Genomic DNA, 57671 nt, shown 5'->3' on the forward strand with positions numbered 1-57671 from the left:
ATACAAGGATCGCGCCGTCCATTTGAGCAGCACCAGTGATCATGTTTTTAACATAATCGGCGTGACCTGGACAGTCTACGTGTGCGTAGTGACGAATCGGAGAATCGTATTCTACGTGTGAAGTATTAATGGTAATACCACGTGCTTTTTCTTCTGGTGCAGAGTCAATTGCTGCGTAATCTTTCGCTTCACCGCCGTAAGTTTTTGCACAGATTGTTGCAATTGCAGCAGTTAAAGTTGTTTTACCATGGTCGACGTGACCAATTGTACCCACGTTTACGTGTGGCTTATTACGTTCAAACTTAGCCTTAGCCATGATGATCTTCCTCGTTTACGTCGAACACGGTCTTAAACAACTCAGCTTCGACAGGTCGCCTAAAAAACTAAACACCCAATACTTGAAAAGCAGACTAATAAGCCTGCTTTTTAAAAATTTGTGAACTAGTCACTAAACTGTATATCTGGAGCTCTTATCCAGATTTGAACTGGAGACCTCTCCCTTACCAAGGGAGTGCTCTACCACTGAGCTATAAGAGCATAATAAGTACTTCAATATGGAGCGGGAGACGAGGGTCGAACTCGCGACATGCAGCTTGGAAGGCTGCCGCTCTACCAACTGAGCTACTCCCGCACGATGTTGGTACAATCCACTTTTTGAAGTCTTAAAATACTTTCGTAGCGGAGTTACAGTCCGCCCCCTTTGACCGCTCGGGAACCTCACCATTTTACACTTACATCAGTGTCGTTCTTGTTACTTCACTTCTTGAAACTTCCAAGATGGTGCCGGCACACGGATTCGAACTGTGGACCTACTGATTACAAGTCAGTTGCTCTACCAACTGAGCTATGCCGGCGTTTCTTAGTGTTTCGTACGTTTCGTATTGGAACGGTGTGCAGTTTAGCAAAACCCAGAAACCTTGCAAGTGTTTTTTTTAAAAAAAAGCTCAAAAACTCATAAAATTAATCCATTTGATGATAATTCAACCGCTTTGATCACTGCGCGAGCTTTTATCTGGGTTTCATTCCATTCAGATTCAGGATTTGAGTCTACCACCACCCCTGCCCCTGCCTGTACATAGACCTTATTTTCACGAATGACACAGGTTCGAATGGCAATCGACATGTCCATTTCGCCATGCCAGCCTAAATAACCCACCGCACCACCAAATACACCGCGTTTTACCGGCTCGACTTGGTCAATAATTTCCATGGCACGGATTTTTGGTGCACCAGACAGTGTTCCGGCCGGGAAAGTGGCTTTAAACACATCCAAGGCATCGACATCATCGCGAACTTCGCCCTGTACATTCGAGACAATGTGCATCACGTGCGAATAACGCTCGATCACCATTTGATCAGTCACCTGCACTTTGCCAATTTTTGACACCCGTCCGACATCATTTCGACCCAAGTCAATCAGCATTAAATGTTCAGCAATCTCTTTTTCATCAGACAACAGGTCTTTTTCTAAGGCCAGATCTTCTTCTTTGGTCTTGCCACGCGGACGTGTCCCTGCCAGTGGACGAACGGTTGCTATGCCATTTTCCAGACGGGACAGAATTTCAGGAGAAGAGCCGACAATATGAAACGGTTTTTTATTCTCTAAAGTTTGACCTTGAACCAAGAATAAGTATGGCGATGGATTGAGATGACGTAGCGCGCGATAAACCTGTAATGGCTCGCCATCGAAATCGGACACCATACGGTGCCCCGGTACCACCTGCATCACATCGCCTGCACGGATGTATTCTTTTACTGTTTCAATCGACTCAAGATACTTTTCTTTGCCTGTAAGCGATTCAAAATGTGGTGCCGTATGTTTTTTTGCTTGCAGGCTGATCGGTTGAGCGAGCACAGCTTCCAAGTCATCTAATTGTTGTTGTGCCTTGATATAGGCCTCTGGATCATTAACATCTGCATGCACAATCAAGAATAAAGTATCTTTCAAGTTGTCAAACACGATTACTGTTTTAGACAGCATCATCCAGATATCAGGCAATCCGACTGGATCGGCTGCTGGAACATTGGTTAAACGCGGTTCAATATAACGCACCGCATCATAACCAAAGTAACCCACCAAGCCACCGGTAAAGCTCGGCAAGGCTGGCAAGTCTTTTTGCGTTGGCACATGGAACTGGGCTTGAAAATCACGGATATACTGAAATGGATCGCTACAGGCTTGGGTTGCAATGGAACCGTCGGCTTGCTGGATGGTTAAAACACTTTCATTGCATGAAAAAACCGTAGATTCACCCAAACCAATAATGGAATAACGTGCCCAGTTTTCACCACCTTCAACCGATTCAAACAAATAGGCCTGGCTGTGATCCTTAAGACGCGCAAATACTGAAAGTGGTGTTTCGGTATCGGCCAGACGTTGGCGGTAAACTGGAATCAGGTTATAACCGTCAGACTTTAAGCTGTCGAACTGAATTTGAGTGGTCATGAGTATTCTCTATGTTTTCGATATGGGCGGGTTTAAGTTCGTTTTGGTGTGATCTGACTTAGTGTCGCCATCGAAAAACCATACAATTTCTCATTCCAATATCCTTACTTTTAAATTCTTACACGAGTAATTCTGTTAAATCATCGACCACTTGCTGTGGCTGGCAATCCTGAATATCTTCTCCATGATTATAGCCATAGCTAACCACAATACAATCCACTCCTGCACGTCGTGCGGCCTCTACATCATTGCTCGAGTCACCAATCATTAAAGTTTCTGCCGCAGTGACCGCATATTCGTCAACACAAAACAGTAACTGTCGTGGATGCGGTTTACGTTCTTCAAAGCGGTCACCACCAATGACATCGACAAAATATTTGCTTAAGCCCAAAGCTTCCACAATCATGCGCGCAGGTTGTTCTGGCTTGTTGGTCACACAGATCATTCGCTTATTATGACTTAAACCCCAGTCCAAGAAATCCACCACCCCGGTAAAAGGCTGGGTATCTACACAAGGCTCGGCATTATAAATTTCTAAAAAAGTCTCTAATAAATGCTGATGTTGAGCAGGATCAACTTGTCCGGTTAAATACTGCAAAGTGCTATGACAAAAAAGTGAGGTGCCCTTGCCCACCCAGGTCCGAACCTGTTCTTCAGTCACTTTGGGTAATTGCAAAACATTCAGACTCATGTTCATGGCGCGATATAAATCAGATGCGGAATCCACCAGTGTGCCATCCAAGTCAAATAAAATAAGCTCACGACTTGCCAATTTTGCTACAGACATCTTGTTCCTCTCAAAATTTATCTCATCCAACCACAGTAACCCAAATGATTAAGGCATGCGATTGCATGCCTTAATTGTATGTCGAGCACAGCCTTATTTAAAGAATAACCATGCGATGATTGCAAGGATAATCAATGCAATAATGGTCATTAAGCCAACCGATGCATTTTTTTGCTCTTCTTTAACTTGCTCTACACGAGATGCAGGGGTTTCAACCACGGCTGGCTCCTGCTTCTCTGGAACGGCCTTCAGGTCCACACTTTCAGGAATCGGTGCAGGTTTCGGTACAGCCACTTGTTGCGGCATGCCATCACGGCTGACCTGAACATTGCTATCACGCTCTTTAAGCTCAGGCATGCCCTGATCATTCATTTGCTGAGCAACTGTTTTAGATGCTTCTTTAGCTTGTGCTGCTGCCGTTTCAGAAACAGCAACCGCTTCCGAAGGCTGTTCACTCACAGGTGCTGCTTCTGCTACCGTCTCATCCTGATTTAATGCTGCGACTGTTTTTTCAATTTCGGCCGGCAATTCTACTTCTTGCGCTGGTTCCAGTACGGAAAATTTCAGACTGGCAAACTGGACAATATCGCCTTGTTTCAACAAGGTTTCATGTTCAATCTGTAAATCATTTACAAATGTGCCGTTAGATGAGTTTAAATCCTGCACCGACAAGGCCTGGTCTTTTAGCAAGAAAGCCGCATGCTTGCGTGAGATTTCCCCGGCTTGCAATACAATATCTGCGCTCTGATGACGACCGACCACCATATCACGGTCGATGCTAATTTCTTGTCCCGTCAATTCACCGGTAATTGCTTGTATTTTCCAAGTCATGAAATGCACTTCTCTTTGCGATTTTTTTTCATCATATCACGGCAAATCTGCAATTCTTTACATCCTCTGTTAAGAACCTGATCGAATCGTGGTCGTAGTTACGGTATTTTTAGTTCGTTCAACTTCAGACTGTGGAACTGGAACGATTTGTCTTTGCACGACTGGCTCAATCGCCACAGGCGTAGTGACAACAGCAGCATTAGACTGTTTTTGCCCCCCTGATGGCACCGTTTGATAATCCGGTACTTTTGGAGCCGAAGGGGTCACTGGTAGACGTTGCTGATAAATATCATCTACATTTTCCGGTAATTTCGAGAAAGTCCCATCCTGATCCATGGCCAGCTGCAAGCTATATAACTGGCTATAACGCTGTTGAGACAAGCGCTTCACATCTTTAGCATCACCCACAATGGTCGGGTGGATAAAGACCAGTAAATTACGTTTTTCATTGGATTTAACGTCAGATCTAAATAAACGTCCTATCCCTGGAATAGCGCCCAAACCCGGTACAGACTGACGACCATGAATCGAGTTATCCGAAATCAACCCACCTAAAACAATGGTCTGGCCGTGCTCAGCCAAAATTGAGGTTTTAATAGCACGTTTACTGGTGACTAAATCCTGTGCCTGACCTTTGTCTTGCACTGCGGAAACTTCCTGCTCAACTTCCAGACGAACCGAGCCACCTTCACCAATATGTGGCACCACTTTTAAAGTCACACCGACATCTTTACGCTCAACCGTGGTATAGGGATTAATACCGGCTGTAGTGGTGGCGACAGAGCCTGTGACAAAGGGTACGTTTTGACCAACTACAATATAGGCTTCTTCATTATCCATGGTCACAATGGAGGGCGTAGAAAGCAAATTGGATTTTGTTCTACTTTTCAGTGCCTGAATCAGCGCACCATAGAGTCGACGAGATCCATCACTGCCTTCTTTATAATCGCCCAGAATTAAGGAAGTACCTTTTAATCCGGCTGCTGCTGCACCCAAACCGGCAGAACCACCCGTTAAATAACCACCTGCCAGACTGGCCAGACTTGTCCCTGCATTGTCAAAACTAATCAATCCAATGCCACTACTTAAGTCACCTAACGCCCATTGCACACCCAGTTGATCGGCATCATTCCCCTCAACCTCAATAATGGCAGCTTCGATGAGCACCTGTTGACGACGGATATCCAGCTGCTGAATAGCCGATTCAATTTCACGCATCAATTGTGGATCAGCCTTCACCACCAACGCATTCTGGCTGTCATCGGCAATAATACTGACACCATTGCCATTAAAACTGGTGATGCTGTTTTGATTATTACTGTTCGAGCCACCACCCAGGTTAATACTTGGAGTTGAAATGTTAGATGAGCCGCTGGTGGAATTATTCAAATTGCTATTACCCAAATTATTCATCGTGCTATTGCTGTTTGATGATGAACTGTTGGAATTTGATGAACTTGAAACCGCCTGACCAGTCACCAAGCCTTGTAAAATTTCTGCCAGATTTTTCGCACTGGCATATTTTAAACGAAAGACTTTTAAGCCACCCAAACGGTCTGCCGCAGGCACATCCAGCATTTCAATCATTTGACGGATGCGCTTGCGCGTCACCGTATCGCCTTTAAGCACAATCCGGTTGGTACGGGTATCAGCAATGATGCGGATACGCGAACCTTTTAAATCTCTGGCTGCTCCAGTAGAACTCATTGATTCAAGTAAACCAATCATTTCTTCAGCTTGACTCGATTGCAGGGTCACTGCCTCAATATCGTTTTGTCCTGTACCATCTAAATTCCGGATAATGGTTTCAAGCTGATAAATATTATTGGCACGGTCTGAGACAATCAGCGCATTGGTTCCTGCGACTGCGGATAAATGCGCAAACTGCGGCATTAAAGGGCGAATTGCAGGAATCAAGTCATTCGGATTGGTATTTTCAAGCCAGATGACCCGCGTCACGATTTGATCACCCGTAGCCCGCTGCTTGCCATCATAGGGAATGCCCGAGCTTTTGACATTGCTATCCGGCACCAGTTTGATGGTATTGCCCGAAGGAATCGCCACCACGCCATTGACATTTAATACCCCGAGAAACAACTCATAAACTTCAGCTTTATTTAAGGGTTTATTGGAAATGACCGTCACATTGCCACGTACACGCGGGTCTACAGCAAAATTTTTCCCGGTAATGTCTGCCACTTCATTAATAAATGCAGTTAAATCAGCGTCACGTAAATTGATTTTCCATGTCTGAGCATGGCTTGCAGTGCTCACCATAGCAATAAGTGGTGCAGCTGCAAATAAGGTCCAAACTGAACGATGATGATTAAATAAAGCCATAAAATTCCGTGCTTCCTAACCCTATAATGTGACAATGCATCACTTAAAAATTTTGTTGTATGGTCATCACTTGATCACCACGCTTTATTTCCAATTTAACTTGACCTTCGCGTCTCGCCTGTTCCAGCAACTGGGCATCGCTTTGTCCCTGTCCCACAGTCTGTCCATTTAAAGACACAATCCGGTCGCCCGGTTGTAAACCCAGCTTGCTGCGTAATGCTGCCGGCGTTCTTGAAGTGACTTCATAACCCCCACCGGCTGCATTCACCCCCATATCTTTTAAATATTGTTCCCGGTCTTCCTGAATTTTTTGTACGGCTTGCCCCAGAGCGCTACTTTCCTGACTCGGCACTGCCTGATTCGATTGATAATTTGAGTTTGGAGTAGTCACTACCGGCTGGACAATCGCCTGATCCAGCCCATTTTCCATTCTTTTAAACGCTAACTCTCGAGTCGTACCATTGTTTTGGCGCAAGACCACTCGATCCCAATACACTTCGGCCAACTGGTAGGCGGTGGTATTAATACTTTCCCCTACACGGTAACGATCTGCCACATCATTGACTTTGATCACCGCAGAAGAAAATTGACTTGCAGAACCCATCACCACACCTTGCAAGACCAGATTTAAGTTCTCGTCCGCAGCAGCGGTCTTGCCCGCTTCTTGAAACAGGGCAAATGAAGAAATATTGGGAACTTGCGGTTGTTGTGAGCCCAATTCTACCCGCTCTAACTGTATAACTTGAGGTGGAGCCATCAACAACCAAAAAATGCTCGCCAACTTCCAGCATAAATATAAAATTAGCAGTGCCAGTAATATCGGTGCAGCACGGTCTGCCTGCTTCCAGTTTAATTGCTGAATTTTTTCGATCCATTCATTCATTAGAAACCACCTCTAAACAAAGGTTGTCTCGAACTAATGACATAAGTATCCAAACCTGCCTTACCGTTATAGGAAGCAATATTCATCAATAAACGTTGGGTCAATTGCACATCCAGCATCAAGCCTGGATCCAGTTCTAAAGCAATCAGCTTTTGATCACGCTGGTCACGAAGGTCAAACATCAGCTTATTATTTTCATCTGACAGTTTTCCTTTCAATGACGGCATATTCATCCGGTCCTGTCGCTGGGCATAGGTATAAATCAGCTCGCCGCCTGCCCACTGTAATTGACCATCTGCCTGTGAAAAGCCCTGCTCTGTTTTATAGTTAAAATTGATATTCTGTAATTGAATGGCATTTGTAGGCCACTGCCAATCCACTATATTTTTTAAGGTCTCAGGTGCAATTTGTCCATTTAAATCATGAATGATGACTTTCTTGCCCAAGCCATAACCTGCAATAGCATCAAGCTGGGTATGCCCGCTATGGACTTCGATATGCGCGCCTAAACGCAGCAAAAACAGATCCAATGGCCGTGTTTTCCAACTCAACGACCCTCTTAGGTTGCCTTTATGCCAATCTGCTTGCCCCTGCCAAATATTGCCGCTTACATTTTGCAAGACCTGGTTATTTTTATAAAATTTTGAAATGAGCCAAGCCGCTGGAATTTGGAGTAAGACGAAAATAAAAAAAACGATGATGGCAAAGATCCACCACGTGATGTATTTGGGTTTCTTTATCATCCCACCACGACCAACATATCTATTATTCTTCCCTGAGCCACGATATTATCTTTCTATAGACATTATGCACACTTTTTCCACAACGCCAATTCAAAGATATAAAAAAACCAAGCATATATGCTTGGTTTTTTAGTCTCATCTAAATAGATGACCATCTCATGAATTTTAAAATCAGATCAGGAAGTCTTCCAGTTTCGCACCGCTTTCAAGTTCAGCAACCAACCAGCGTGGTTGTTTACCGCGACCCGTCCAGGTATCAGAGGGATTCTGTTTACTACGGTAACGTGGCTCTACAGATTTACGTGTGCTTTTTTTACGTTTGGTTGCGCCAAATTCCAAAATTTGTTCAATCGACAAACCTACATTATCTGCAATATCGACAATTTGCTGATAAGCGTCTTCAACCGCTTGATCTTTTTTAGAAGCAATTAATGCTTCTGCTTCAACTTGCAAACGTTTTAACTCTTCAACAGATAAATTACTAATATCCGGCATCATAATAACTCCTAAACAGATTTTAATTTTATTTATTCAAACTCGATCATAATATTTTTATTATCTAAAACATTCAATATAAATTTTTAAATAACCACAATCTTTAAAACAGATTGTACATTTCTTTAATAGTTATAGAGTAACTGCTTTAAATATTTTTAAATCAAATGATTTACGTTTAATTCAATTTCAGTGATTTTTTGACGAATAATTTCAGGAATTTCAGTTTTAAGCATTGAGTCTTTATTTACACAAACGATGACTGCTTCACCCAATGCAACCACAGTTTGTTGTGCTTCACTGTATAATAAATAACTCATACGAAATGCACTATTGCGAAGTTCCTCAACCCGCACTCCAATTTTGAGCTGGTCGGGATAAAATACCGGACGGATATATTTGCACTGATTTGACGCAACCACTGTATAAACATCTTGTTGAAAAATATTCAGCTCATCCATATAACGAATGCGGGCGCTTTCGATATAACGATAATACATCACGTTATTTACATGCCCAAAAGCATCCATATCTCCCCAGGCGACTGGCTGCTCATGAATAACCGGATAATCTGACAGGGTTAACATTTATTTAGTCTCATATTTTTATTTCAACAAAATTCGCATTATTTTCAAATATTAAATTTAACTGTTTAATTAAATCATCCTGACCTTTCAAAGTTGATTTAATTCTTAAATAATTCATCATCACATTATCTGGATATAATTTAAGCAATTGCTCAGCTTCAGCATAACGTGCAGTTGCCTCATATATATGCCATTTAGCAAAGCTAAACACCGGCAAAGAAGGATATTTATTTTCCCAATAATTAATTCGTTGCTCAACCCCTGCATAATCCGGATTTTGCTTCAACAATTGCTGCTGGAACCATAAATAAAAAACGTCTTGATTAAATCGCTCATCCAACAAATGTAATGCCAAGTCTTCATGCGACTGACTCATTTCAGGCATTCGAGATAATACCTTAAGCCACAAAATTTTTATCTCATAATCTCGGTTATAAATTTGACCTTGCAAGTCTAAATAACGTTGTTGTAAATTTTGTAAATCCTCAACATTCGCCTGATCAAAATTAAGCAATAACTGTTGTAACCATTCCTGTTTGGTTTCGGTTCCCAAATGACCATATTTAGTTGAACGCAAATACATCCATGGAAATTGCAGGGCAAACTTTCCCCATAATGCGGTTAAACGCAAATCATAGGCAGTTTTTACATCGCTTAACCACGGCGAAAGTTCATGCTGATTTAAAAACTCAAGATGGGTTAAAGCTTGTTCTCCATCATTTTGAGCCAGATAAATTTCAATTCGTTGTATTTCAGCCAATTCAAATGCCATGGTATTGCTTTGATTTAATATGGCGAGTGCTTGTGGATATTGCTGCTGCATCCAATATAATCGTGAACCAATAATGCCTTTTAATAAACCGGATTTGGAAAATACCCCTTGAATAAATTCATGCTGGTCTTGAGCTGCTTCTAACAGCCACACCACAGCCAATTGTTCATAGGGATGTAAATTTTTAAAATTAAAAACAGTTTCTAGCTTGCGTTGTTCTCTTGTTAAATAGCGCTTAATTACCAACCAGAGCAGTTGAATGATTAAGCTTAAGCAAGCCAGGAAAATAAAAATCACCCAGATATTGGTTTGAATTTGCCATTCACGCCAATATAAATAAACATAACCCGCGCCATAACCGTAACTTAAAATACTCAGTCCAGCGATAACAATTAAGCTGATAAAAGCATAGGCAAGTAAAACCTGTTTCATTGATCCATCACCCCAATAATGCACGCGTATTTAAACTTGGCGTAGGAACAACAGTAAATCCTTTTATTTTTTGGATATTCTGAATCAGCTGGCGTGATTTCTCATCCGGTATTTGATTTAACAATTGGATAATTTCAGTCAGCGATTCTTGATATTCTAAATATTGTCCTTGCTGTAGAGCCTGATGCGCCAACAATAATCGGAGCTGCGCCTCTTTTAAAATCAATGGACGTTGCATTAAAGCAATAGCAGGTTGTTTTGCAGGTTCAACAACTAGCCAGCGCTGCCAGAAATATTTATTTTGTGCTTGGCCTGAACTTAATTGCGGCGTATTTATTTCCTGGGTTAAGGCTTGGTCTAGCTGGTGTATCAATCCATCTACTTTGGTCTGCTGTGCAGCTCTGGCACTTGCAAACTGTTGGATCATTTGCTGATCTTTTTCAATCACCTGATGCAAACTCTGCTTCAGTGAGGGTGCTAAAGCATATTGCTCCAGGCTTCGGTCTAAATAGATTAATTTATCTAAGGCTTCATTCAATTTTTGCTGCTTCAGCATAAATTCAATCAAATCCAGCTGCTGTTTAATCACCACAATGGGATCAATAGTTGATGCTTCGAGGGTTTTTAAATCATGCTCTGCTTGAGCACCCTGCGCTACTGTCCCGTCGTCAACATTTACATGACGCTGCAAGGCCACAAGCTGGTCATTTAAATTTGCATTGCTCTGTTCAATACGATGCAGACTGCTGCTTAATTCTGTTTGTTGTGCAGAGATATTAAATACGTCATAACTTAATTTTATAATCCAGAGCAAACTTAAAATGAGTAATAAGATGAGAATTTTCTTCATGTGTTCCCTTGCACAACAACAATCTGCTGCAAAATTGAATCTGTCTTTAAATCAGGTAATCGCGTGACATTAAAACATGCGAATTGATTTTTCTTATAATCTGAAACAACTTGATACAAGCGTTCACCCAAAACAAAGTAATGTCCTTTTGCAATAATCGCATTTTGACCTTGCATCAGCTTAATCCAGTTTAGCCAACTCGCTTCACTGCTCACCACCATAGCATACTGTTGTTGTTGTTCTAATAAAGGCAATATATTGGAAAGATTCTGCTGAGTGAGTAAAGGGCAACGGCGTTCATATAAAATAAAATTTAAAATATGCATGCCTTGCTGTTTTAACTGATCCATCATAAATGGACGCCCACCTTCACCCCGCCAAAAAGCAATGTAGGTTCCAGCATTCATGCTTTTAAGCATTGGAAGTTGCAACATTCCTTCCGATGTTTCAACCAAAGGAACTTCAGCAGCAATGCCATAAGTCGCTAAGGCTTGCGCCGTGGTTTCACCTACCGCAATCCACTGGATCTGCTGAAGTTCATCAAGGCTAATCTCTGCTTGTCGTAAATAATCCATCCCCACCTGAACAGCAGTTGGACTGACCACCACAATTACCTGCGCAGCCAGCAATTGCTGATACAACTCAAATAATGCCGCCGACCAAGGTCGAGCCACCAATTCCAGTAAAGGCAAATCCAAAACAGGCACCTGAGCCATACGCAAGGCATGACTCAGTTTTTCTGCACGATCCTGAGGACGGGTATTAATAAACAGCATATTAGTAAAGCGCTTTAAGCAAATCACCTGCACCTTGTTCCAGCAATTTCTGCGCGAGACTCACCCCTAATTGCTCAGCCTGTTCTGGAGCACCGCTGAGTTGAACTTTCAATAGCGTTACCCCATCTACACTTCCCACACGACCCTCTATATGAATTTGCCCCTGATTTAAAGTGGCATAGCCTGCGATTGGCACTTGGCAACCGCCCTCCAAATAGGCATTGAAAGCACGCTCTGCACGAACACACACATCGGTTTCAGCATGTAAAAGCGGTAAAATTAAATCGAGTACATCCTGATCTGTGGCACGACATTCCAAGCCAAGTGCGCCTTGTCCAACTGCAGGTAAACTGATTTCAGGTTGCAGGGTATGACGGATACGTTCAGCCAATCCTAAGCGTTTTAAACCCGCACTTGCCAAAATAATCGCATCGTACAAACCAGAATCCAGTTTAGATAAGCGCGTCCCCACATTGCCGCGCAAATCGATAATGTTTAAATCAGGACGTTGTTTTAAAATCTGGGTTTTACGGCGCAGACTTGAAGTGCCTACTTTGGCACCCTGCGGTAATTCATCAAAACTGTTATAGGTATTGGATACAAAAGCATCCAGAGGATCTTCACGTTCACAAATCACCGCCAGGCTCAACCCCTCAGGCAGCGCCATAGGAACATCTTTCATGGAGTGAACGGCCAAGTCTGCACGGCCATCCAGCAAGGCTGCTTCTAGCTCTTTAACAAATAAACCTTTGCCGCCAATTTTTGCCAAAGGGGTATCTAAAATTTTGTCACCTTGAGTCACGAAGGTCACCAACTCAACTTTAAGATCAGCATGCAATGCCTCTAAACGGGCACGAATATGTTCAGCCTGCCACAATGCAAGCGGGCTTTGTCGAGTTGCAATCTTCAAAATCTTCATAAATTTTAGAAACAGTCAATTAAGTGCGTTATTCTAAACTTAACGCGCTGACTTGAAAATGCAAGTGAATTTGCACAGTTGTTGTCACCAAAATCATGAAAAGAGAATTACATTTTTTGTATTCGTTCTCTCAAATTGGGTAAATGACGTCGGCTGACGGCCAGACGTTCCTCCAATTCACGGCAACGCACCTGGTACTGCCCCGAACTAATCACTTCTAGTCCATCCAGAAAATGTACTGAAACCAAGGCATTGCGATGAATCCGAACAAATTGGTCGCCAAATTCATTTTCCAGGTCTTTTAAGGTTTCATCAATCAGCACACTGCCATTTTTATGGCGTACCGTGACATATTTTTGATCTGCTAAAAAATAATAAATATTTTCCACAGGAACCAGTTCTACCCCACGGTAGGTTTTTGCCACAATTTGGTGGCGTTTTATATTGAGTTCGTTCATATCTTCTTTTTGTTTTAAAGTGCTCATTTGTGCTTGAGTCAGTTTGGTTAAATGATCTAAAACCTGTTGTAATTCTTGCTGCATGACCGGTTTTAATAGATAGCCTTCTGCATGTGATTTAAATGCATCTAGCGCATGTTCATCATAAGCAGTACAAAAAATAATGGCGGGCATGGGCTCTAACTGGCGCAAGTGCTGTGCACAGCTCAAACCATCCATTTCCGGCATTTGAATATCTAAAAGCACCACGTCTGGCTCATAAAACTGAACCATGTCAATTGCCTGCTGACCATGAGTCGCGGTGGCAACCACTTGATGCCCCAGTTGGGTGACTAAACGTGATAATCGCTCTACTGCGAGAGGTTCATCATCACAAATCAGGATCTCCATTCTTCCTCCTTTCACAGTCAACATCATTTTTTTTATAGGTTAACTCTGATTTTTTTATTTATATCGATATTGCACAACTGTGGTAAATATTCCCTTTCCCGCGTATGTCTGAAAGATCACAGTCCGTCCATAATAAGCTTCTAGACGCTGCTTCACATTCTCAACTGCAATACCATTTCCTTGTCGTAAATTTATTTTATCCTGTGTATAAGGGTTAGTAATAACTATATTTACTTGATTTTGCAATACTTCAATCAATATGCTTATCGTACTTTTTGTTAAAAATTTTTCAACACCATGAAAAATACTATTTTCCACCAAAGGTTGTAAAGTTAATAACGGAATTTGTACCTGAGAAAAGAGAACCTCATCATCATATTTCCACTCTACGCGTAAACGGTCACCCAACCGCATCTGCTCGATGGCCAAATAATGCTGACACAGTTCAATTTCATCTTTTAAGCGCACCAGTTTAAGTTCTTTAAAACTTGCACGAAATAGTCGTGATAAATTCAGTAACATTTGTTCTGCTTTATCTGGATCAATGGTAATTAAACTGATCACCGTATTTAAACTGTTAAACAGAAAATGTGGATGAATTCGTGCCTGCATGGCTTGAATACGTGCATGCAATTCACTGTTCTGCTGGCGCGCCCATTGTTCGCGCAAATACAGATAGCGAAAACAGAAGGTTCCAATCAGCACACCATAGCTGAGATGTAACATCATTCCATCCAGTAAAACATCGCGGCTTAAACCGTGGATTTGAAAATTCTGTCCAAAATAAATCACACCATTCAGTACCACGGTGGTCACTAAAACGATCATCTGCAACAGAATAAAGCCGACAACCAAAGCCTGCCCGAAATTTAAAGGCTGAATTTTTTTCTGAAACAGCTCGACCAATGCAACAAAAGCCAGCAAAACCCAGTTAATGAATAACATATACTGCAATAAACGTTCTACACTTAAAGCCGTCCATGATTGCGCTTCTGCTAACGCCAAAATCATCGCCAAAATATTACTGGCAATAAATAGTTCGATTAAATGTTGCCAACGCCCTATTTTCGTAAAAAAATAAGCGTATGTTTTATTTCCCTGCGTATCAGCAAAAGTTTGGTCGTCTTGTCCTTCGGCAAGTGAACCTGAATTTGTTATACTGTTTTTAGTTCTAATGCTTTTTATCTTATTGAGCCGACATGACCACATCTTCTAATTCCTCAAATCCGTCACAAACCCAAACTTCGGGTATGTGGGGCGGTCGTTTCTCTGAAGCTACTGACGCTTTTGTTGCTGAATTTACAGCATCTGTACAATTTGACCAACGCTTTTATAAACAAGATATTGCAGGCTCTATTGCACATGCAACCATGCTGGCAAAAGTTGGCGTACTCACCGAGCAAGAACGTGACGATATCATCACTGGCTTAACCGCCATTCAAGCGGACATTGAAGCGGGTAATTTTGAATGGCGTGTTGACCTAGAAGATGTACACATGAATATTGAGTCTCGTCTGACTCAACGTATTGGCATCACAGGTAAAAAACTGCATACCGGTCGTAGCCGTAACGACCAGGTTGCAACCGATATTCGTTTATATGTACGCGACGAAATTGATGCGATCTTAAAATTACTGGAAAAATTACAAAAAGGGATTTTGGGCTTGGCTGCTAAAAACACCCAAACCATTATGCCGGGCTTCACTCACTTACAAACGGCTCAACCAGTGACTTTCGGCCACCATTTAATGGCATGGTTTGAAATGTTGGTGCGTGACTCTGAGCGTTTAATTGACTGCCGTAAACGTGTGAATCGTTTACCTTTAGGTTCTGCTGCTCTGGCAGGTACAACATACCCAATTGAGCGTGAATACACAGCCCAGCTTTTAGGTTTTGAAGCAGTGTGTGAAAACTCGTTAGATGCAGTTTCTGACCGCGATTTCGGTATTGAGTTCAATGCTGCTGCATCACTCATCATGATGCATTTATCACGCATGTCTGAAGAGATGATTCTTTGGACGTCTGCGCAGTTCAAGTTTGTGAACATTCCTGACCGTTTCTGCACAGGCTCTTCAATTATGCCGCAGAAGAAAAACCCGGATGTTCCTGAATTGATTCGGGGTAAAACCGGTCGTGTTTATGGTGACTTAATGAGTCTATTAACGCTCATGAAAGGTCAGCCTTTGGCATATAACAAAGACAACCAGGAAGACAAAGAACCGTTATTCGATGCGATTGATACCGTTCGTGGTTCATTGATGGCATTTGCTGACATGATTCCTGCACTGGTTCCAAATATCGAAATCATGCGTGAAGCAGCGCTTCGTGGCTTCTCAACTGCAACTGACCTTGCAGATTACCTGGTTAAAAATGGCGTTGCTTTCCGTGATGCACATGAAATTGTGGGTAAAGCGGTTGCACTTGGTGTTCAAGAATCGAAAGATTTGTCTGAACTGACACTTGAACAGCTTCAACAGTTCTCTGATTTGATTCAAGCAGACGTGTTCGAAAAAGCATTGACACTTGAAGCATCAGTGAATGCCCGTAACCACATTGGTGGTACTGCCCCGGCTCAAGTTGAAGCTGCAATTGCTCGTGCCTATACACGCTTAGAAAAACTTTACGCTTAAGGAATAATGATATGTCTCGACAAGTATTTTGCCGTAAGTATCAAAAAGAAATGGAAGGTTTAGATTTTGCGCCCTTCCCGGGTGCAAAAGGTCAAGAATTGTTTGACAGCGTATCTAAACAAGCTTGGCAAGAATGGCTGAAACACCAAACCACGCTGATCAATGAAAAGCGCTTAAACGTGTTTGAACCGGATGCGAAGAAATTTTTAGAAGAGCAACGTGAAAAGTTCTTCAGTAACGATGAATCACTCGAAAAAGCTGAAGGCCTAAAGCCTGAGTAATTTTCAAAGCGTTGCTTTGAAAATTACTCAAGGCAAGAGCTTTGCTCGCGCAGGCTTTAATCTGAAAAGAAATCTCCATTATTGGGGATTTCTTTTTTAAGCTGCTCTGAAAATCACATAAGATAAGCAAAGCGCGTAGTGTCTAATGTCATAAAGGAGTCTTTTTAAAGGCTCCTTTTTTATTGATGGAATCTACTGCTCCGCCACGCCACAAGACGAGAAGCTATAATTTCAAGGAGTTTGTAAAAGGACTCCTTTTTAATTCCAATAAGAGCGCTGCACTGTGCATTACACAAGATAAGAGTCTTTACCAGCGCCAGCTTTAACCTGAAAGAATCCCTTTTATTTAGGGCTTTTAAAGAAAATTTTTACATCTAGAAATAACTGTAAACCAGAGCTACATTTCTCAATAAAACTCTACATTACAATACAATAACCTACATGATTCATAGCATCCCTTCTTCTATAATCAGTTTCAGGAAGATGGTTAAACATCTTATAAAACATATAACTAATACCCGATTTCAATCCTAGGTTTCCCCCAAAATCTAGGATTTTTTTTATTTATAGTTTTTTATTTATAGATTTCTAAATGATAAATTTCTAAACGAAAATCAAAGTCAAAAAAAACACCCTAAAGCGGGTGTCTTTTATTACTTTTTTAAATCTAATTTAAGGTTGTTTTAAATACGGCCATGCAGCTTTCAAATAAATAAACATGGACCATAAAGTCAGAATCACTGCGGTATAGAGCAAAAGATAAGCTAAAGTATCAAGCGGTTGCCAATTCAGTAAAAACACTGAAATCGCAATCATTTGAAAAGCCGTTTTGTATTTACCGACGGTTGATACTGCAACATTGGTACGTGCGCCCAATTCAGCCATCCACTCACGCAAAGCAGATACGGTAATTTCACGTGAAATAATTACAATTGCCGCAAATGCCATGGAAATACTCGGTTGCCATTGCACCAGAACAATCAACGCAGCTGCGACCATCAACTTGTCGGCTACAGGGTCAAGAAATCGACCAAAGGCTGAAGTTTGATTCAGTGAACGTGCCAAATAACCATCGAACCAGTCGGTTACCGCAGCAACCACAAAAATCGCCGTTAAAATAATGTGACGAGTCATGTTAGTGTCGTGTTCCGCAACACCAATTGTAGGCGGCCAATAAGCCACCAACAAAAAAACAGGTATTAAAGCTATACGCGCCAAAGTCAAGATATTTGGAATATTCAGGATGCGACCTGTAGTCATAGACACCGCCAATTTTTCCCCTTTATGCACAATGAAAAACCACACATATATTGGGATGGATTCATCGTTAATTCAGACTCACTTTATACGAATTGCCATAAAGTGTCACTAGGCAAACACGGTAACTGTTTGTCTGGAAATCGCAATCAGTCGATTCTCGGCATCCCAAAGATGGGCATATTCAGTGGAATAGCCTTCTGCTGCATAATCGGTAAATACTTTATATTTAAACCAATCCTGCAAATGGCTATTTAAGGGATGCACATAAGTCACATGCCAAGTCAGTGAGCTGGCCGGTGCAAAGCTTTTAAACATGGGCAATACCCCCGGTGGCCACATATCAAATGCCACCATCAAGTCAGCCACGGTCATTTCCCGGTTGTCATGCCGCTCAGGATTAAAACGCATCCAGCCACTAAAGTCAGGCTTTTCACTCGCGGTACATGGATATTGACCTTCGACCCAAACTAGATCCATTTGCTGAAAACACTGGGGTGCCAAAGGGAGTGGCGGAACAATGGTTAAATTTTCAACTGCGGGAAACTCAGGTGCAATTCGTTGTTGTTCTACTGAAATGGTCGACTCACGATGGGTACCAAAACTGGCAATCAAGATACTTTGTACCGCATCATCTTGCCATAGCCGCACTTCGATGGTGGTTACCGACTTGCCTTGCCGTAAAATTTCCGCGGTCAGTCTGACCTGGCTTTGCTGTACCGGGCCGACAAAAGTCACACTGGTGCTTAACAGGCGTTTTGACGGATCGGCAATCGTCACCAATGCCTTTTGCATCATCATCCCGGCGACCAGACCACCATAAATGGTGCGCCCTTGTAGCCAACCTTGGGGAATATTCACCCATTCATCTTGTTCAATTTCTGTGAATAATTGGCGCAGTGACATCCGTAGTCCTCTGGAATTTTTAATTTGCTCTATCTTTCACTCATTTTTAATTGTTGTAAATGACCACTTATTCATGATTATTTGAACTTTTTTGTCACTATCCTGCCCTTTATTCATGCAAAACTTTATAAATGGTTCTCGCCATGACATCTCCCAAACCGGGAACCAGTTTCAAGTCATTTTCTGAAGCTTTCAGTACGCCTTGAATCCCGCCAAAATGGGTCAGCAAATCACGGCGGCGTTTCGGACCAAGACCCGGAATAACTTCCAGGACCGAGGAACCACGTTTCTTGTCGCGTTTGGCGCGGTGTTTGGTAATGGCAAAACGATGCGCTTCATCACGCACCTGCTGAATTAGATGCAGCGCTTTATGGTCTTCAGGCAACTGGATTTTGGTACCATCGGTAAAATGTAAGGTTTCTAAACCCGGTTTACGCCCCTCACCTTTAGATACCCCGACCATAAACGCATCCAGTCCCAGATCCTGCATCACTTGCATCGCCATATGCAATTGACCTTTACCGCCATCAATCAGCAGTAAATCGGGCAACATGGCTTTTTTATAGCGACGGGTCAGCGCTTGACGCATGGCCGCATAGTCATCACCGCCAGTAATATCTTCAATGGAAAACTGGCGATAATCCCGTTTCCGCGCACCGCCTGAATCGAATACCACACATGAAGCAATTGTGGCTTCACCCATCGTATGCGAGATATCAAAGCATTCAATCCGGTCAATCGGGCGACCGACCACACTTTCTAGCTGATGGAATCGTTCATTCAGTTCAAAATGATTGGCCAACTGCCCTTTAATGGCATGCTGTACATTCATATTGGCCAGCTCTAACCACTCGGCACGGGTTTCGCGGACGTTGTGCTTAATCTGCACTTTCTTGCCAAATTCCTGTTGCAGCGCCTGTTCCAGTTCTTTGTGATCGGGTAATTCGGTATTAATGATCAGCTCGGCAGGAACTTCATCTGCGACCTGAAAATAAAAGTTTGCCATAAAGTCCGACAGCATTTGCCCCAGATCATCACCCAACATATCCGGGAAGTAGCTTTTACCGCCGAGCATTTTGCCATTGCGTACATGCATAATCTGCACACAGGTCACACCTGCATGATAGGCAATCGCCAGAATATCGGCTTCACCTTTGACTTTATAAATCGCCTGTTGGGATTGCACATCACGTAGCAATGCCATACGGTCACGGTAAAATACCGCCTTTTCAAATTCCAGCCCTTCAGCTGCCGCTTCCATTTTGGCAATCAGTTCCTGATTCAGCTCTTTGGTATCACCCTGTAAAAAGCGGATCGAGTTATTCACATCTTCCTGATAATCTTCAGGTGAAATCAAACCCACGCAGGGCGCGGTACAGCGCTTGATTTGGTACTGCAAACAGGGACGTTTACGCTGGGAGAAATAGCTGTTTTCACACTGGCGCACATTAAACAGTTTTTGTAATACCACCAAGGTGTCACGGGCATTATAGGCACTCGGATAAGGTCCAAAGAACTTGCCGACCTGATGCTTGCCTTTGCCTCGACCACTGGCAATGCGCGGATAAGGCTTGTCACTGGAAACAAAGATATAGACGTAAGATTTATCATCGCGCAACATAATGTTGTATGGCGGACGATGCAACTTAATCAGGTTTTGTTCAAGCAATAAGGCTTCGGTTTCGGAACGGACAATCAGCGTTTCAATATCATAAATACGTGCCACTAAAGCCTGTGTTTTGGGATGCTCGATGGTTTTAACGAAGTAACTCGACACGCGGTTTTTTAGATTCTTGGCTTTACCGACATACAGTAATTCGCCGTCTTTGCCTAACATGCGGTAAACACCGGGCAAAGTGGTCATATTGGCTAAAATCTTTTCAATATTTTCACGTGCGTTTTCGTTCACATTCAGCCTTATTCATAATGATGTCTGCTTTGCTACATGATGTGATGGTTTTCACGCCATTTTCAAGCCAATTCGGTATTTTTCCCGTAATCATACAAAGTTCTAACAATCACCTGATTGCTAAAAGCTATAAGTAAATCTGGCTTATTTTGCTATGCTCAAGCCATCTGAAAAATTTGGATCAAACTGAATGACGACCCACAATCATGCCATGCATATCGTTAAGCCTGTAACTTCAACGCATAGCACGTCTGAAAAAGATAAACTGATTGGCAAATCTCGTTTTCATTTTGAACCTAAACAGGTGATGCAATTGTTGCATACCCGAATTATTGGACAGGATGCGGCACTGCAGGAAATCGAAAAAATGCTGCATGTGATCAAAGCCGATTTTTCCAGTCCTGAACGCCCTTTATCTGTGACCTTAATGCTCGGGCCAACCGGTGTCGGCAAAACTGAAACCGTGCGCTTAATTAGTGAAGCCATTTATGGCCGTAGCGATGCTTTTTGCCGTATTGATATGAACACCTTGGCGCAAGAGCATTATGCCGCAGCCATTACCGGTGCCCCTCCCGGTTATGTCGGCTCTAAAGAAGGCCATAGCCTGTTTGATGAAACCGCCATTGCAGGTTCCCATACCCGCCCGGGCATTGTGCTGTTTGATGAGTTGGAGAAAGCCTCCACCGAAGTCATTCGCGGTTTAATGAATGTGCTGGATACCGGCAAGCTGACTTTAACCTCCGGCACCAAGACCATCGATTTTCGCAACTGCATGATCTTTATGACCAGTAATGTCGGTGCACAAGCTGCGCAGCAATACCTGGATAAACTGAATTTTTTGCCCAAGAAAATGCAGGATATTTGCCTTAAAAAATTACCGACCAAAACCATTATTGAAAAAGTCATGTTTAAAAAATTCGATCCTGAATTTTTAAACCGGATTGATCGCAGTTTGCATTATCAGGCGGTGCAGGATGATGCCTTACCCAAATTAGTCGAAATTGAACTGGAAAAACTCAATCAGCGACTACAGCATCAAAAGCGTGCTGTGGCTTTAACTGATGCCGCCAAAGCTCACTTCTACAAAGGTCATGATATTCGTTTTGGCGCACGCCATTTGGCCCGCAGGATGCGAACCGAACTGGAACCGATTCTGGCGATTTACTTTTTAAATTATCCGGAAAAAAACCAGCTCACGGTGAATGTTGATGCTGGACAATTGATAATTCAGCCCGAATAATTCTTTAAATAATTAGCTAAACAATTAGCTTAATCATCCTCCAGACAATCATCTAAATAATCATTGTTGCAGTCAAACGTTCGGCAGCGTATTTGACTGCAAATACGTTCATTTTTATCCAAATGAAATATGCCTCAATGCTGCCAATTTGCCATATTCAACTTAAAACTTTGCAGCAATGAGGACGTCATTGAGTTAAAAATTTGGCTCAATTGACTTTTTAGACCAAAACAAGCGCATAAAAAACTTGAAATCCGCAACTTACACCCGATATAAACAACCACGAAATGATTAAAAAATCTTAATTTAAACAAAAAGTTCATTACATTTTTACAAAACACAGTAAAAGTAAAGCTGTCCATCACACGGGTTTGTTGAAAAAAAATTGATGACCCTTGCGTCACGGCTTGATACAACTTGTTATGTTCTTTTTGGATATAGTTATCGTAAGATTAGCGAAGCTCGATGTGCGCGGGAAATGCGTACATGCTTCAGAACATCAACTTAATAAGTCCTCCAAAATAAAGGAGATCAGGCATGATCCACGCTGGCAATGCCATTACCGTCCAAATGCTTTCGGACGGAATTGCAGAATTCCGCTTTGACTTACAAGGTGAGTCGGTCAACAAATTTAACCGTGCAACGATTGAAGACTTTAAAGCCGCAATTGACGCTGTTAAAGCAAATAGCGACGTTAAAGGTTTAATCGTTACCTCTGGTAAATCAACATTTATCGTAGGTGCAGACATCACTGAATTTGGTGATAACTTTGCTCAAGGCGAAAAAGCAATTGTGGATTGGGCAATGCCTGTTCACGAAATTTTCAACAGCTTTGAAGATTTAGACATTCCTAAAGTTGCTGCAATCAATGGTATGGCATTGGGCGGTGGTTTTGAGATGTGCTTAGTATGTGACTACCGTGTCATGTCAGAAGCAGCTCAAGTCGGTCTGCCTGAAATCAAACTGGGCATCTTCCCGGGCTTCGGTGGTACAGTTCGTTTAAGCCGTGTGATTGGTATCGACAATGCGGTTGAATGGATGGCGATGGCTAATCCTAAACGCCCTGATGCTGCACTGAAAGACGGTGCGGTTGATGCGGTGGTTGCTGCTGACAAACTTCAAGCAGCTGCAATTGACCTGGTTAAACAAGCCATTGCTGGTCGCCTTGACTGGAAAGCAAAACGTCAGGAAAAACTAGATCCAGTTAAACTCAGCCCAATCGAACAGATGATGGCGTTTAACTCATCTAAAGGCGTGGTTCTTGCTAAAGCAAACCCTGCTCAATATCCTGCGCCAAAACTTCTTCTTGATTCATTACAGGCAGGTGCAAGCCTCCCACGTAACGAAGCATTGAAAGTTGAAGCTGAAGGTTTTGCTAAAGCTGCGATCACACCACAAGCGGGTGCATTGATTGGTTTATTCCTCAATGACCAGCTCGTGAAAAAAACTTCGAAAAAACATGAGAAAGGTGCACATCCTGTAAACCAGGCGGCTGTTCTAGGCGCGGGTATCATGGGTGGCGGTATTGCTTACCAAGCGGCAAGCAAAGGCACACCAATCATCATGAAAGACATTGGTAACCCGCAATTGGCGTTGGGTATGTCTGAAGCGAACAAATTGTTGACTAAACAAGTTGAACGCAAAAAAATGACCCCTGCGAAAATGGGTGAAACCCTTGCTCGCATCCGCCCGACTTTAAGCTTGGAAGAGTTTAAAGAAGTGGACATCGTGATCGAAGCAGTAACTGAAAATCCTAAGATCAAAGCTGCGGTTCTTGCGGACACTGAAAAATCAGTTCGTGAAAACACCATCATTGCATCAAATACTTCAACGATTTCAATCACACGTTTGGCAGAAAGCCTACAACGTCCTGAAAACTTCGTCGGTATGCACTTCTTTAACCCAGTTCACATGATGCCGTTGGTCGAAGTGATCCGTGGTGAGAAGACATCTGCTGAGGCAATCGCGACTACTGTTGTTCTTGCTCAGAAAATGGGTAAAACGCCAATCGTTGTTAACGACTGCCCGGGCTTCCTTGTGAACCGCGTATTGTTCCCTTACTTCGGCGCGTTTGATCTATTGCTTAAAGATGGTGCTGACTTCCAGCAAATCGACAAAGTGATGGAAAAATTCGGCTGGCCTATGGGTCCTGCTTACTTGATGGACGTTGTCGGTATCGATACCGGCGTTCACGGTGCAGAAGTCATGGCTGAAGGTTTCCCTGACCGTATGAAACCGGACTTCAAAGGTTCGATTCAAACCATGTACGAAGCAAAACGTCTGGGTCAAAAGAATGACGTTGGTTTCTACAAATACGAGTTAGACCGTAAAGGCAAGAAAGCGAAAAAAGTTGATCCTACAGCGTATGAATTGATTGCATCTGTAGTGACGGGCGAAAAACGTGAGTTTGACGCGCAAGAAATCATTGACCGTATGATGCTGGCTTTCTGTAACGAAACAGTTCGTTGCCTGGAAGACAACATTGTAGCGACTGCTTCAGAAGCAGACATGGCAATGATCATGGGTGTAGGTTTCCCTCCATTCCGTGGCGGTCCAGCACGTTACATCGACCAAACAGGTGTTGCTGAATACGTTGCACTTTGCGACAAATATGCACACTTAGGTAAAGCTTATGAAGCGCCACAAATGTTGCGTGACATGGCTGCTAACAACAAAAAATTCTACGGTTAAGGAGCAACGTGAATGGCTACTTTAAATCCACGTGACGTTGTCATCGTTGATGGCGTACGTTCAGCAATGGGTAAAACCAAAAACGGTATGTTCCGCAATGTACGTGCTGACAGCTTATCTGCTGAGTTAGTTCGTGCCTTGGTTGCTCGTAACCAGTTTGATGTAAACGAAGTTGAAGACGTGATCTGGGGCTGTGTAAACCAGACCCTAGAACAGGGTATGAACATTGCGCGTAACATCGCATTGCTTGCTGACTTACCAAAAACTGTTGCAGGTCAAACTGTAAACCGTCTTTGTGGTTCATCTATGCAGTCAATTCATACCGCTGCGGCACAAATTGCGACTAACCAAGGTGATATCTTCATTATTGGTGGTGTAGAGCATATGGGTCACGTAGGCATGATGCACGGCATTGACCTGAACCCTGAAGCGTCTAAGCACTATGCTAAAGCGTCTAACATGATGGGCTTAACTGCTGAAATGTTGGGTCGTATGAACGGTATTAGCCGTGAAGAACAGGATGCGTTTGGTGTGGAATCACATCGCCGCGCTTGGGCTGCAACGCAAGAAGGTCGTTTCAAAAACGAAATTATTGGTGTTGAAGGTCACGATGCAAACGGTTTCAAAATCCTTTGTGACATCGATGAAGTAATTCGTCCAGATGCTAACCTTGAAGCATTCAAGGCTTTACGTCCAGCATTTGACCCTAAAGGCGGTACAGTGACTGCTGCAACATCTTCAGCGTTGTCTGACGGTGCTTCTGCAATGTTATTGATGTCTGCTGAACGTGCGCAAGCGCTGGGTCTTAAGCCACGTGCTGTCATCCGCTCTATGGCGGTTGCAGGCTGTGATGCAGCAATCATGGGTTACGGTCCTGTTCCTGCAACGCAAAAAGCGTTGAAACGTGCTGGCTTGTCAATTTCTGATATTCAAACTTTTGAGTTAAACGAAGCGTTTGCTGCACAAGGTTTGTCTGTTCTTAAAGGCTTAGGCATTTATGACCAGCAAGACCGTGTGAACTTGAACGGTGGTGCAATTGCACTGGGTCACCCATTGGGTTGTTCTGGTGCGCGTATCACAACGACATTGCTGAACGTTATGGAACAGCAAGATACACAAATCGGTCTTGCGACCATGTGTATTGGTCTTGGTCAAGGTATCGCGACAATTATCGAACGTGTTTAAGCTTTAAATACTGAGATAAAAGAAACCCCGCTTATTGCGGGGTTTTTTATGACTGATTTTCTGCATGATTTTTTAGTTTAAGTTCAATATACTCAGAGCAATTTATAAATTTATCTATTTTATAAACATAAAAATTTATTTTCTGTCTTTCATCATGCTTATACTTATAACAACGGAGCATCTTTCATGTTTGCCAACTTATTTAAAATTTTTACTATTTCTATGCTATCCGCCAGTGTGTTATCAGGCTGTGCAACTAAAAAGCTAATCGATAAGGATTCGGTACATACTCGAGATGTTCGTGTCAATCTGGTTGAAGATAGCGTGGTTGCTTTCGGTCGACCTGCGCAACCGATTGCCAATTTACCTGCCAATAGCCTGGTGATTGCAGGTTATAAAAATAGTTATATTCTGACTCAGGGGGGAACTCAGTTTGTCACTATTATTAATCGCTTAGATCCCAAAAATATTCAAATGACTCGCGAATTGAGTTTTTATTCTGAAAAGAATGATGGTTATTTCAAAGGTACTCTGCCCCTGGCTTATGTCAAATTACAGGAAGATTTTAATAAACAGGATCTCGATTTTTTTATTCAAAATGGTGCAGAAGAATGCTCTACATCAAGTGATAATCGAATGAATGCACAACGTTTCTGTTTTAACTTAAAGCTGGAAGGTATGGTCTACCCACGTGCCAATAATCTGTCTTCACTCAAGGCATTGAGTAAGCCATATCAGGTATCCATCTATACGCTTGGAAAGGAAACTTATAAGGGCCATTCAACTTTAAATCCATTAGAAAAATTGGCCTTATTTCCCTTCGCTATTGCAATTGATGTGGTGAGCTTCCCTTTCCAGGTAGCAGATAAAATTTTTGAGTAGGATGAAAAACCCGCTTATTGCGTTTTTTTTTCATTTTTTGAGTTTTGATAGATCTTTTGATAAATCAAAAAGTAAACATTAATTGGCAGTGAAATTAATATTGAAAGTTCCTTCTCCCTTTGGGATGAGAAGTGTTACTTCGCAAGAGGATGAGGGGTTTTTTTAATAACATCCTCACCCTCTTGCGCGTAATTACGCTCATCCTTAAAAAGGAGAGGGAATTTCCATTGTGAATTAAATTTTGTCTAAAAAGTTAAAATCGCAATATTTTCAATCAAATATTATTAAACCCTCTGCGCCAACAACGTTGCAAAATGCTGTTTAATTCGGTTCCCCTGTTCATCCACCCGATGCAACTCACCGACATTTTCATTGTATTTCACAATGTTCCATCCCTCGTACAAAGCACTTAACTCGCCTGCTTTAAACGTAAAAGGAAAGTCAGACTGTGCAGGAATATCATCGGTATCCATCGCACATACAATCAGGTTAAAACCATTCACATTAGTCGCTTGTTGCATCTGCGCAATCAGAGGTTTCACAGTTTGAGCTTCTAAAAACATCATCACCACAGTACAGCAAATAAAGTCATAACGACCGGTAATGCTTTGATCTGCATTTAAATCACGCTGTTGTACCTGAATATTATCAATCTGCTCAGACTGAATAATCTGCTCTAGCTTTTGCAAACTGCTTGGATTGACATCCCAGGCATCCACCTCAAAACCATGCTGACTTAAATACAGTGCATTACGCCCCTGTCCACAGCCGACATCTAAGGCACGGCCACCTTGCAAATACGGCGTAGCAGCCAAAATTTCCGAGTGAGTGGGGGAAAGCTGATATTTTTTATAAAAATAATCCTGTGGCAGACAGTAAAACTGCAGCTGACATTCAATGTCATCACTGGCGGAAACAATCTTATGCCATGCCTGCGGTTCAATAAATGGAGGCTGCTGCTCTGGGCTAAAGACATGCTCAGACTTCACAGCACCCGATTCTTCCAGCATGGCAAAATGCAGCTCACCCTTGAATACTGTCAGCTTTGCCCAGGTACCGGCTTTGGTATTGTGCTGATTTTTAAAACCTTGCGGAATGCTCTGCTGTGTCCAGACAGGAAGTTCTTTATAACAAATAAGCTGTTGCATAAAAGGCTGTGCTCCAAATCTTCAATGATCTGTCCGAAATCAATTCGCTGACGATGTTTTAGCATAGCCCGTTCAAGCACAGATTGAAATAAGCTGCTTGCCGATGACTCATGCAATCATCCGGCTCCAAAAGCAATGTAACTCCTCTGCAACATCATGTTATCACTCTGTAAATTTAGTTGAATATTCACACAATTGAATAAACCTAAGCTATTCACTTTTAAAAATTTAGTATCTCTGGCGTTAAAATAAAAAGTACAAAATCTCTCTTTATTCTCACAATTGAGTAACCACGATGAATACCATTAAAACTACTTTGGCTATCGCTTTAGTTGCCGCAACTACGTCTGCTATGGCTGTAACTGCTGTAGAAACTACTCCAGCTGCTAAAGTTGCTGCTGCAAAAGCACAAGTAAAAGCAGATGCTGCAAAAACTGCGACTGCTGTTAAAAACACAGCGGTGGCAACTAAAGAAAAAACTGCTGCTGTTTCTAAAACTGCTGCTCAAAAAACTGTAGCGGCTAAAGACGCGGTTGTAGCTAAAACTGCTGACGTGAAAGACGCGACTGTTGCTAAAACTGCTCAAGTAAAAGACGCTGCTGCTGAAAAAACTGTAGCTGCGAAAGATACAGTTGTCGCTAAAACTGTTGCTGCTAAAGACGTGACTGTTGCTAAAGCAACTGAAGCAAAAGATGCTGTATTAGAAAAAACTACTGAAGTGAAAGAAGCAACTGTTGCTCAAGCAACTGAAGCTAAAGATGCTACTGTAGAAAAAACTGCAGACCTAAAAGAAGCAGTTGCTGTAAAGGCAGATGCTGTTAAAACTGAAGTAAAAGCTGAGAAAAAATCATTCTTCTCTTGGTTTAAAAAATCTGCTGCTTAATTTGCGCTAACGCATTTTAGCTGTAAAAAAAAGGATGCCATTTGTGAGCATCCTTTTTTAGTTATAGCCAAAAATTTTATTATCTAAATACTACCCAACTAGCGAATACCATTATTCGGTATCGTTCTTTGCTGTTGTTGCAGCTGCCTAATTTCTTCATTTTGCGAAGTATTTTCCAAGGTACCCAATGAAATTTGCTCCCGAGCGATTTGTACATTGGTTGCGCTACGGTCTATACCAAAACGTTCAAGCAGAACATACAAGCCTTCTCTTGGATCAGGTGATTGCAAACCTTGTGCAATGGCCAGAACATATTGCTGCTGTTCCAATGGCAAGCTGTTTATATCTGGCATGGGTCCATCAGGCACAAGATCTATGGTTGCTAAAATAGTCGGATTAACCACAAAGTTTTGAGTATCCATCTGCATCTGCATAATGCGATGCTGCAAAGCCCTCTCTTGTTGCGGGTGCCATTTATATTGAATGACTGGTGTGGTTTTAGCTCTTAACTCGGATTCCGTTAACGGACTTAATCCAGGGGCATCGGCTATATCAGCAAAAGTAGAGCAAATGGAAAAACTTCCGGCAATCGCTACAATTGCGCAGGACAAATTTTTTAGGAGATTCATGGCAGTTCTACTCAACAATGAATTGAAGTAAACAAACAACCGTCGACACCCAAAATTGTATAATAAACCCTGTATTTGGTAGCCTTCGCCCAGATAAGTGGTCTGAGTCGCATCTTAATTTTTATTCAACAATCATTTGATTTGGCATCTTTATATACATGAATTTTATATTAAAAATTTTAATTTTTATGATGCTAATTTTCCAGAAATCATCTTTTTAGCTCTAGCTTGGCCACAAAAAACTGCCCAACAATCCTGCCGCTTAATTTTTTATTTTTAAACCATTCCTACACGTAGCAGGACAGGAAATGTTACATCTAAATTTTCTGGTACAGCGTGTAAAGCGTTTGAAATAAGCTGCAGCGGGTCATGATGGTTTTTTTCCTGATAATGCGTGAGTGCTGACCATGTTTTTAAATAGCTCAACAGTTGCTGCGAAGACCATTGATATTGCAAATGCATCTCTGGTACAGCCTGTTCATTAAAAGGAAATGGAATGCTTTGATACAGCTCATCAATATAACGGCGCTCAGCATCCCAATAGCCGTTTAAGGTTTCAAAGTACAGCTGTTGAACCAAACTGTTAATCGCAGCATCCTGTATCTCAATTAAGCCATAACCAATGGCTACAAACACCCCTTGCGGTTTAAGCACCCGTTTAACTTCTTTATAGAAGGCGTCAAAGTCAAACCAGTGAATGGCTTGAGCCACCGTAACCAAGTCAACAGATTGCGCAGGAAGATTGCTCTGCTCGGCTGCCTGCACCTGATAGCTGACATTTTCAAAATAAGGCGCTTGCTGCAACTGTGCTTCACTGATATCGGTTGCCACCACATAATTGAAATATGGGGCCAATAACTGGGTAAATTGTCCAGACCCTGCTCCACAATCCCATGCGAAATTCCGCTCCGGCACATGCTTTAAAATTTCTTTCACAATTTGAATGGAATAATCTGGGCGGGCTTGTTTATAGCGAAGACTATGCTTGGAAAAGAGGTCTTTCATTGAATTATTTCCAAAATATTCCTTAATTTAATCAATCACCTGTTCAATTTCAAAACTGGTCTGGGCTATCGGATTGAGCTGATCATTCAACTGGTAATACTTAACATCATACGTCCCGGCTTTCCAGCCTTTCAGTGGATTAAGACTGACCCAGTTCTGCTCCCGATTGCCACTGATCCGCTGTGGCATAAAAAACAACATTTCACCTGTAGTGCGGTTGCTCCAGCGGATAAAAACCTGCTCGTTATTAGGGACTCTTCCCAAAGTATCAAAATGGGCAAATAACTGCTGTCCGGCATAAATCTGCCTCGGCAATACACTATTTGCCACATATTGCTGCTGGGTTGTCACCGTGGCTTTTCCTGCCAAAACTTCATTCGGATCATTTTTTGCATCAACAAATTCACTGACCAGACGTTTGGCAAATGTGTGCTTATTTTGAATACTGGATAAGTCATAGCCCGGAAAGGATTGTTCCAGATATTTATTGACCTGTTCAGTGGTCGTGCTATCTATAACCGAATTAACCTGTGCTTTCTGGTTTTTTAGCTGCTGTTGTAATGCAAGGCGATCTTCAGGCTGAGTCTGGGCTTTTTGCTGGATCCGCGAATAAAATTTTCCACAGCAATATCCTGATGTCGCTCAGGAACAGGCAGTACAGATTCAGGCGTGGACTGGGCAATAAAATAACCCAATCCAAAACAGAGAATACCGCTAAGGAACGGCATAAAAAATTTCATAGCTTTTAATAACTATTAATTACAGGTGATGGTTTCAGTAAAATTGCCAGCATTGACACTTAAACTTCCACTGGAAAACAATGTCCCTGCACTGACTTGCTGCCGAGTCAAATTCGTCCCTGAAAGCAGTCTCAACCCTTCTGAGGTACAAATGCCGGTCTGGGTATCATTGGTGAGTCTTAACACGCAGCCATCGGTTGTGACTCTATGCCTATTTGCTACCGGCTGGGCACAGACCTGAGTAATCACAGAAGATGCAGACTCTAAGTCACATGCGGAACAATCCTGACTGGCACCGCCACAAGCATTGGCTGCCCTTTCACTGCGGCAAACATAGCTTTGTGAACCAAAGGTAAACGTTTTTTCAAAAGAAGAGTTAAAGTTGTCTCCGCTTCCGCTACCACCGCAGGCAGTCAGCAGCACAGAGAGCAAAGTTAAGATTGAACATCCAATTCTTTTCATCTTTTTATTCTCGAATTGTTATTGCGGTTATTTTATACGAAAAAAGTTCAGAGCCAAAAAACGCTGACAAAAAAAAACCTCAAACATTGTTTGAGGTTTTTTCAAATATGGTGGCGAGACCCAGGATCGAACTGGGGACACACGGATTTTCAATCCGTTGCTCTACCTACTGAGCTATCACGCCGATGCGGTGTATTAAGCCGTATCTGTCATCAATAGTCAATATAATTCATCACATTTTTATTTGATCGAATATTTTTTGCCCAAAAAAAATCCCTGATGGGATCAGGGATTGAAATCTTGATGATTTTGAATATGGTGGCGAGACCCAGGATCGAACTGGGGACACACGGATTTTCAATCCGTTGCTCTACCTACTGAGCTATCACGCCGATGTCGCGTATTAAACAGTCTAAGTGTTTTTCAGTCAAGCAGGTTTTATGCTTTTTCAAACAAACGTTTATTTTTACAGCAAATCTCAAGTTGTTTGATTATTTTTTATTTAAAACTTCATTCACTATTTCAACCAAAGCTATGTTTAAGCATAAAAAACAGTTTCAAGGCTTAATGCTGATCAGTTAAAAGGATTTTAATAAACTTCTTAGCTTTTGGTCATTCACAACGAAATCTTATTTTTTTAGATCAAATACTTGGAGCTCGAATGTTCTTTTGTTTCGTCAAAAGAACCAAAAGCATTTGTCACCCGCAAAACTCGTCCACTATCACCGTGGAGCGAATTTATCGCATAAACAGCAACTTTTTTAATCTTGTGCTACCTCAAACAATTGCGGATGACGTTTACGTGTATCAAATAACATGATGAATTCACAATAAAAAAAATGCCAGTCAATTTCTTAACTGACTGGCATTTTTTTATAATCTATTCAAACTTAAATTTTTTCCAGATGCGCCAGACAACGATGAATGGCGCCACAGCCCGGTTCAAACGTCTTCACGCCCTTTTCTTCTTCCATACGGCAGACTTCGCTCACCAGTCGTTCCGCAACGCCGCGTCCACGGTTAGCCGGATGAACCACAATATTTTCTAGGATCTTGCTTTCCCCTTGTCCAGTGCACCAAATCGCCCCAATCAACTTAGTATTAAATTCTGCTGTGTAAACTAAGGTATACTGAGCCAAGTTTTGCTCTAGTTGTTCAATGGCATCCTGCCCATCTCCAAATTCCGGGCTAGTGTCATACAGTCGCTCAAGCTGGCTGCGCACTTCGTCATTTTCTAGTGAAGTATAAGCATGTACGGTAATAGGCATTGATTAACCCTCCTGAGCAATCTAATATGCGATGATTTCGTCATCGCGAAAAAACATTTTACATCATCATTTTTAACGTTTTTGAGGAACGTGTCTATGACGCAACGTATCAGTGAAGTGGTAAGAAACACTAACGAAACCAAAATCCGAGTTCGTGTGAATCTTGATGGTACGGGTCAGGGCACCCTCAACACAGGTGTTCCATTTTTAGATCATATGATTGATCAAATCAAGCGACATGGCTTGTTCGATATCGATATTCACTGTGATGGTGACCTGGATATCGATGACCATCATACTGTCGAGGACTGTGGTATCACACTCGGTCAGGCTTTCGCCCAGGCGTTGGGTGATAAAAAAGGCTTACGACGTTATGGTCATTTTTATGCACCACTGGATGAAGCTTTAAGCCGTGTCGTGGTCGATTTATCTGGTCGTCCTGGCTTGTGGATGGATATTCCATTCACTCGCGCCCGTATTGGTACCTTTGATGTTGATCTATTCTCTGAATTTTTTCAAGGTTTTGTGAATCACGCGTTAATGACGCTGCACATTGACAACCTGAAAGGTAAAAATAGCCACCACCAAATCGAATGTACATTTAAAGCTTTTGCACGCGCACTGCGTATGGCCTGTGAAATTGATCCACGTGCAGAAAACACTGTTGCTTCAACCAAAGGTACTTTGTAATGACCCGTATTGCCCTTCTTGACTATGGCATGGGAAATTTACACTCAGCAGCCAAAGCCCTGGAACATGTGGGTGCCACTGTAGATGTGACCAATGATCCCAAACTGATTGCCCAGGCCGATAAAATCGTATTTCCCGGTGTAGGCGCAATGCGTGACTGTATGCAAGGCATGCATGAAGCCGGTATTGATGAAGTGGTACGCAATGCCGTATTCAACAAGCCAGTTCTTGCGATCTGTGTCGGTATGCAGGCGTTGATGCAGCGCTCTGAAGAAAATGGCGGTGCAGATGCGCTGGGTATTTTTGCAGGTGAAGTGAAGCATTTCCCAGAAATGGCGGGTTTAAAAGTGCCGCATATGGGCTGGAACCAAGTACATCAGGCAGACCCAAGCCATCCAATGTGGAAAGACATTGAACAGGATGCGCGTTTCTACTTCGTGCATAGCTTCTATGTAGAACCGAAAGATACGGCTCTGGTCGCTGCAACCTGTGACTATGGTTTAGAGTTCTGTACCGCGCTGCATAAAGAAAATCTGTTTGCGACCCAGTTCCACCCGGAAAAAAGCCATACCGCTGGTTTGCAACTATTGAAAAACTTTGTGGAATGGAAAATCTAAGCCTCCATTTTTAGATATTTTAAAAGCTCAACTCTGGTTGGGCTTTTTTATGGGCTCAAATTGCTTGGTTTATATAAATTTGACTGTTTTTTATAGATTTTAATTGTTATGATATTTATGCAAATCATTATATTTAAACAATAATTAGAATTATAGGGTATAAAAAATGAATCAAAAATATCAAACCAGTGAATCCGCCTTAAGCCCAAGTGGACGTTTTGGTCGCCTGTCTTATCTAGGCTGGAACATGCTAATGAGTTTTTCGATCCTGATCATTATCGGGATTATTGCGGCTTTTTCGCCAGGCTTGCTTGCTGATCCCACCACCATGACTGGCTCTTCCATGCTGGCAACGGTTCTGATCGGGATCGCTTACATCGTCCTATTATATTTTAGTTTTGTTTTTACCATTCGCCGCCTGCATGACCGCAATCACATCGGCTGGTTATCCCTTTTAATCCTGGTTCCTGGAATCAATCTTGTTTTTATGCTGTACCTGATTTTTGCCAAAGGTGATGACAGAAGCAACCAATATGGCCCTCGACGTAATACCAAAGGCTGGGAAAAAGTGTTGGCCTGGATTTATATTTTAATTTTCCCTTTAGCTTTTTTAGCTGCGATTGCACTTCCAGCTTATCAAGATTATGTGACTCGTGCTCAACAGGCACAGATGAAACAAAGTATCGATCACATGGATTAATGCTTTTAAATTCTGGATAAAGCTCATGATCAATGGGCTTTATTTTTGCCTAAAATCTGAAAAGCGATTAAGCTGAATTTAAAATAAATCACTGTACTGATTATCATGGAAGAGTCTCTGCTTCAAACGCTACCCAGCAAAGAACAAATTCAGGCATTGCCTGTGTTTCAGAATCTTTCCATGCAACAGATTCATCTCATTCATAACCTTGAACAATGTCATGCCCTTGAACAGGAATTGAAAAGCTGTGTCTTACTCGGTTTTGATACCGAATCCAAACCGACCTTTGCCAAGGGGGAAGTGTCAACCGGGCCGCATCTGATCCAATTAGCCAGTCATGACAGCGCTTATTTATTTCAAATTAACCCTGAAATACTGGAATTTCTAAAACCCGTTTTTGAAAGTCGCGATCAGATTAAGGTCGGCTTTGGTTTAAAGAATGATGCGCATCTTTTTCGTAAAAAAGGCATTGAGCTGAATAGCGTGATTGAACTGTCTAAATGCTTTTCTGCCTTTGGTTACCCCAATCCTATGGGGCTGAAAAATGCCATGGCACTTTTATTTCAGGTGAATTTTCCCAAAAGTAAAAAAATCAGTACCTCCAACTGGGCACGTAAAACACTGACTCCGGCCCAAATTCAATACGCGGCGGCCGATGCTTATGCGCCGGTACTGGTGTTTGAAGAATTACATCGTTTGGGCTTACTGCCTGAACATATTCCCAACACATCATTAAAATTACGCATTCGCCCGAATAAAATAAAAGCTGAAACTGAGGCTTAGAGATTTAGAAATACTTTGCTAAGATGACAAACAATAACTTTAACGAGATTAGGCAAGGAGCGAAAGCATGCTGATCATCCCTGCAATTGACCTGAAAGATGGCAAATGTGTCCGTTTAAAACAAGGCCGTATGGAAGACGATACCGTATTTTCTGACGATCCAGTTGCAACTGCACAGCATTGGGTAAATGAAGGCGCACGCCGCTTACATTTGGTTGATTTAAACGGTGCTTTTGCCGGTACGCCCATCCATAAACCTGTGGTTGAAGCGATTGCCAGAGCGCAGCCTGAGCTGCCAATTCAAATTGGTGGCGGTATTCGCTCGCTTGAAACCATCGAACATTACCTGGATGCAGGCGTATCTTTTGTGATTATCGGGACTAAAGCAGTTCAGGATCCTGAATTTGTTGAAGAAGCCTGCAGAAAATTCGCCGGTCACATCATTGTCGGTATCGATGCCATGAATGGCATGGTGGCAACAGATGGCTGGGCAAATGTCACTGACATCAAAGCGACTGATCTGGCAAAACGTTTTGCTGATGCCGGTGTATCCAGCATTGTTTATACCGACATCGCCCGTGACGGCATGATGCAAGGTGTCAACATCGAACAGACTGTAAACTTGGCGACTTATTCAGGTTTGCCGGTGATCGCATCTGGCGGTGTAACCAATCTTGACGACGTACGTAACTTAAAAGGCCAACCGGGCATTTTAGGTGCGATTACCGGTCGTGCAATTTACGAAGGCACATTAAACCTTCGTGAAGCGCAATCACTTTGGGATGATCAATCCATCTAAATATTGATTCATCCTTAAGAGGTCTTCGGACCTCTTTTTTATTTCAATCAATTTCTTCGCAGTATAGAGATGCCAAACGCTCCTTCCGAGTTTAAAACCAAAGCCCCGCAACTTGCCTTAATTCTGATTACCATGATTTGGGGTGGGTCATTCCTGACCGTGCAATACGGTTTAAATTTTGCAAGCCCGATGTTTTTTGTCGGCTGCCGTTTTGCCGCAGCAATGTTATTTATCTGTCTTTTTTCCTGGAAAGATTTAAGCGGAATCAATCTGAAAGAAATTGCTGCCGGTGCGCTGATTGGCTTGGTGATTGCGATTGGCTATGGCACACAGACCATTGGACTCAAAAGCATTAGCAGCAGTGAATCGGCCTTTTTAACTGCACTGTATGTGCCTTTAGTACCCATTTTATTGTGGCTGTTATTCCGCAAAACCCCACAGATTATGACGTGGTGCGGTGCAGGACTGGCTTTTCTCGGTTTAGTGTTTTTGACCGGCAATGGCTTTGGTCAAATCCAGCTGAATTTTGGGCAGATTATTACCCTTCTCGGTTCAATCGCGATTGCCCTTGAAATTATTCTGATTGGTTTATTTGCCGGTAAAGTCAATGTTCGCCGTGTCACCGTGATTCAACTCGGTTTTGCGTCTGTTTTTGCCTTTTGCATGATGCCAATAGCTGGCGAAGTATGGAACCCTGTGTTCTCTTGGCCCCTGATGATCATTCTCTGTGGACTGGGCTTGGCCAGTGCAGCCATTCAACTGGTGATGAACTGGGCGCAGCGTGAAGTTGATCCCTCTCAAGCAGCAATCATTTATTCAGGTGAACCGGTTTGGGCGGCACTGATCGGCCGTATGGCTGGTGAACGCTTACCTTTAGTTGCTATTTTAGGAGGTGCGCTGGTGGTGTTAGGGGTGATTGTGAGTGAATGGAAACCGAGGTTTTTAAGGAAGAATAAGGAAATAAATCCTTAAGAGTTTAATTTTCATCTCCCCGAGAAAGAGGAAATGACTGACGTGATCATCCATCCTTCGATACAGGTTTCCTCCCTTCTAGAAAAAGAAGAGCATTGCTCTGCAAGGAGAAGCTAACTTACCAATTTTTAGAACGATACTCTTTCAAAAAAAGGCGGCATAACGCCGCCTTCAATATGGGGAATAAATTGAGTTATTGATACATCGGTTGATTATCATTTAAACGCATAATGCCGCGAATAGCCCGATAGACAATCCAGATCTAGGAAAGACCAATGACACTCAGGCAGAACGTGGTGGCAATCAGTGCCACACCCGCGAACAGGTCGGTATTTTCACCGGTAAAAAACAAGAAAAAGAACGGAATAAAAGCAATAATATTCCAGAATAAATACCACCAAAAGGTACGAATTTGCCAGGTAAAATGGCTTTCAAAAATAGAGCCACGTACATCGCTGCGCTTAACATAGTTAATGATTAATGCAATAACTGCCAGTAAGCCACCTGAAAAAATAGCAATAATATAAAGAACATACAGAATTAAAGTCAGAGTACGATTGGAGTCTTTATCTATAGAATAATTCATTGTTATACCTTTTAAAGAATTGCTCTGCTTTAAAATTTAATGAAATTTAAAGGAGAAATTAGCCATAAAATCAAAAGAATGTTTAAGGCTATGGTACAAAAATAAATCTTTCTAAACGGTTGTTTTTGTGTTTTATGACGCAGTCTTTCCTGTGCCAGCCATGCGGTAGGCCAGCCCCCAAGAAAGGATAAAATATGCAAACTCTGTTCAGGGATACGGCGATTGCCCAGTAGAGCCGCCTCTTTATCTTGCGCATACAGCCAGTAAGTCAGGGCATTCACAATGCTAATAAATAACAACACCATTCCACTTAACATTCCCAGAAGAGTGAAAACAGCCAAAGCCAAAATATAAGCAATACAGGCGATTTGCATCGGTTTTAATTTTTGCTGCTGTCCATTTACATTTTTCGGTTTGGGCAATATTTTTTGTGTTTGCGAGGCTTTGAGGTACATCACCTGCTGCGCACGGAAACGTCCGTCCCCATCCAGCAAGACCGTATATTCCAGTGCACAGCCGACAATCGGGCGTGGACCTTGACGGGCAAAATCCTTAATGTGTAAAAACACGCGATCTTTCGAGGCATCGTTCGGTTGAATAAAACCATAGCCTTTGTCATCAAACCATTCGACTAATCGCCCCTGATCGCGCATTTCTATTTCCTATTTTTAAGCAGTGACAAATTTTAGTCTTTCTATCAGCATATTACGCATCTCTTGCGGGTTTTTCTGCAAAATATCCTCTCCAGTACGCCCCTGCTGTGCATTTTTTTGTGCCACTTGCAAACGCATCAGCCAAAAACGAGCCGCTGCCATAGCCAGATAAATCTCTAAACAGGCTTTTTCATCAGTGGTTAATGGGCGTACCGTTTCATAGGCTTCTAAGAACGCCTGCGCCTTCACTTCATTTAAATGCACCTCTGGATATTCGGTACAAAAGTCATTTAAAGTAATGGCGATATCAAACAGAAATTCATCTTTATTCAGTTCGTAAAAATCTAGAATACCTTTTAATTGGTTACCTTCAAACAAGGTATTGTCACGAAATAAGTCTGAATGAATAAAGCCCTTCGGACGGTTAGGATAGACCGCAGTTAAGGCCTCATAAAGCCCGAGCACTTCACTCAGTAAAATAGCATCCGCAGGATTTAAAGTCGGTTTTAATTCTTTAGCGACTTGTAACCAATAGTCATGATTACGATATTCTGCACGTTCCAATGGAAAATCTTGCAATGCAATATGCATTTTTGCCTGCGCAACGGCAATGGCTTGTGCCTGTTCCACAGTTGATGGCATCGGGTGTTTACCCAGCATGCGTGGCGCAATTTGAGCAGGCTTGTTTTTTAAGCTATGAATCGCTTTACCCTCATAATTTAAGGGCACTGGCACCGCCAAGCCAGATTTACCTAAATGCTCGAGTACCGGAACCAGTTCTCCTGCACCCTGCTCATCCATCTCTTCAAATATAGTCAGTACATACTGAGTAGCATTTTCACAGACTAAAAAATAGTTGGTATTCTGAATACCTCCTTGAATCGGAATCAGGTCAACCACCTCTAATCCATAAGGTGCTGCAAAAGCCTGAACTTCCTGTAAAGTCAAAGGGGTATAAACCGACATAGAAAACCTGCAAAAAAACTTACATAATTTTGATAGAATACCTGCTCCAACTACCAAGGTGTAGCACCTTCGTGGCGAAGTTTCATAATCGGCTGTTATTTTTGGAAAAAATTATGCTTGCTAAACGTATTATTCCTTGCCTTGACGTAGATAATGGTCGAGTGGTGAAAGGTGTGCAATTCCTTGATATCCGTGATGCAGGCGACCCGGTTGAAGTTGCACGTCGCTATAACGAACAAGGTGCCGATGAAATTACCTTCCTGGACATTACTGCAACCTCAAGTGGCCGTGACACCACATACCGTACTGTGGAACGTATGGCAGAAAGTGTATTCGTTCCATTAACCGTGGGCGGCGGTGTACGTAAAGTTGAAGATATCCGCTCATTACTCAATGCCGGTGCAGATAAAGTCAGCATTAACTCGGCTGCGGTATTTAATCCTGAATTTGTACAGGAAGCATCACAACGCTTTGGCGCACAATGTATTGTTGTTGCCATTGATGCGAAAAAAACTGCTGACAATAAATGGGAAATCTTCACCCACGGCGGCCGTAAACCGACAGGTATTGATGCCATTGAATGGTCAGTAAAAATGGCCGAATACGGTGCTGGCGAACTGCTGATTACCTCTATGGATGCTGATGGCACCAAATCCGGTTATGACCTCAAATTAATGCGTCAAATCAATAATCGCGTGAACATTCCGACCATTGCTTCCGGTGGTGTTGGCTGTTTACAACATTTAGCGGATGGTATTTTACAAGGCGGGGCAGATGCTGTCTTGGCCGCCTCTATTTTCCATTTTGGTCAACATACCATTCCTGAAGCAAAACAGTATCTAGCTGCACAAGGCATTGAAATGCGTCTCTAAAACCTTAATGCGTTGTTATATTTAGCACGTTGTTATAAAAAGAGTGTTGTTAAAACACTCTTTTTTTATTTTGATCAGGCCATGAATAAAAATTTGAGATAAAAAAAGGGAGTCTTAGAGACTCCCTATAAACCAAGAAAACTACAGCGCGTGGTTTCTTGTAAGTACAACAAAAGATATATCCACTGCTTAAGTCAGATTTTGTTACAACTTAAACATGCGGCAAATATAGGTTAAAAAAGCATTGGAATATTGACCATCAATGCCAAAAACATTGACAATTTACGACATGACTTAAAAAGTGACGATCTATAGTCCATTTAAAATCAAAAAATTAGCTCAAACTCATGAAAGTTTAAAGCCATAAACGCTAAATTATTTATCTCTCACTCGATAATCGAGGCACTTTTTCTACCCATTTTGCAGGAAAGCAAGTCGTTGCCACAACATTCAATATATTTGAAACAGGTGCAGGTAATACCATACCCAGTGGATTCTGTTCTTGTAAATCTTTTGATGAAATCACCCGGGTTCCGAGCACATAATCAAACCAGGGTTTGGTGACACACCAGTTGGCATCCTGATTTGAGTTCATATGATGATCATAATGCCAAGGAATTTTTTTCATTGCCCAGTCTGGCTCTAGGTGGGCACGGCGATGAATATAGTAATAATTACAGGCACTATAAACTGCAGCTGCTGCCATACCTTTCGAGACAGGATAAAACATTAAACTGGTGCTGGTGGCTACCACAGCCAGAGAAATGATTTCATTTTTAGTGCGCCAATTGGAAATGCCTTCGACATAGCCATGATCATAAAAATCGGTTTTTCGCACTTCACGGTGGTGTTCCCAATGCGATTTCATGCTGTCAGGTACAGGGCTATAACGCGGCTTTCCACTTCGATGTGTACCATGCAAAATATATTTATGGGCAATCCATTCAAAGCCATTGGCCACAACCAGTCCAACCAAAAATCCCTTCCACATATCACTTCCCCGTCAATTGTATTGAATATAGACAATGAACTGTGCTAAATATTGAACATAACATAAAATTTCATTGATAAATTACGATAATAAAAAGATCAATATGCAGCAATTTAAAGATTACACGGGCTCCGTTTACGGTGGACTTGGACATTTGCTTTATGCCTATAGCCAAGCTAAAGGTTTAGCTATTTCTGGAAAACTGAAACAGATCCAAAACCTGGAACGCGTTGACTTCTGTCTTTGGCGTGAATTATTGACGGAGATGCAGCAGCATTGTCAAATTCCTGCCTTTGGACTTGAGGTTGCTGAATTTGTACAACCCAAACATCTCGGCATCATTGCTTATATTGCACTGTCCTGTAATACCTTAGGGGAAGCTTTACAACGTTATCATGATTTTCATCGCTTAATTTATGATGGCAGTCCCCTGCAGGTCAATATGCTGGATGATTATTTAGCCATTGGGTGGGGAGATATTCCCTATCATCTCACCACCCAGGTCACTCACGAACTTTCTATTGCCTTGATGTTACAATTCTTGAAATGCTTCATGGCCTTGGATGATATTCACATACATGAAGTTCATTTTATTCATCCGGCACCGAAAAACATCGCGATCTATGAGCAATATTTCCGTTGCAAAGTTCGCTTTTCACAGCCGGTCTCCCAAATTATTATCCCTGTTTATGAGCTTGCCAAACCTTTTCACCAAGGTGATCAAACCTTACAGCATTTGCTGATGCAGCAAGCTCAAGCACTGTTGGATAAGCTGCCCAATTCCACCCAATTGGATCAACGTCTACAACAGGCAATCTTAACCGGCCTACAGAAAAACCTGTATCAGATCGAGCCGATTGCCAAGCAATTAAACATGTCGGTACGCCAGCTACAGCGCCATTTACAACAACAAGGCACAACCTATCAACAGCGCATGCAAGAAGTTCGACATCTGTTGGCAGAACAATATTTAAAAGATCCGCATTTGAGCCTGCAAGAAATTGCTTTATTGCTGAGCTATTCTGAACAAAGTGCCTTCCAGCGTGCCTTTAAACAATGGAGTGGCTTTACCCCGCAACAATGGCGACAACAATCATATTGCTAAAACTGAATTCCAGTCATTCAAGTGTCAGGTCTAGTTATCCTGTTGTGATTGAGGAAGTTCAATTTCTCGATCAATATAAAATGTCATCTGGAATGATTAAAAAATTAATAAAAAATCTGGAGAATAAAATGCATAAATATCTCGCTGAATCCGTAGCGAAGTAGCGGTGTTTCCTTGTTTGCGCAAACTGCGGCGCTAAGTTAGTTTTGGTTATTCTGGGGTTGACCTATTTTTGGTGCCGTTCTGGATGCACTCATTTATAAAGTGGTTGCCTCTGAAAAGACTAAAAATTCTAGCGCTAAAAAAAGCTCACATCGGTGAGCTTTTTTTATGTTCCATGTGGAACATGGGGCGGCTTATAAGAACGGATTTTCAATTTCCTGTTCATCTTGACGATCAATTTTTTCAGGTAAATTGGGCTCATTCTCTAAAGCACTGACGACTTCATTTAAAAAAGCCTGTAAAGCTTTAGCCGCCTGCAAGCCAGCCTGGTCTTTGGTCAGCTGTAAATTACCATAAATACTGACACAGTCTTCTTGGTTTTCTAAGGTTAAGTCGTGAATGGCATGCGATTCGGTACCATTTTCAAAAGGCTTAAACATTGTTTTCTCACTTGTCTTTATTGTTGTTTAAAAAGTAGGATGATTTCCCTCATCCTACCTAAAAAAGGCTTATTTCAACAACTGTAAAATGTACTGTAAAAGCCCTTCAATCAATTGTTTAACAATCGCATCTTGGGTATTTGGATCAATTGTTGATGCCGCATTCTTGTTCCCAGCCGATGGTGCAGTGGTAGCGGCTGAAGATGTCGAACTTACAGAGGAAGATTTAAACTCTTTTTGCAAAGCGCTAAGCGCATCTGCACTGACTTCTTCGGCACACTGGCTTTCTGCATCCCAATGTGAATAGGCAATTTTCTGAGTTGCTTTGACCGCACTTGCCCTTAATGGCAAATTGTAAGTATTGCGCTTTTGGTCTTCTGTTAACTGAGGGAAAATATTAATCCCAGTCAGATCTTCCAGCGCACATATGCTAATGACCTGCACTTTGGGTGCGGTACTTTTCAGGGTATTGTCAGCATAGTACACCCCTGCCGCCCCTGTTTTAGGCATATAGATGGCTTTGTAGGTCGCTGTTGGAACAATTACACCCTGACCAATCGTTTTGAGTTTTTTTGCAGAAAATACGGGTCCGGTGACCACATACACATCTTGCTTCTGCTTGGTCACAATCGCACGTGTGGCTTCTTCTAACTCACGCCAAACCTGCTGATTATTTTTTGGCGCTTGCGGCACCATATTGGCTAAAGAGAAACTGTCATTTTGTGCAGCTTTGGTGGGCATATCTGCATTTGGCGCCATATGTCCACGGTCATAGCCTGAGGCTTTATAGTCCGGCAATGTCGCACGATGCTCTACTTTAACTTTGGTTTCTTCATGAAAACTATCTTCACGCGGAATTTTTTGGCTTAAACGTTGTGGAGTCAGGGCTTCTGCCACCCACAAAGGTGTTTTCGAGACACCTGAATACATCACATTGAAACCATTAAAGCACAGCGGATAGGTGTTTTTATTGAGACTTTCTTTTGCTAGATAAGGTGGAATATCACGATAAAATTGATCTAAACATGCCGAATTTGAAGAAGATGGCAATGAAACCAATTGCTGGATTTTTTCTTGTCCAAATGCAATCGCAAAACTACTGGTCGCGACTAAACCCAAAATAATTTTTAGGCTATTTTGATTTAAAAGTTGAACCCAAGATTTACTGGTTTTACGTTTCTTAATTGCCATTTCTAGATAAACACCCATTTTCCACGAGCTTATCAAGCAGAGAAAATGAAGTATATGTAGCGAAAGTTGTTTGCTTAACATTTAAGCAAAACCTGCTCAACAAAAGCACAGTCGTTGTAACAGTATGTCTCATTTTCTAAGGCTTTTATAAAGACTCTTAATGGCTTTACGTATGTTTGATTGAAAACCCGATCCTAATTATGACAAGGTAAAAAACACGAAAGATCACGCAAGATTCGGAATTATTATTTCTACGGAGTATTTTATGCATTCGAAGCTTTTAGGTTTAAGTCTCGTTACAGGACTCATGAGTGCAACTGCATTCGCAGAACCGGCAATTCAACCTGGCGATTCTTTAGAAAGCTTATCTAAAGTTAAAGTGACGACTACCGTGAATGGTCAAGCAGTTTCAATTCAAGATTTAGTGGCAAGCGGTCAAATTCGTCTTGTCGATCCAAGCCAGATCGCTACTGACCCTAATCAAGCTCAAGCTGGGTCTGAGACAGAACAAGTACAAAGCAATTCAGCGACAGATGCAAATGCACCACAAGCTGCAGATCTAAATACAACAGCACAAACAGCTGAAGCCGCTCAAGCAACATCCGAGACAGAAGTTCAAACCACTGCAGCTGTAGATGAAACTGCGCCACAAGCGGCAGACATGAATACAACAGCACAAGTTGAAGCATCACCAGAGCAAGCTAACAATCCTGCTCTCGAGCAAACTGCTCAAGTTGCATCTGAAAATGTAGATCCAATGCAACCTAATGCTGAATTAGCTGCACAACAAACTGAACAAGTGATGGATCAAGAAGCTGCGGCTGCACAAGCGCCAGTGAATGATGCCAGTGAAAATGTGGCTGCTGCCCCAATGACTTCATCTCCTGCTGATGCACCAGTCATTGCTGCAGACGTGAATGCTGTAGATATGTCGCAAACAGATGTAAGCAATGAGTCTGCTGCTGCACCTGTGAATACTGCTGAAACCAATGAAGCATTTGCCGCCACACCTGAAGCCGCACAACCGAGTGATGCTATACAGGCAGCACCGGAAGCTGATCTTAGCGATGCACCGTTGAATGCTTCTCCAGAGGCTCCTGCTGCAGAACAAACAGAGAACTAATCACTCTCTTTTCAGGGCTTTCATCCTCCAGATAAAAAAAACCAAGGATTTTCCACCTTGGTTTTTTTTATGGTCTGCTGTTTAACCCACTAAATTTCTTAAAACATTAGATTTCGATTTGACTGCCCAGCTCAACCACCCGGTTAGGCGGAATTTGATAAAAATCACTCACCGGACTGGTATTGCGCTGCATGGAAATAAACAGTTTTTCACGCCATGGGGACAAGCCTTCTCCCAGCGTATGCACCAGCCGATCACGCGAAATAAAGAAGCTCATTTGCATCATGTCGAAGTCAAAACCTAATTTTCGATAAGCCTGTTGCAGAGCCTCTGGAATATTGGGCATATCTTTAAAACCGTAATACACTGAAATACGATAGAAACGGTCATTCAGTTTTTCGACTTTGGTCCGCTCTTCTTCTTCCACATAAGGAATATCACGGGTCATTACCGTCACCATTATATTCAGCTCATGCAGTACCTTGTTGTGCTTAATATTGTGCAACATGGCATGCGGCACGATATTTGGCGTACCTGTCAGGAAGACCGCGACCCCGGGTACAAACTGGGTTTCCGCACTCATGCCGATACTTTTGATGAACAGGTCGATGGGCAAGGCATCTCTTTCCAAACGTTCCAGCACAATTTCCCGTCCAGCTTTCCAGGTCATCAAAAGGGTATAGACCACTGCACCAATCAAGATTGGCACCCATCCACCGGAAATAATTTTTAATGAGGTGGATGCAACAAAGACCGAATCAATCATTAAAAATGGCACGGCAAATAACAGCACTTTCCACACCGGCCAGCGCCAGAAACCATAGGCCAGAAACGAAATTAAAATCGTACCGCACAGCATGGTCATGGTGACGGCAACCCCATAAGCACTGGCGAGGTTGGCACTATTTTCAAACAATAAAATCAGGATCACCACCGAAATGAACAACACCCAGTTAATGAACGGCAAATAGATTTGACCCTGTTCAACATCCGAAGTGTGATGCACGGTTAAGCGTGGCAAATAGCGCAGTTGAATCGCCTGATTGGTCATTGAGAACACGCCCGTAATCACCGCTTGTGATGCAATGACGGCGGCTGCCGTTGCCAGACCAATCATGGGAAATAAAGCCCAATCAGGAACCAGCATATAGAATGGATTGGCAATCGCGTCTGGGTTACGCAGCAACAATGCCCCCTGTCCTGCATAGTTAAACAGCAGACAAGGTAAAACAATAATAAACCAGGCCAGGCGGATCGGTAAGCGACCAAAATGTCCCATATCGGCATACAGCGCTTCACCACCGGTCATGGTCAGAATGACCGCACCCATGGTCAGGAAAGCCACATAGGGTTGATGGACAACGAAGTTAAAAGCCCAATGCGGACTGACCATGGTCAATACAAATGGGGTTTGAATGATACTCCACACGCCCAGTGCACCAATGGATAAAAACCAAACCATGGTTAATGGTCCAAAGAATTTCCCCATGGTCGCCGTGCCATGCCGTTGTACCAGAAATAATCCCGCCAAAATACCAATCGCCAAAGGCATTAGCCACTGGTTAAACATGGGTGTCGCGATACTTAAGCCTTCAATCGCGGACAAGATAGAAATGGCCGGGGTAATGATGCCGTCACCAAAGAACAGCGATGCACCAATAAATCCTAAAGCAATCAGATAAATCTTTTTGTTCTCGGCAATGCGTGAGGTTCTCAGGTTCAATGCCAATAACGACATAATCCCGCCTTCACCATTATTGTCCGCACGCATAATGATGGTGACGTATTTGAAACTGATGGTCAGCATCATGCACCAAAAAATCAGCGACAAAATTCCAAGCACAGATGCTTCACTAATAGCAAGATGGGCGGTGAGGAAACATTGCCGAAGGGCGTACAGTGGACTGGTACCAATGTCTCCGAATACAACCCCTAGCGCTGCGAGGGTAATCACAGGCAAGGCGGCTTTCTTTGCAGTACTTTGCATATTTTGTCTTCGTTTTTCGACACTATTTTTTCGCCATCATATCACCGAGATAAAACTTTTGCTTTAAATCAATTGTTTCAACTTGGCAGAGGTGCTTTTTTTGGTTATCATCGCGGCGCAATGGTGAGGTGTCCGAGTGGCTTAAGGAGCACGCCTGGAAAGTGTGTATACGTTTGCGCGTATCGAGGGTTCGAATCCCTCTCTCACCGCCAGAATTTAAAAAAGGCTTAAATCGAACGATTTAGGTCTTTTTTTACGCCTGTAGCATAGGATGATGAATAATATCCCGCCAAAGTTGCCGGGATATTTGACGGTAGATTGTTTTATTCAGCATCAATTGCATATTTTTTACATCTTTTAGAAATTTTTAGCGATGATGCACGAAAAAAATTCTAACTTATTAAAAATAGAATGATTAATACCAATTCAGATATTTAAAAGCAGTAAAGCAGACCACTTTTCCTAAACAAATGGGATAATATGATCTAACTTAGGCCCAATATTGAGGATTCATATGAGTTTTTTAACAAAGAAAAATAAAGCGAGCTTTGTATTCTTTATCATCACACTTTATTCATTCATTGGATTCGGTTTGGGCTATATCATTTGGGAATATTTTTTATAAAAGCGTCATTGCGCTGTCCCTTTTAAAATATCCTAAAGCCAAATAGAGCAAATATTTTATGGGGGAGTTGCCGCTAGGTTAAAATTAAAGGGGAAGTTTAGTCGGGTTGCTATCTTCCCTTCGATCATTCTGTATCAGAACTTCTTCCAAAAATTTATTTTCATCTCATCCAGATCATGGATTTATCAAACAGAAAAATAATTCATTGCGCATTTTTACCCCAGTTCATTCCAGCAAATATAAAAATCATGGCTTCTGATATTTCTGATGATGAAATCCATATTTTAAATTTGGTATAGGCAAAGCTGGTTTATTTATATTAGGTTATAAGTGGTACAAAAAATGCTTGGATTGTACAGAACCTTTATAAGGAAAAATGATGAAAAAAACACTTACAGTACTTTCTTTAAGCCTCGGCTTATTACTTCCCCTTTCAACTTTTGCTAAGAATAATGTCGTGGTGGTTGCCACAGGTGGCACGATTGCAGGTGCAGGTGCCAGTTCCACAAATAGTGCAACCTATACCGCAGCCAAAGTGCCTGTTGATGACTTGCTCAAAGCGGTGCCTCAAATTCAGAACCTCGCAAATGTTACCGGTGTACAGGCACTTCAGGTTGCGTCAGAAAGCATTACAGACAAAGAACTTTTAACCATTGCACGTAAAGTCAATGAATTGGTGAAAAAGCCAGATGTAAATGGCGTTGTGATCACCCATGGTACCGATACTCTTGAAGAAACCGCTTATTTTTTAAGCCTGACCGTTCATACCGATAAACCGATTGTGGTCGTGGGTTCTATGCGCCCACCTTCTGCATTATCTGCGGATGGCCCTTTAAATTTATATAGTGCTGTTGCCCTGGCTGCTGCCGATAATGCAAAAGCCAAAGGCGTTTTTGTGCTCATGAATGATGATATTTTTGCAGCACGAGATGTGACCAAAACCATTAACATTCACACCAATGGCTTTGCTAGCCAGTGGGGTGCCTTGGGGACACTGGTCGAAGGTAAAACTTATTGGTTTAGAAATGTCGCGAAACGTTTCAATAATGCATCGGAATTCAATATTGAAAATATTCAGGGGGATGCGCTGCCTCTAGTTCAAATTGTATATGGTTCTGGCAATATGATTCCTGATGCCTATAAAGCTTATGCAAAAGCCGGAGCAAAAGCCATTATTCATGCAGGAACAGGCAATGGATCTGTTGCAAAAAATATTGTGCCGACTTTAAACGAGCTACAAAAACAGGGCGTGCAAATTATTCGTTCATCACGTGTGCCACAAGGCTTTGTACTTAGAAATGCAGAACAGCCTGATGATCAATATAACTGGGTGGTGGCGCATGACTTAAATCCACAGAAAGCGAAATTACTGGCAGCCCTTGCCCTGACCAAAACCCGAGATGCAAAAGAAATTCAGCGCATGTTTTGGGAATACTAATATTTAAGCCAATTGAAGAAAGTATTTAGGGATGCTTTCTTCATTCCTGAGGTTAAAAGTCTTCATCTGTTGATCTAAAATTTTAAAACAACGACTTCCATTTTTTAAAAAAATTTGCACATTTATTCACCTCATTACAAGAGAATATAAAAACTCAAAAAAATGATCATCAAGCTGCAATATTCCGCTGATAATAATCATCTTACAGAACTTTAGTTCAAGGCATAAAAGTCCATTCAGCAGATCAAAAACTGCTATTCGGGAGTAAGCATGAATACCAGCAATAACTATGTAAAACAGATCAAGAATGCGAAACGTGGTGGTTATACCCCAACCCTTGCCAAAGACATGAATAAACATAAAATTCAAAAAGCATTACGTTTAATAGAACAGTGGAGAAAGCTTGCAGATGAACTGAAGCCACAAATGCAAATTGACATGGCTTTAACCTTGGAAGAATGCGCACAAGACTTAGCCCAGATCCTGAGGCCCAAATAAGCATTGTTATCTTTTAAATTCTTTTTGACTTGCCCACCTTTGCCGTGGGTAAGTTTTTTATCTTAAAGCAGGAAAATCAATCGTTCATTTTTTGGCTTGCGTTTTCAGCGAAATTCGCTATCATTCATCCCACGTTGCCGGCATAGCTCAGTTGGTAGAGCAACTGACTTGTAATCAGTAGGTCCACAGTTCGAATCCGTGTGCCGGCACCATTTTATACTTAGCCTCGCTTTTTAGTGAGGCTTTGTTGTTTCTGGGTTTTGGCTTTTCAAAGAATATTTAAAATGTCAGTGCTGATTATTTTTCGCGCTGATTTGCACATACTTGACCCAGCCATCTGCATAAAGCTTGGCGCATAACTTTGCTGTCATGTGAATTTTAAATCCATCCAAGCCTATACTTTGTTGCGGCAATTGCTGCAATGTATGAAAATAATTTGCAAAACCCTGCAAAACGCCTTTAGATAAATCACGGATTTCAATCTCCGTAAAATCATAACTCTGCAAGGTATGCTGCAGCACTGATTCTGTCATTAAATGATTTAAATTCACATCCGCCGCTTTTAACAACCACTCATACTTTTGCTTGTGCAATGAATTTAAATTCAGCCATTTCTCAGACCAGATTAAATAATGAAAACCCAGTCTACCCTTTGAATTTAAAACTGAATTTACTGAATCGAGAAATGAATTCAAATTGGAGTGATAGGCAGCGTCAATACACAGCACCACATCAAAGTGCTGCTTGAAAGGAATGTGTTTTAAATTTAAAAAGGATTGCTGATGAATTGCAGAAATTTGCGGAAAATGTTTTTGAATTTGAATCACACAACTGGACTGCATTTCCACAGCTTCAATGTGTTGAACATGATAATGCTTCTGCCAATGGAGCAGACTTGCACCTTGCCCACAGCCCAAATCCAGCAATCTGTCATTTGAAGTTAAATGGACTGCTTGCGCCAACTGATCTGCCAATTGACGACAAGCCTCGGGATAGGATGACGTTGTATCATCCCAATAACCCAGATTAGTCCAAGCGAGTTCAGCATCATCCCCTAACTGTTTTGCGTTAATCGCATACTTATGTTGTGAAAATTGCTGTTGAATCGCTTGAAGCCATTTCATGGATTAGTAGCCGAGTTGTGGGGCAACCTCAACTTTAGGTTTTAATCCCACAAACGGCAATGGTGCACCCAAAATTTCTGCAATATGCATCGCTGAAGTTACTGCAGATTCGAGTACCGGCAAGCCATCGCAAGACCAGGAACCGCAGTAGAACACTTTACGGTTGAGGTCTTTATGACGCTGCTGGAATTCTTTATTTAAAGCCACGGTTTGAGAGTCCACCACCGCACGGGTTAAGGTAACGCTGGAAATGATTTTTTTAGGATCAATTTCAGTCACCGGTTGCCAGGTTTGGAATACGGGTGTTTTGCCGACCAGACTTGGCTCAACTGAATTCAGCCATACGGTGAACTGTTGGCGGGTAAATTTACGGTCCATCATATAACTGAGCACCGCCCAGTCTTTACGCTTGGGTGGCATCACGGTTTGATCGGTGTGAATCACCAATTGACCCTGTTCAAATCTGAACTGCTTTAACAGCGCAATATCATCTGCAAACTGTTCATTATTTAAAAAGGTTTCAATTTTATTGGTCGGTGTTGCCACAATGACACGATCAAAAACGCGCTGCTCACCTAGTGCATTTTCAACCAGAACCCCATTTTCCTGTTCTTTGACTTGGGTAATGGCAGTACCATTATGAATTTCAATGCCTTTAATCAGCTTGTCGACCAATGCCGGCGTACCACCTTGAAGACGCAGTAAAGCATCGCCATCGGTCAATTGACGCAAGAATGTCAATAAAGGTTTTGCAGGCCAGTCGCCAATGGTTTTTGGGTTACAGGTACAAATGGTATACAGCACCGGCATCACCGCGCCATGCCAGAATACTTCTTCGATATCATTATTATTGATAAATTCGGCCAGGGTAATCTCTTGGTTCTTTGATTTAAAGAATCGAGCGATGGCCGCTTTTAGTTGCAGCATGCCTTTAACCAGGCGCCAACCGTATTGTTGCAGCCCTTTACGGTTATTGATAATCGGGAAATTACCAATCCGGCTACGGGTGGTGGTTAGCCAGGTTTCAGTACGATCTTCAAACAGCCAGCTGCATGCCATATAGGTACGCACGGGGAAAGTGGGTATATCCAGATAGGTCGCCAAACTGAGGGTATTTTTCCACAAATGCGGATTCATGACACGCAAGGGTGCATCAATTAAGCCGCCTTCAAATTCAATGCTATGGCTGTCCATACCACGTCCAGGCAATGCTTCAAAAATAGTTATGCTATGCCCTGCATCTTTAAGAATTCTGGCGGTAGCTAGCCCAGCCATGCCACTACCAATAACTGCAATATCCAAAATTATTATCCGTCAGTTACACATAAGATTCTTGAAATTATGAACCAAGCGAGATTAAAAGGTGGTATTAAAATATTCCAGAATATGTTTTTTTAACAAAACTCATCATGACAGAGATTAGAAAGATTTTTTACATTTATTCACAGCTTAAAAAACTTAAATAAACGTGTGAAATTATTATAATTTTTCAAAATAAATATAAAAAAACCTTTAAAAAAGGATAGATATATTAACCATTATTATAACGATCGGTTTACAAAATCATAAATTTTCGTTATGATACATCACATAATAATTTGACTTTCAGATTCACTTTTAACCCCCATAACTATGCAAATGCTGTAAAAACAACAAAATTCATTTCGCAAAAAGCCCCTAAACATTTAGGGGCTTCTTTATTTTCTGGATAATCAATCCATGGCTAAAATTAACGGGCCACCGGGATCTCACCAAACTTGCCACTATTAAAGTCATTAAAGGCTTGAACGATTTCATCCTTGGTATTCATCACAAAGGGACCATAGCCTTGAATTGGCTCGTTCAAAGGCTGGCCAGTAAGCACCAGAAATTTACTGTCTTTAACCGCCTGCAGTTGAATATCGGCTTCACCGTCTTGAGCAAACATGACAATGGAACTGTCTTGAACATGCTGGGTTCCGTTCAGCTGCATTTCACCAGAGAGCAAGACCACCAGCACATTGTGATCAACAGGCACATGAATGTGATGCAGATGTTCTGCTTTCAGCTCACCATCCCAAACGTTCACAGGACTATAAGTAGAAGCAGGACCGCTATGCTCTGCATCATCCGCTATATAGCGTCCTGCAATCACGCGAATATGTCCTGCACCCTGTTCAAGTTCAATCACAGGAATATCTTGTGCTTCAATGGCCTGATATTTAGGTGCTGTCATTTTGTCTGCCGCAGGCAAGTTGACCCAAAGCTGCACCATTTCAAACAGGCCACCCTTGTTGGCAAATTCTTCATGCACTAAACCCGCACCTGCCGTCATCCATTGCACATCGCCAGTTTTAATCTGGCCGCCACCTCCGGCTGAATCTTTGTGAGTCACCCCGCCTTGATAAGCCAGCGTCACCGTTTCAAAACCACGATGCGGATGTGAACCCACGCCATGCTGCTGCGTGGTCGGGCTAAAATGGTACGGTGCTGCATAATCCAACAGTAAAAATGGACTAATCGCCTGTCCTAAGCGGTCATAGGAAAACAGGTTTTTAACCGGAAAGCCATCTCCGACCCAATGCATGTTCTGGTTACGGTAAACGCCAATAATTTTTTTCATTTCAAACTCCTATCTCTAGGAAACAATATGCGTACATATTAGTCTTTTTAAATACCTCAACATAGCTAAATACCAATACACACCATCTCATTTTTAGGACAAAAATGGGCTTTGCATTTTTACAAAGATTCATTCTTAGCTTAATCCAGCCAAATTATCCTATAAACAATATGATGAATCTCAAATAATCGGGTTTATCCCTAATCATTATCTCATTAATATCAATTCAACCCAGAACATCTAAACAGAGTTCTACTTCTCCACAACACAATTCATGAGGCACAAAAAATGGGCAAACCCTACGTTCGTTTAGACAAAGATAATGCAGCAGTTTTATTGGTCGACCATCAAACAGGATTACTTTCCTTGGTCCGTGATATCGATCCCGATAAATTCAAAAACAATGTTTTAGCACTTGCTGCAGCAGCTCAATATTTCAATCTTCCGACCATTTTAACCACCAGTTTTGAAAACGGCCCAAATGGACCTTTGGTTCCCGAGCTGAAAGAAATGTTCCCCGATGCACCTTATATTGCCCGTCCGGGTCAAATTAATGCCTGGGACAACGAAGAATTCGTAAAAGCCGTCAAGGCCACAGGTAAAAAACAACTGATTATTGCTGGTGTAGTCACTGAAGTCTGTGTGGCATTCCCTGCACTTTCCGCACTTGAAGAAGACTTTGAAGTGTTTGTGATTACCGATGCTTCCGGCACATTTAACCCTTTAACCCGTGATTCGGCATGGGACCGCATGTCTAATGCCGGTGCGCAGTTAATGACCTGGTTTGGTGCAGCCTGTGAATTGCACCGCGACTGGCGTAACGACGTTGAAGGTTTGGGTGCATTGTTCTCAAATCACATTCCTGATTATCGCAACCTGATCAACAGCTATAACCAGCACAGTGCTCAAAAATAAAAATAGTCTTTTAAAATAAGCGGTCTTCGGATCGCTTTTTTGCAGTTCTCAATGTCCATTATTTGGTTGATTTTCAGCTACAATAATCACTATTCCCTAATTCTGTTTTGAGCATGATGTATGCATTCATTTGATGATTATTATTACTTTTTCCTGGTGGTCAAACACGGTGGATTTAGTGCAGCAAGTGAAGCCAGCAATATCACCAAATCCAAACTCAGCCGACGCATTTTAGACTTGGAAAGTCAGTTTAATGTCAGCCTGATTCAACGCTCTACCCGTCATTTTAAGGTGACTGCACTGGGACAGGAATTTTATCAGGAATGTTGCAAAGTCATTGCTCAGGTGGAATGTGCCAATAATATCTTACTGAAACAAAAAAGTGAGCCTCAAGGTTTAATCAAGATCAGCTGCCCTTCAGTGATGATGCGTTTTCAAATTCGCACTTTACTAAATCAGTTTTTAAAAGATTATCCCAAAGTACAGATTGAACTCGAACTGACCAGCCGCCGTGTAGATCTCATTCATGATGATATTGATTTAGCCATCCGCACCAATTTTCAGGCCAATGAAGACTCCAGTCTGATTGTCCGTGATGTGATTAAAACCACGCATTGTTTGGTGGCCAGTCCAGAATTACTACAAGGACGAGAAATCCAGCATTTCACCGAATTACATGGATTTCCAAGTGTGGTTTTGGGCATTCAAAAATCACAATATTATTGGCATTTAAAAAATCGTGAGCATGATGAAGTGATTGATATTCCGTTGCAACCGCGGATTAAAAGTAATGATCTTGCCGGAGTCTACTATGCCGTCCGTGATGGTTTAGGCATTGCCGATTTACCTTATATCACCGTTGAAGAAGACATTAAACAAGGCCAACTGATTCATGTCTTACCGGAATGGTGCTCAAATTTAGGCACTGTGCAGCTGGTCTATGCTTCACGTAAAGGGCAACGTCTGGTAATGGAAAAACTGATTGATTATCTGGTCGAAGGTTTAAGAGGTTTAGCCAAAGATCATTTAGGTTATGCCCTTTAAGTTAATAGATGGGACATATAAAAAATCCAGGAGCTAAGTCCTGGATTCTGTGGGAGATGATCTCAATTTGAGATTAGATTTTACCAATCAAGTCGATTGAAGGCGCAAGTGTTGCGTCGCCTTCTTTCCATTTTGCAGGACATACTTCACCTGGGTGAGCGTGTACATACTGAGCCGCTTTTACTTTACGAAGAAGCTCTTGCGCATCACGACCAATACCACCAGCATTAATTTCAATAATCTGGATTTTACCTTCAGGATCAATTACAAATGTACCGCGGTCTGCCAAGCCTTCAGCTTCAATGAGTACTTCAAAATTTTTCGCCAAAGTCCAGGTTGGATCGCCAATCATTGCATACTGGATTTTTTTGATTTCTTCAGAAGAATCGTGCCAAGCTTTATGGGTAAAGTGAGTGTCAGTCGATACTGAATAAATCTCAACGCCCATTTTTTGGAATTCAGCATAGTTATCGGCCAAATCACCAAGTTCTGTTGGACAAACAAAAGTGAAGTCTGCAGGATAGAAAAACACCACTGACCATTTTCCGATCATGTCTTTTTCAGACACTACAACGAATTCACCATTTTTATAAGCGGTTGCGTTGAATGGTTTTACTTCAGTATTAATTAAACTCATGAGATATTCCTCTAGCTCGTTTCTGGGATTGCTTATCTTGTGAAGCTAGAATACGAAAGTTTCTAAAATAGGTAAAACCGTACTTTTTTATAAAAATTATCGAATTTTTAGATTAATTAATTCTATCAGTTTTCTAAAAATGATTGTTTTGGGCAATAAAAAACCCTTTGCGGTTACAAAGGGTTTTGGATGACGAGTTACCGTTTTAATCTAATTAGAACGGTAGGTCATCATCTAAATCGGCAGGTGCAGCGACAGGCGCAGCAGGTGCAGATTGCGGTGCTTTCGGCTGGAAAGCAGACGGATTATTGTTTGCATAACCACCTTGCTGGTTGTTATTAAAACTACCGCCTTGGTTATTGTTATTATTGTTGTTATAACCACCGCCTTGGTTGTTGTTGAAACGTGGTTGGTTATAACCCGCGTTGTCACCACCCGCAGCTTGTTCACCTTGCTGACGGTTGCTATCTAGCATTTGCATCTGTTCACCACGAATTTCTGTGGTGTAGCGTTCTTGACCGCTTTGGTCTGTCCACTGACGCGTACGCAATGAACCTTCGATATAAACTTTAGAACCCTTACGCAGATATTGCTGTGCAATTTCACCTAAGCGGTTATGCAACACAATACGATGCCATTCAGTTTGCTCTTTACGTTCACCAGTGGTTTTATCAGTCCACGAATCACTGGTTGCAATTGAAAACTGAGTAAGAGAACCACCATTCGGGAAAGTTTTGGTTTCAGGATCTTTACCTAAAGTTCCGACTAAAATTACTTTATTAACACCACGCATCAGACGTACACTTCCTATCTATTTCTATATTTTACTTTATAAGAGTTATGCTTAAATGGCTACATCTTTACCTAACAACTGCGTTAAATCTTGTCGCGCAGCTTCATTTATAAGCTGCTTATCAATTTTAACATAAGCGAATTGCTGATCAGACATCACCACAACCTCTTCAATACCACGAATTGCCAAAAGTTGAGAAGTCCACTCATCCGTTTGTTTTGCCTCGGGTAAACGCAAGACCAAAGACGAAAGATAACGCGGCTGAGCCAGACTAAAGCTGATCAATAACCAAACAATAGCGATCCCAGTTAAGATACTCCAACCCAAGGCAGTATTATTGAGTAACAATAATTGACCACCAATCATGCCACCAAAAAATGCCCCTAAAAACTGACTGCTGGCATTTACACCCATGGCTGTAGCTTTAGACTGAATCGGCGCAGACTTGGATAACCACGAAGGCAACAAGGCTTCCATCACGTTAAAGGCAATAAAGAAGAATCCTAAACCTGCCAATAAGATATATTTGGATT

General features: G+C 42.0%; 58 protein-coding genes, 7 tRNA genes and 1 pseudogene (1 of these 66 running past the window's edge). 23 read left to right on the forward strand and 43 right to left on the reverse strand.

The genetic code is table 11. From position 1 onward, the window contains the following. The 18 genes from ACU0NF_RS09920 to ACU0NF_RS10005 form a co-directional block, all read right to left on the reverse strand. Positions 1-316, reverse strand: a 316-nt coding sequence (locus ACU0NF_RS09920) for a GTP-binding protein (RefSeq protein ID WP_445661015.1), incomplete at its 3' end; no start/stop codon positions are given. A gap of 146 nt (positions 317-462) precedes the next feature. Beyond that, a tRNA-Thr gene (locus tag ACU0NF_RS09925) sits at positions 463-537 on the reverse strand. A gap of 18 nt (positions 538-555) precedes the next feature. Further along, positions 556-631: transfer RNA gene (locus ACU0NF_RS09930), tRNA-Gly, on the reverse strand. Positions 632-778: 147 nt separating this feature from the next. Further along, positions 779-854: transfer RNA gene (locus ACU0NF_RS09935), tRNA-Thr, on the reverse strand. 98 nt (positions 855-952) lie between these two features. Next, positions 953-2446 carry an anthranilate synthase component I gene (trpE, locus tag ACU0NF_RS09940; RefSeq protein ID WP_445661016.1) on the reverse strand — a complete coding sequence of 498 codons (1494 nt, stop codon included), beginning with the start codon at positions 2444-2446 and terminating at the stop codon, positions 953-955. 118 nt (positions 2447-2564) lie between these two features. Further along, positions 2565-3233, reverse strand: a complete 669-nt coding sequence (locus ACU0NF_RS09945; protein ID WP_445661017.1) for a phosphoglycolate phosphatase — start codon at positions 3231-3233, stop codon at positions 2565-2567. A 93-nt stretch (positions 3234-3326) separates the two neighbouring features. Next, the gene (locus ACU0NF_RS09950) at positions 3327-4064 is read right to left on the reverse strand and encodes an FHA domain-containing protein (RefSeq protein ID WP_445661018.1); all 738 of its coding nucleotides are present in this window, start codon (positions 4062-4064) and stop codon (positions 3327-3329) included. Between the two features lie 69 nt (positions 4065-4133). Further along, positions 4134-6404, reverse strand: a complete 2271-nt coding sequence (gene gspD, locus ACU0NF_RS09955; RefSeq protein WP_445661019.1) for a type II secretion system secretin GspD — start codon at positions 6402-6404, stop codon at positions 4134-4136. 43 nt (positions 6405-6447) lie between these two features. Continuing rightward, entirely contained in the window at positions 6448-7287 is an 840-nt protein-coding gene (locus tag ACU0NF_RS09960; RefSeq protein ID WP_445661020.1) for a type II secretion system protein N, read from the reverse strand. Then, positions 7287-8030, reverse strand: a complete 744-nt coding sequence (gspN, locus tag ACU0NF_RS09965; protein WP_445661021.1) for a type II secretion system protein N — start codon at positions 8028-8030, stop codon at positions 7287-7289. Before gspN ends, ACU0NF_RS09960 begins: the two co-directional genes overlap by 1 nt. 171 nt (positions 8031-8201) lie before the next feature. After that, entirely contained in the window at positions 8202-8528 is a 327-nt protein-coding gene (locus ACU0NF_RS09970) for an H-NS histone family protein (RefSeq protein WP_445661022.1), read from the reverse strand. 155 nt (positions 8529-8683) lie between these two features. Beyond that, the gene (locus ACU0NF_RS09975) at positions 8684-9112 is read right to left on the reverse strand and encodes an acyl-CoA thioesterase (RefSeq protein WP_445661023.1); all 429 of its coding nucleotides are present in this window, start codon (positions 9110-9112) and stop codon (positions 8684-8686) included. A 10-nt stretch (positions 9113-9122) separates the two neighbouring features. Then, positions 9123-10316 (reverse strand): heme biosynthesis protein HemY, encoded by a 1194-nt coding sequence (locus ACU0NF_RS09980; RefSeq protein ID WP_445661024.1) that lies wholly within the window; start codon positions 10314-10316, stop codon positions 9123-9125. A 7-nt stretch (positions 10317-10323) separates the two neighbouring features. After that, positions 10324-11166: a hypothetical protein gene (locus tag ACU0NF_RS09985; protein WP_445661025.1), complete on the reverse strand. Its 843-nt coding sequence runs from the start codon at positions 11164-11166 to the stop codon at positions 10324-10326. Continuing rightward, complete coding sequence (locus tag ACU0NF_RS09990; protein WP_445661026.1) at positions 11163-11942, reverse strand: uroporphyrinogen-III synthase; 780 nt, start codon at positions 11940-11942, stop codon at positions 11163-11165. Before ACU0NF_RS09990 ends, ACU0NF_RS09985 begins: the two co-directional genes overlap by 4 nt. A gap of 1 nt (position 11943) precedes the next feature. Beyond that, a complete protein-coding gene (hemC, locus tag ACU0NF_RS09995) occupies positions 11944-12861 on the reverse strand; it encodes a hydroxymethylbilane synthase (RefSeq protein ID WP_445661027.1) in 918 nt (305 codons plus the stop codon). Positions 12862-12968: 107 nt separating this feature from the next. Then, positions 12969-13709, reverse strand: a complete 741-nt coding sequence (locus tag ACU0NF_RS10000) for a LytR/AlgR family response regulator transcription factor (RefSeq protein ID WP_131383154.1) — start codon at positions 13707-13709, stop codon at positions 12969-12971. Between the two features lie 54 nt (positions 13710-13763). Further along, a complete protein-coding gene (locus ACU0NF_RS10005) occupies positions 13764-14918 on the reverse strand; it encodes a sensor histidine kinase (RefSeq protein ID WP_445661028.1) in 1155 nt (384 codons plus the stop codon). On the opposite strand from ACU0NF_RS10005, the gene argH reads away from it, so the two are divergent. Further along, a complete protein-coding gene (gene argH / locus ACU0NF_RS10010; protein ID WP_445661029.1) occupies positions 14909-16339 on the forward strand; it encodes an argininosuccinate lyase in 1431 nt (476 codons plus the stop codon). The genes ACU0NF_RS10005 and argH overlap by 10 nt on opposite strands. Positions 16340-16350: 11 nt before the next feature. Beyond that, complete coding sequence (locus tag ACU0NF_RS10015) at positions 16351-16620, forward strand: oxidative damage protection protein (protein WP_131271294.1); 270 nt, start codon at positions 16351-16353, stop codon at positions 16618-16620. A gap of 672 nt (positions 16621-17292) precedes the next feature. Here the strand turns inward: ACU0NF_RS10015 and pgsA are convergent. The 3 genes from pgsA to uvrC all read right to left on the reverse strand — a co-directional run bounded on the left by pgsA (position 17293) and on the right by uvrC (position 20692). After that, positions 17293-17880: a CDP-diacylglycerol--glycerol-3-phosphate 3-phosphatidyltransferase gene (gene pgsA, locus ACU0NF_RS10020; RefSeq protein WP_067869548.1), complete on the reverse strand. Its 588-nt coding sequence runs from the start codon at positions 17878-17880 to the stop codon at positions 17293-17295. A 108-nt stretch (positions 17881-17988) separates the two neighbouring features. Then, the gene (locus ACU0NF_RS10025; protein WP_445661030.1) at positions 17989-18783 is read right to left on the reverse strand and encodes a thioesterase family protein; all 795 of its coding nucleotides are present in this window, start codon (positions 18781-18783) and stop codon (positions 17989-17991) included. Between the two features lie 109 nt (positions 18784-18892). Continuing rightward, positions 18893-20692 (reverse strand): excinuclease ABC subunit UvrC, encoded by a 1800-nt coding sequence (gene uvrC / locus ACU0NF_RS10030; RefSeq protein ID WP_445661031.1) that lies wholly within the window; start codon positions 20690-20692, stop codon positions 18893-18895. 190 nt (positions 20693-20882) lie between these two features. On the opposite strand from uvrC, the gene ACU0NF_RS10035 reads away from it, so the two are divergent. The 4 genes from ACU0NF_RS10035 to ACU0NF_RS10050 all read left to right on the forward strand — a co-directional run bounded on the left by ACU0NF_RS10035 (position 20883) and on the right by ACU0NF_RS10050 (position 26690). Beyond that, the gene (locus tag ACU0NF_RS10035) at positions 20883-21932 is read left to right on the forward strand and encodes an AAA family ATPase (RefSeq protein ID WP_445661032.1); all 1050 of its coding nucleotides are present in this window, start codon (positions 20883-20885) and stop codon (positions 21930-21932) included. Positions 21933-22469: 537 nt separating this feature from the next. After that, complete coding sequence (gene fadB / locus ACU0NF_RS10040) at positions 22470-24623, forward strand: fatty acid oxidation complex subunit alpha FadB (protein ID WP_171536319.1); 2154 nt, start codon at positions 22470-22472, stop codon at positions 24621-24623. 12 nt (positions 24624-24635) lie between these two features. Then, positions 24636-25808 carry an acetyl-CoA C-acyltransferase FadA gene (gene fadA / locus ACU0NF_RS10045; protein ID WP_131383162.1) on the forward strand — a complete coding sequence of 391 codons (1173 nt, stop codon included), beginning with the start codon at positions 24636-24638 and terminating at the stop codon, positions 25806-25808. A gap of 186 nt (positions 25809-25994) precedes the next feature. Further along, entirely contained in the window at positions 25995-26690 is a 696-nt protein-coding gene (locus ACU0NF_RS10050) for a hypothetical protein (RefSeq protein ID WP_445661033.1), read from the forward strand. A gap of 284 nt (positions 26691-26974) precedes the next feature. Here the strand turns inward: ACU0NF_RS10050 and tehB are convergent, their stop codons facing one another. Then, positions 26975-27838, reverse strand: coding sequence for an SAM-dependent methyltransferase TehB (tehB, locus tag ACU0NF_RS10055; RefSeq protein WP_171536317.1), 864 nt, complete (start codon positions 27836-27838; stop codon positions 26975-26977). Between the two features lie 295 nt (positions 27839-28133). Between tehB and ACU0NF_RS10060 the strand changes: the two genes are divergently transcribed. Further along, the gene (locus ACU0NF_RS10060; RefSeq protein WP_445661034.1) at positions 28134-28721 is read left to right on the forward strand and encodes a hypothetical protein; all 588 of its coding nucleotides are present in this window, start codon (positions 28134-28136) and stop codon (positions 28719-28721) included. A 98-nt stretch (positions 28722-28819) separates the two neighbouring features. Here the strand turns inward: ACU0NF_RS10060 and ACU0NF_RS10065 are convergent, their stop codons facing one another. The 8 genes from ACU0NF_RS10065 to ACU0NF_RS10100 all read right to left on the reverse strand — a co-directional run bounded on the left by ACU0NF_RS10065 (position 28820) and on the right by ACU0NF_RS10100 (position 32825). Further along, on the reverse strand, positions 28820-29350 hold the full coding sequence (locus ACU0NF_RS10065; RefSeq protein WP_445661035.1) for a hypothetical protein: 531 nt from the start codon (positions 29348-29350) through the stop codon (positions 28820-28822). A gap of 276 nt (positions 29351-29626) precedes the next feature. Continuing rightward, positions 29627-30355 (reverse strand): class I SAM-dependent methyltransferase, encoded by a 729-nt coding sequence (locus ACU0NF_RS10070; RefSeq protein ID WP_131319878.1) that lies wholly within the window; start codon positions 30353-30355, stop codon positions 29627-29629. 27 nt (positions 30356-30382) lie between these two features. Further along, positions 30383-30706, reverse strand: coding sequence for a hypothetical protein (locus tag ACU0NF_RS10075; RefSeq protein WP_445661036.1), 324 nt, complete (start codon positions 30704-30706; stop codon positions 30383-30385). A gap of 194 nt (positions 30707-30900) precedes the next feature. Next, positions 30901-31083: a hypothetical protein gene (locus ACU0NF_RS10080; RefSeq protein WP_445661037.1), complete on the reverse strand. Its 183-nt coding sequence runs from the start codon at positions 31081-31083 to the stop codon at positions 30901-30903. Between the two features lie 27 nt (positions 31084-31110). Next, positions 31111-31557: a hypothetical protein gene (locus tag ACU0NF_RS10085; protein WP_445661038.1), complete on the reverse strand. Its 447-nt coding sequence runs from the start codon at positions 31555-31557 to the stop codon at positions 31111-31113. A gap of 108 nt (positions 31558-31665) precedes the next feature. Further along, positions 31666-31741 (reverse strand) — tRNA-Phe (locus ACU0NF_RS10090). 132 nt (positions 31742-31873) lie between these two features. Further along, positions 31874-31949 (reverse strand) — tRNA-Phe (locus ACU0NF_RS10095). A 498-nt stretch (positions 31950-32447) separates the two neighbouring features. Next, positions 32448-32825 (reverse strand): GNAT family N-acetyltransferase, encoded by a 378-nt coding sequence (locus tag ACU0NF_RS10100; RefSeq protein WP_131215219.1) that lies wholly within the window; start codon positions 32823-32825, stop codon positions 32448-32450. A 96-nt stretch (positions 32826-32921) separates the two neighbouring features. Here ACU0NF_RS10100 and hisB point away from each other — a divergent pair, with 96 nt between their 5' ends. The 6 genes from hisB to ACU0NF_RS10130 all read left to right on the forward strand — a co-directional run bounded on the left by hisB (position 32922) and on the right by ACU0NF_RS10130 (position 37386). Continuing rightward, positions 32922-33515 (forward strand): imidazoleglycerol-phosphate dehydratase HisB, encoded by a 594-nt coding sequence (gene hisB / locus ACU0NF_RS10105; RefSeq protein ID WP_131215223.1) that lies wholly within the window; start codon positions 32922-32924, stop codon positions 33513-33515. Next, positions 33515-34132, forward strand: a complete 618-nt coding sequence (gene hisH / locus ACU0NF_RS10110) for an imidazole glycerol phosphate synthase subunit HisH (RefSeq protein ID WP_445661039.1) — start codon at positions 33515-33517, stop codon at positions 34130-34132. The genes hisB and hisH overlap by 1 nt, the downstream gene beginning before the upstream one ends. Positions 34133-34298: 166 nt before the next feature. Then, the gene (locus ACU0NF_RS10115) at positions 34299-34832 is read left to right on the forward strand and encodes a DUF805 domain-containing protein (protein WP_445661040.1); all 534 of its coding nucleotides are present in this window, start codon (positions 34299-34301) and stop codon (positions 34830-34832) included. Between the two features lie 105 nt (positions 34833-34937). Then, positions 34938-35615: a 3'-5' exonuclease gene (locus tag ACU0NF_RS10120; RefSeq protein ID WP_445661041.1), complete on the forward strand. Its 678-nt coding sequence runs from the start codon at positions 34938-34940 to the stop codon at positions 35613-35615. A 67-nt stretch (positions 35616-35682) separates the two neighbouring features. Then, entirely contained in the window at positions 35683-36414 is a 732-nt protein-coding gene (hisA, locus tag ACU0NF_RS10125; protein WP_445661042.1) for a 1-(5-phosphoribosyl)-5-[(5-phosphoribosylamino)methylideneamino]imidazole-4-carboxamide isomerase, read from the forward strand. A 69-nt stretch (positions 36415-36483) separates the two neighbouring features. Beyond that, positions 36484-37386 carry a DMT family transporter gene (locus ACU0NF_RS10130; RefSeq protein ID WP_445661043.1) on the forward strand — a complete coding sequence of 301 codons (903 nt, stop codon included), beginning with the start codon at positions 36484-36486 and terminating at the stop codon, positions 37384-37386. A 193-nt stretch (positions 37387-37579) separates the two neighbouring features. On the opposite strand, the pseudogene ACU0NF_RS10135 reads toward ACU0NF_RS10130, so the two are convergent. The 3 genes and pseudogenes from ACU0NF_RS10135 to ACU0NF_RS10145 all read right to left on the reverse strand — a co-directional run bounded on the left by ACU0NF_RS10135 (position 37580) and on the right by ACU0NF_RS10145 (position 39591). Further along, positions 37580-37972, reverse strand: a pseudogene (locus ACU0NF_RS10135) (DUF4870 family protein). 29 nt (positions 37973-38001) lie between these two features. Beyond that, the gene (locus ACU0NF_RS10140) at positions 38002-38625 is read right to left on the reverse strand and encodes a DUF1294 domain-containing protein (RefSeq protein WP_445661044.1); all 624 of its coding nucleotides are present in this window, start codon (positions 38623-38625) and stop codon (positions 38002-38004) included. A 15-nt stretch (positions 38626-38640) separates the two neighbouring features. Then, the gene (locus tag ACU0NF_RS10145) at positions 38641-39591 is read right to left on the reverse strand and encodes a homoserine kinase (protein ID WP_131267687.1); all 951 of its coding nucleotides are present in this window, start codon (positions 39589-39591) and stop codon (positions 38641-38643) included. A gap of 113 nt (positions 39592-39704) precedes the next feature. On the opposite strand from ACU0NF_RS10145, the gene hisF reads away from it, so the two are divergent. Then, complete coding sequence (hisF, locus tag ACU0NF_RS10150; RefSeq protein WP_131267688.1) at positions 39705-40463, forward strand: imidazole glycerol phosphate synthase subunit HisF; 759 nt, start codon at positions 39705-39707, stop codon at positions 40461-40463. Positions 40464-40842: 379 nt separating this feature from the next. On the opposite strand, the gene ACU0NF_RS10155 is transcribed toward hisF, so the two are convergent. Further along, the gene (locus ACU0NF_RS10155) at positions 40843-41454 is read right to left on the reverse strand and encodes a hypothetical protein (protein ID WP_445661045.1); all 612 of its coding nucleotides are present in this window, start codon (positions 41452-41454) and stop codon (positions 40843-40845) included. A gap of 103 nt (positions 41455-41557) precedes the next feature. On the opposite strand from ACU0NF_RS10155, the gene ACU0NF_RS10160 reads away from it, so the two are divergent. Next, positions 41558-42559: an AraC family transcriptional regulator gene (locus ACU0NF_RS10160; protein WP_445661046.1), complete on the forward strand. Its 1002-nt coding sequence runs from the start codon at positions 41558-41560 to the stop codon at positions 42557-42559. Between the two features lie 356 nt (positions 42560-42915). Here ACU0NF_RS10160 and ACU0NF_RS10165 read toward each other — a convergent pair whose 3' ends face one another. Continuing rightward, the gene (locus tag ACU0NF_RS10165) at positions 42916-43161 is read right to left on the reverse strand and encodes a hypothetical protein (protein WP_131267692.1); all 246 of its coding nucleotides are present in this window, start codon (positions 43159-43161) and stop codon (positions 42916-42918) included. A gap of 69 nt (positions 43162-43230) precedes the next feature. Then, positions 43231-44352, reverse strand: coding sequence for a DNA/RNA non-specific endonuclease (locus ACU0NF_RS10170; protein ID WP_445661047.1), 1122 nt, complete (start codon positions 44350-44352; stop codon positions 43231-43233). A 265-nt stretch (positions 44353-44617) separates the two neighbouring features. Here ACU0NF_RS10170 and ACU0NF_RS10175 point away from each other — a divergent pair, with 265 nt between their 5' ends. Then, a complete protein-coding gene (locus tag ACU0NF_RS10175; protein WP_445661048.1) occupies positions 44618-45475 on the forward strand; it encodes a hypothetical protein in 858 nt (285 codons plus the stop codon). Positions 45476-45581: 106 nt separating this feature from the next. Here ACU0NF_RS10175 and ACU0NF_RS10180 read toward each other — a convergent pair whose 3' ends face one another. Continuing rightward, a complete protein-coding gene (locus ACU0NF_RS10180) occupies positions 45582-47462 on the reverse strand; it encodes a potassium transporter Kup (RefSeq protein ID WP_131267695.1) in 1881 nt (626 codons plus the stop codon). Between the two features lie 122 nt (positions 47463-47584). Here ACU0NF_RS10180 and ACU0NF_RS10185 point away from each other — a divergent pair. The 5 genes from ACU0NF_RS10185 to ACU0NF_RS10205 all read left to right on the forward strand — a co-directional run bounded on the left by ACU0NF_RS10185 (position 47585) and on the right by ACU0NF_RS10205 (position 50235). Next, positions 47585-47674, forward strand: a tRNA-Ser gene (locus ACU0NF_RS10185). A 302-nt stretch (positions 47675-47976) separates the two neighbouring features. After that, positions 47977-48087: a hypothetical protein gene (locus ACU0NF_RS10190; protein WP_131267706.1), complete on the forward strand. Its 111-nt coding sequence runs from the start codon at positions 47977-47979 to the stop codon at positions 48085-48087. A gap of 379 nt (positions 48088-48466) precedes the next feature. Then, positions 48467-49525 (forward strand): type II asparaginase, encoded by a 1059-nt coding sequence (locus ACU0NF_RS10195; RefSeq protein WP_445661049.1) that lies wholly within the window; start codon positions 48467-48469, stop codon positions 49523-49525. Positions 49526-49795: 270 nt separating this feature from the next. After that, positions 49796-50023 (forward strand): hypothetical protein, encoded by a 228-nt coding sequence (locus ACU0NF_RS10200; RefSeq protein ID WP_131318928.1) that lies wholly within the window; start codon positions 49796-49798, stop codon positions 50021-50023. Between the two features lie 136 nt (positions 50024-50159). Next, a tRNA-Thr gene (locus tag ACU0NF_RS10205) sits at positions 50160-50235 on the forward strand. Positions 50236-50310: 75 nt separating this feature from the next. On the opposite strand, the gene ACU0NF_RS10210 is transcribed toward ACU0NF_RS10205, so the two are convergent. From ACU0NF_RS10210 to ACU0NF_RS10220, 3 genes are all read right to left on the reverse strand, one after another. Beyond that, the gene (locus ACU0NF_RS10210; RefSeq protein WP_445661050.1) at positions 50311-51147 is read right to left on the reverse strand and encodes an SAM-dependent methyltransferase; all 837 of its coding nucleotides are present in this window, start codon (positions 51145-51147) and stop codon (positions 50311-50313) included. Between the two features lie 3 nt (positions 51148-51150). Next, on the reverse strand, positions 51151-52449 hold the full coding sequence (locus tag ACU0NF_RS10215) for an FAD-dependent oxidoreductase (RefSeq protein WP_445661051.1): 1299 nt from the start codon (positions 52447-52449) through the stop codon (positions 51151-51153). A gap of 427 nt (positions 52450-52876) precedes the next feature. Further along, positions 52877-53749, reverse strand: a complete 873-nt coding sequence (locus ACU0NF_RS10220) for a pirin family protein (protein ID WP_445661052.1) — start codon at positions 53747-53749, stop codon at positions 52877-52879. Positions 53750-54037: 288 nt separating this feature from the next. Between ACU0NF_RS10220 and ycaC the strand changes: the two genes are divergently transcribed. After that, complete coding sequence (gene ycaC, locus ACU0NF_RS10225; protein ID WP_131384851.1) at positions 54038-54664, forward strand: isochorismate family cysteine hydrolase YcaC; 627 nt, start codon at positions 54038-54040, stop codon at positions 54662-54664. 120 nt (positions 54665-54784) lie between these two features. Beyond that, positions 54785-55708 (forward strand): LysR substrate-binding domain-containing protein, encoded by a 924-nt coding sequence (locus ACU0NF_RS10230; protein WP_445661053.1) that lies wholly within the window; start codon positions 54785-54787, stop codon positions 55706-55708. Between the two features lie 73 nt (positions 55709-55781). Here the strand turns inward: ACU0NF_RS10230 and ahpC are convergent, their stop codons facing one another. The 3 genes from ahpC to ACU0NF_RS10245 form a co-directional block, all read right to left on the reverse strand. After that, positions 55782-56345, reverse strand: a complete 564-nt coding sequence (ahpC, locus tag ACU0NF_RS10235) for an alkyl hydroperoxide reductase subunit C (RefSeq protein ID WP_445661054.1) — start codon at positions 56343-56345, stop codon at positions 55782-55784. Between the two features lie 214 nt (positions 56346-56559). Then, positions 56560-57138 (reverse strand): single-stranded DNA-binding protein, encoded by a 579-nt coding sequence (gene ssb, locus ACU0NF_RS10240; RefSeq protein WP_445661055.1) that lies wholly within the window; start codon positions 57136-57138, stop codon positions 56560-56562. Between the two features lie 51 nt (positions 57139-57189). Continuing rightward, positions 57190-57671, reverse strand: the 3' end of a protein-coding gene (locus tag ACU0NF_RS10245; RefSeq protein ID WP_445661056.1) for an MFS transporter. The gene runs 883 nt beyond the window's last position; 482 of the gene's 1365 nt are visible here — the last part of the coding sequence; the start codon falls outside the window, past its right edge — the gene reads right to left on this strand; the stop codon is at positions 57190-57192.

The organism is Acinetobacter sp. F16 (assembly GCF_052712855.1).

Coding starts and splice junctions, on each gene's coding strand:
- pgsA (WP_067869548.1), bottom strand. CDS start 17,880: ATGACTACAGGTCGCATCCTGAATATTCCAAATATCTTGACTTTGGCG.
- ACU0NF_RS10160 (WP_445661046.1), top strand. CDS start 41,558: ATGCAGCAATTTAAAGATTACACGGGCTCCGTTTACGGTGGACTTGGA.
- ACU0NF_RS09975 (WP_445661023.1), bottom strand. CDS start 9,112: ATGTTAACCCTGTCAGATTATCCGGTTATTCATGAGCAGCCAGTCGCC.
- tehB (WP_171536317.1), bottom strand. CDS start 27,838: ATGCAACAGCTTATTTGTTATAAAGAACTTCCTGTCTGGACACAGCAG.
- ACU0NF_RS10080 (WP_445661037.1), bottom strand. CDS start 31,083: ATGCCGTTCCTTAGCGGTATTCTCTGTTTTGGATTGGGTTATTTTATT.
- ssb (WP_445661055.1), bottom strand. CDS start 57,138: ATGCGTGGTGTTAATAAAGTAATTTTAGTCGGAACTTTAGGTAAAGAT.
- hemC (WP_445661027.1), bottom strand. CDS start 12,861: ATGAAGATTTTGAAGATTGCAACTCGACAAAGCCCGCTTGCATTGTGG.
- ACU0NF_RS09950 (WP_445661018.1), bottom strand. CDS start 4,064: ATGACTTGGAAAATACAAGCAATTACCGGTGAATTGACGGGACAAGAA.
- ACU0NF_RS10175 (WP_445661048.1), top strand. CDS start 44,618: ATGCATTCGAAGCTTTTAGGTTTAAGTCTCGTTACAGGACTCATGAGT.
- ACU0NF_RS10060 (WP_445661034.1), top strand. CDS start 28,134: ATGAATACCATTAAAACTACTTTGGCTATCGCTTTAGTTGCCGCAACT.
- ACU0NF_RS10220 (WP_445661052.1), bottom strand. CDS start 53,749: ATGAAAAAAATTATTGGCGTTTACCGTAACCAGAACATGCATTGGGTC.
- fadB (WP_171536319.1), top strand. CDS start 22,470: ATGATCCACGCTGGCAATGCCATTACCGTCCAAATGCTTTCGGACGGA.
- ACU0NF_RS09980 (WP_445661024.1), bottom strand. CDS start 10,316: ATGAAACAGGTTTTACTTGCCTATGCTTTTATCAGCTTAATTGTTATC.
- ACU0NF_RS09945 (WP_445661017.1), bottom strand. CDS start 3,233: ATGTCTGTAGCAAAATTGGCAAGTCGTGAGCTTATTTTATTTGACTTG.
- ACU0NF_RS10170 (WP_445661047.1), bottom strand. CDS start 44,352: ATGGCAATTAAGAAACGTAAAACCAGTAAATCTTGGGTTCAACTTTTA.
- ACU0NF_RS10100 (WP_131215219.1), bottom strand. CDS start 32,825: ATGCCTATTACCGTACATGCTTATACTTCACTAGAAAATGACGAAGTG.
- ACU0NF_RS10005 (WP_445661028.1), bottom strand. CDS start 14,918: ATGTGGTCATGTCGGCTCAATAAGATAAAAAGCATTAGAACTAAAAAC.
- ACU0NF_RS09960 (WP_445661020.1), bottom strand. CDS start 7,287: ATGAATGAATGGATCGAAAAAATTCAGCAATTAAACTGGAAGCAGGCA.
- hisA (WP_445661042.1), top strand. CDS start 35,683: ATGCTGATCATCCCTGCAATTGACCTGAAAGATGGCAAATGTGTCCGT.
- ACU0NF_RS10070 (WP_131319878.1), bottom strand. CDS start 30,355: ATGAAAGACCTCTTTTCCAAGCATAGTCTTCGCTATAAACAAGCCCGC.
- gspN (WP_445661021.1), bottom strand. CDS start 8,030: ATGATAAAGAAACCCAAATACATCACGTGGTGGATCTTTGCCATCATC.
- ACU0NF_RS10115 (WP_445661040.1), top strand. CDS start 34,299: ATGAATCAAAAATATCAAACCAGTGAATCCGCCTTAAGCCCAAGTGGA.
- ycaC (WP_131384851.1), top strand. CDS start 54,038: ATGGGCAAACCCTACGTTCGTTTAGACAAAGATAATGCAGCAGTTTTA.
- ACU0NF_RS10145 (WP_131267687.1), bottom strand. CDS start 39,591: ATGTCGGTTTATACCCCTTTGACTTTACAGGAAGTTCAGGCTTTTGCA.
- hisB (WP_131215223.1), top strand. CDS start 32,922: ATGACGCAACGTATCAGTGAAGTGGTAAGAAACACTAACGAAACCAAA.
- ahpC (WP_445661054.1), bottom strand. CDS start 56,345: ATGAGTTTAATTAATACTGAAGTAAAACCATTCAACGCAACCGCTTAT.
- fadA (WP_131383162.1), top strand. CDS start 24,636: ATGGCTACTTTAAATCCACGTGACGTTGTCATCGTTGATGGCGTACGT.
- hisF (WP_131267688.1), top strand. CDS start 39,705: ATGCTTGCTAAACGTATTATTCCTTGCCTTGACGTAGATAATGGTCGA.
- ACU0NF_RS10130 (WP_445661043.1), top strand. CDS start 36,484: ATGCCAAACGCTCCTTCCGAGTTTAAAACCAAAGCCCCGCAACTTGCC.
- ACU0NF_RS10035 (WP_445661032.1), top strand. CDS start 20,883: ATGACGACCCACAATCATGCCATGCATATCGTTAAGCCTGTAACTTCA.
- ACU0NF_RS10015 (WP_131271294.1), top strand. CDS start 16,351: ATGTCTCGACAAGTATTTTGCCGTAAGTATCAAAAAGAAATGGAAGGT.
- trpE (WP_445661016.1), bottom strand. CDS start 2,446: ATGACCACTCAAATTCAGTTCGACAGCTTAAAGTCTGACGGTTATAAC.
- gspD (WP_445661019.1), bottom strand. CDS start 6,404: ATGGCTTTATTTAATCATCATCGTTCAGTTTGGACCTTATTTGCAGCT.
- ACU0NF_RS10085 (WP_445661038.1), bottom strand. CDS start 31,557: ATGAAAAGAATTGGATGTTCAATCTTAACTTTGCTCTCTGTGCTGCTG.
- ACU0NF_RS09985 (WP_445661025.1), bottom strand. CDS start 11,166: ATGAAGAAAATTCTCATCTTATTACTCATTTTAAGTTTGCTCTGGATT.
- ACU0NF_RS10210 (WP_445661050.1), bottom strand. CDS start 51,147: ATGAAATGGCTTCAAGCGATTCAACAGCAATTTTCACAACATAAGTAT.
- ACU0NF_RS09970 (WP_445661022.1), bottom strand. CDS start 8,528: ATGATGCCGGATATTAGTAATTTATCTGTTGAAGAGTTAAAACGTTTG.
- ACU0NF_RS10140 (WP_445661044.1), bottom strand. CDS start 38,625: ATGCGCGATCAGGGGCGATTAGTCGAATGGTTTGATGACAAAGGCTAT.
- ACU0NF_RS10190 (WP_131267706.1), top strand. CDS start 47,977: ATGAGTTTTTTAACAAAGAAAAATAAAGCGAGCTTTGTATTCTTTATC.
- argH (WP_445661029.1), top strand. CDS start 14,909: ATGACCACATCTTCTAATTCCTCAAATCCGTCACAAACCCAAACTTCG.
- ACU0NF_RS10230 (WP_445661053.1), top strand. CDS start 54,785: ATGCATTCATTTGATGATTATTATTACTTTTTCCTGGTGGTCAAACAC.
- ACU0NF_RS10120 (WP_445661041.1), top strand. CDS start 34,938: ATGGAAGAGTCTCTGCTTCAAACGCTACCCAGCAAAGAACAAATTCAG.
- ACU0NF_RS10025 (WP_445661030.1), bottom strand. CDS start 18,783: ATGTCACTGCGCCAATTATTCACAGAAATTGAACAAGATGAATGGGTG.
- ACU0NF_RS10000 (WP_131383154.1), bottom strand. CDS start 13,709: ATGGAGATCCTGATTTGTGATGATGAACCTCTCGCAGTAGAGCGATTA.
- hisH (WP_445661039.1), top strand. CDS start 33,515: ATGACCCGTATTGCCCTTCTTGACTATGGCATGGGAAATTTACACTCA.
- ACU0NF_RS09990 (WP_445661026.1), bottom strand. CDS start 11,942: ATGCTGTTTATTAATACCCGTCCTCAGGATCGTGCAGAAAAACTGAGT.
- ACU0NF_RS10065 (WP_445661035.1), bottom strand. CDS start 29,350: ATGAATCTCCTAAAAAATTTGTCCTGCGCAATTGTAGCGATTGCCGGA.
- ACU0NF_RS10200 (WP_131318928.1), top strand. CDS start 49,796: ATGAATACCAGCAATAACTATGTAAAACAGATCAAGAATGCGAAACGT.
- ACU0NF_RS10050 (WP_445661033.1), top strand. CDS start 25,995: ATGTTTGCCAACTTATTTAAAATTTTTACTATTTCTATGCTATCCGCC.
- ACU0NF_RS10180 (WP_131267695.1), bottom strand. CDS start 47,462: ATGCAAAGTACTGCAAAGAAAGCCGCCTTGCCTGTGATTACCCTCGCA.
- ACU0NF_RS10165 (WP_131267692.1), bottom strand. CDS start 43,161: ATGTTTAAGCCTTTTGAAAATGGTACCGAATCGCATGCCATTCACGAC.
- ACU0NF_RS10195 (WP_445661049.1), top strand. CDS start 48,467: ATGAAAAAAACACTTACAGTACTTTCTTTAAGCCTCGGCTTATTACTT.
- ACU0NF_RS10155 (WP_445661045.1), bottom strand. CDS start 41,454: ATGTGGAAGGGATTTTTGGTTGGACTGGTTGTGGCCAATGGCTTTGAA.